At 41.0% G+C, this 57671-nt stretch carries 47 protein-coding genes and 1 tRNA gene (1 of these 48 running past the window's edge); 26 read left to right on the top strand and 22 right to left on the bottom strand.

The window, feature by feature from the left end:
- Positions 1-608: 608 nt before the first annotated feature.
- The 4 genes from V7K84_RS08860 to V7K84_RS08845 all read left to right on the top strand — a co-directional run bounded on the left by V7K84_RS08860 (position 609) and on the right by V7K84_RS08845 (position 6280).
- Positions 609-1616 carry a filamentous hemagglutinin N-terminal domain-containing protein gene (locus V7K84_RS08860; RefSeq protein ID WP_334837418.1) on the top strand — a complete coding sequence of 336 codons (1008 nt, stop codon included), beginning with the start codon at positions 609-611 and terminating at the stop codon, positions 1614-1616.
- A gap of 26 nt (positions 1617-1642) precedes the next feature.
- Entirely contained in the window at positions 1643-4219 is a 2577-nt protein-coding gene (locus V7K84_RS08855; protein ID WP_334837417.1) for a beta strand repeat-containing protein, read from the top strand.
- Positions 4220-4425: 206 nt separating this feature from the next.
- Complete coding sequence (locus V7K84_RS08850; protein ID WP_334837416.1) at positions 4426-5487, top strand: AAA family ATPase; 1062 nt, start codon at positions 4426-4428, stop codon at positions 5485-5487.
- A gap of 571 nt (positions 5488-6058) precedes the next feature.
- The gene (locus V7K84_RS08845; RefSeq protein WP_292778837.1) at positions 6059-6280 is read left to right on the top strand and encodes a ferredoxin-thioredoxin reductase variable chain; all 222 of its coding nucleotides are present in this window, start codon (positions 6059-6061) and stop codon (positions 6278-6280) included.
- A 5-nt stretch (positions 6281-6285) separates the two neighbouring features.
- Here the strand turns inward: V7K84_RS08845 and V7K84_RS08840 are convergent, their stop codons facing one another.
- The 8 genes from V7K84_RS08840 to V7K84_RS08805 all read right to left on the bottom strand — a co-directional run bounded on the left by V7K84_RS08840 (position 6286) and on the right by V7K84_RS08805 (position 13325).
- A complete protein-coding gene (locus V7K84_RS08840; protein WP_334837415.1) occupies positions 6286-6507 on the bottom strand; it encodes a hypothetical protein in 222 nt (73 codons plus the stop codon).
- An 8-nt stretch (positions 6508-6515) separates the two neighbouring features.
- Positions 6516-7307 carry a YdcF family protein gene (locus V7K84_RS08835; RefSeq protein WP_334837414.1) on the bottom strand — a complete coding sequence of 264 codons (792 nt, stop codon included), beginning with the start codon at positions 7305-7307 and terminating at the stop codon, positions 6516-6518.
- Between the two features lie 140 nt (positions 7308-7447).
- Positions 7448-7954, bottom strand: a complete 507-nt coding sequence (locus tag V7K84_RS08830) for a hypothetical protein (RefSeq protein ID WP_334837413.1) — start codon at positions 7952-7954, stop codon at positions 7448-7450.
- Between the two features lie 136 nt (positions 7955-8090).
- The gene (locus V7K84_RS08825) at positions 8091-9620 is read right to left on the bottom strand and encodes a bifunctional aminoglycoside phosphotransferase/ATP-binding protein (protein WP_334837412.1); all 1530 of its coding nucleotides are present in this window, start codon (positions 9618-9620) and stop codon (positions 8091-8093) included.
- A 100-nt stretch (positions 9621-9720) separates the two neighbouring features.
- Positions 9721-10326: a 50S ribosomal protein L25/general stress protein Ctc gene (locus V7K84_RS08820; protein WP_334837411.1), complete on the bottom strand. Its 606-nt coding sequence runs from the start codon at positions 10324-10326 to the stop codon at positions 9721-9723.
- A 91-nt stretch (positions 10327-10417) separates the two neighbouring features.
- Complete coding sequence (locus tag V7K84_RS08815; protein ID WP_334837410.1) at positions 10418-11761, bottom strand: adenylosuccinate synthase; 1344 nt, start codon at positions 11759-11761, stop codon at positions 10418-10420.
- A 317-nt stretch (positions 11762-12078) separates the two neighbouring features.
- Positions 12079-12150 (bottom strand) — tRNA-Lys (locus V7K84_RS08810).
- A 5-nt stretch (positions 12151-12155) separates the two neighbouring features.
- The gene (locus tag V7K84_RS08805; protein ID WP_334837409.1) at positions 12156-13325 is read right to left on the bottom strand and encodes an SDR family NAD(P)-dependent oxidoreductase; all 1170 of its coding nucleotides are present in this window, start codon (positions 13323-13325) and stop codon (positions 12156-12158) included.
- Between the two features lie 263 nt (positions 13326-13588).
- On the opposite strand from V7K84_RS08805, the gene V7K84_RS08800 reads away from it, so the two are divergent.
- Together V7K84_RS08800 and V7K84_RS08795 are read left to right on the top strand one after the other, a co-directional pair.
- Positions 13589-15790, top strand: coding sequence for a PAS domain S-box protein (locus tag V7K84_RS08800; protein ID WP_334837408.1), 2202 nt, complete (start codon positions 13589-13591; stop codon positions 15788-15790).
- Positions 15791-15850: 60 nt separating this feature from the next.
- Positions 15851-16690, top strand: coding sequence for a DUF928 domain-containing protein (locus tag V7K84_RS08795; RefSeq protein ID WP_334837407.1), 840 nt, complete (start codon positions 15851-15853; stop codon positions 16688-16690).
- A 39-nt stretch (positions 16691-16729) separates the two neighbouring features.
- Here V7K84_RS08795 and V7K84_RS08790 read toward each other — a convergent pair whose 3' ends face one another.
- Both V7K84_RS08790 and V7K84_RS08785 read right to left on the bottom strand, forming a co-directional pair.
- Complete coding sequence (locus V7K84_RS08790; protein WP_334837406.1) at positions 16730-19354, bottom strand: CHAT domain-containing protein; 2625 nt, start codon at positions 19352-19354, stop codon at positions 16730-16732.
- Positions 19320-22142, bottom strand: coding sequence for an S-layer family protein (locus V7K84_RS08785; protein WP_334837405.1), 2823 nt, complete (start codon positions 22140-22142; stop codon positions 19320-19322). Before V7K84_RS08785 ends, V7K84_RS08790 begins: the two co-directional genes overlap by 35 nt.
- Positions 22143-22869: 727 nt before the next feature.
- On the opposite strand from V7K84_RS08785, the gene V7K84_RS08780 reads away from it, so the two are divergent.
- The 7 genes from V7K84_RS08780 to V7K84_RS08750 all read left to right on the top strand — a co-directional run bounded on the left by V7K84_RS08780 (position 22870) and on the right by V7K84_RS08750 (position 31206).
- Positions 22870-23229 (top strand): hypothetical protein, encoded by a 360-nt coding sequence (locus tag V7K84_RS08780; protein ID WP_334837404.1) that lies wholly within the window; start codon positions 22870-22872, stop codon positions 23227-23229.
- 340 nt (positions 23230-23569) lie between these two features.
- Entirely contained in the window at positions 23570-23941 is a 372-nt protein-coding gene (locus tag V7K84_RS08775) for a hypothetical protein (protein WP_334837403.1), read from the top strand.
- A 360-nt stretch (positions 23942-24301) separates the two neighbouring features.
- Positions 24302-24667 (top strand): hypothetical protein, encoded by a 366-nt coding sequence (locus V7K84_RS08770; RefSeq protein WP_334837402.1) that lies wholly within the window; start codon positions 24302-24304, stop codon positions 24665-24667.
- Between the two features lie 271 nt (positions 24668-24938).
- Complete coding sequence (locus V7K84_RS08765; RefSeq protein ID WP_334837401.1) at positions 24939-27137, top strand: peptidase domain-containing ABC transporter; 2199 nt, start codon at positions 24939-24941, stop codon at positions 27135-27137.
- A gap of 38 nt (positions 27138-27175) precedes the next feature.
- Entirely contained in the window at positions 27176-28678 is a 1503-nt protein-coding gene (locus V7K84_RS08760) for an HlyD family efflux transporter periplasmic adaptor subunit (RefSeq protein WP_334837400.1), read from the top strand.
- Positions 28679-28751: 73 nt separating this feature from the next.
- The gene (locus tag V7K84_RS08755; protein WP_334837399.1) at positions 28752-30380 is read left to right on the top strand and encodes a sulfatase family protein; all 1629 of its coding nucleotides are present in this window, start codon (positions 28752-28754) and stop codon (positions 30378-30380) included.
- A 274-nt stretch (positions 30381-30654) separates the two neighbouring features.
- A complete protein-coding gene (locus V7K84_RS08750; protein ID WP_334837398.1) occupies positions 30655-31206 on the top strand; it encodes a mannan-binding lectin in 552 nt (183 codons plus the stop codon).
- A 369-nt stretch (positions 31207-31575) separates the two neighbouring features.
- Here V7K84_RS08750 and V7K84_RS08745 read toward each other — a convergent pair whose 3' ends face one another.
- From V7K84_RS08745 to V7K84_RS08730, 4 genes are all read right to left on the bottom strand, one after another.
- Complete coding sequence (locus V7K84_RS08745; protein ID WP_334837397.1) at positions 31576-33963, bottom strand: CHASE2 domain-containing protein; 2388 nt, start codon at positions 33961-33963, stop codon at positions 31576-31578.
- Positions 33964-34119: 156 nt separating this feature from the next.
- The gene (locus V7K84_RS08740) at positions 34120-35391 is read right to left on the bottom strand and encodes a DUF1822 family protein (protein ID WP_334837396.1); all 1272 of its coding nucleotides are present in this window, start codon (positions 35389-35391) and stop codon (positions 34120-34122) included.
- Positions 35375-36565, bottom strand: a complete 1191-nt coding sequence (locus tag V7K84_RS08735; protein WP_334837395.1) for a sigma-70 family RNA polymerase sigma factor — start codon at positions 36563-36565, stop codon at positions 35375-35377. Before V7K84_RS08735 ends, V7K84_RS08740 begins: the two co-directional genes overlap by 17 nt.
- A 205-nt stretch (positions 36566-36770) precedes the next feature.
- A complete protein-coding gene (locus tag V7K84_RS08730) occupies positions 36771-36998 on the bottom strand; it encodes a hypothetical protein (protein ID WP_334837394.1) in 228 nt (75 codons plus the stop codon).
- A gap of 186 nt (positions 36999-37184) precedes the next feature.
- On the opposite strand from V7K84_RS08730, the gene V7K84_RS08725 reads away from it, so the two are divergent.
- Both V7K84_RS08725 and V7K84_RS08720 read left to right on the top strand, forming a co-directional pair.
- Positions 37185-38063, top strand: coding sequence for a phosphodiester glycosidase family protein (locus V7K84_RS08725; RefSeq protein WP_334837393.1), 879 nt, complete (start codon positions 37185-37187; stop codon positions 38061-38063).
- A gap of 106 nt (positions 38064-38169) precedes the next feature.
- A complete protein-coding gene (locus tag V7K84_RS08720) occupies positions 38170-38481 on the top strand; it encodes a threonine dehydratase (protein WP_334837392.1) in 312 nt (103 codons plus the stop codon).
- 364 nt (positions 38482-38845) lie between these two features.
- On the opposite strand, the gene V7K84_RS08715 is transcribed toward V7K84_RS08720, so the two are convergent.
- On the bottom strand, positions 38846-39055 hold the full coding sequence (locus V7K84_RS08715) for a hypothetical protein (RefSeq protein WP_094352741.1): 210 nt from the start codon (positions 39053-39055) through the stop codon (positions 38846-38848).
- A 515-nt stretch (positions 39056-39570) separates the two neighbouring features.
- On the opposite strand from V7K84_RS08715, the gene V7K84_RS08710 reads away from it, so the two are divergent.
- From V7K84_RS08710 to V7K84_RS08695, 4 genes are all read left to right on the top strand, one after another.
- Complete coding sequence (locus tag V7K84_RS08710) at positions 39571-40620, top strand: adenosine deaminase (protein WP_334837391.1); 1050 nt, start codon at positions 39571-39573, stop codon at positions 40618-40620.
- A 252-nt stretch (positions 40621-40872) separates the two neighbouring features.
- Positions 40873-42621: a DNA mismatch repair endonuclease MutL gene (mutL, locus tag V7K84_RS08705; protein WP_334837390.1), complete on the top strand. Its 1749-nt coding sequence runs from the start codon at positions 40873-40875 to the stop codon at positions 42619-42621.
- 222 nt (positions 42622-42843) lie between these two features.
- Positions 42844-43251 (top strand): hypothetical protein, encoded by a 408-nt coding sequence (locus tag V7K84_RS08700; RefSeq protein WP_334837389.1) that lies wholly within the window; start codon positions 42844-42846, stop codon positions 43249-43251.
- Positions 43252-43405: 154 nt separating this feature from the next.
- Positions 43406-43840: a DUF2262 domain-containing protein gene (locus tag V7K84_RS08695; RefSeq protein WP_334837388.1), complete on the top strand. Its 435-nt coding sequence runs from the start codon at positions 43406-43408 to the stop codon at positions 43838-43840.
- Between the two features lie 145 nt (positions 43841-43985).
- Here the strand turns inward: V7K84_RS08695 and V7K84_RS08690 are convergent, their stop codons facing one another.
- Positions 43986-44168: a CsbD family protein gene (locus V7K84_RS08690; protein WP_099102882.1), complete on the bottom strand. Its 183-nt coding sequence runs from the start codon at positions 44166-44168 to the stop codon at positions 43986-43988.
- 386 nt (positions 44169-44554) lie between these two features.
- Here V7K84_RS08690 and V7K84_RS08685 point away from each other — a divergent pair, with 386 nt between their 5' ends.
- From V7K84_RS08685 to V7K84_RS08660, 6 genes are all read left to right on the top strand, one after another.
- Complete coding sequence (locus tag V7K84_RS08685) at positions 44555-45442, top strand: TIGR02587 family membrane protein (protein WP_334837387.1); 888 nt, start codon at positions 44555-44557, stop codon at positions 45440-45442.
- Positions 45439-45837, top strand: a complete 399-nt coding sequence (locus V7K84_RS08680) for a TIGR02588 family protein (RefSeq protein ID WP_334837386.1) — start codon at positions 45439-45441, stop codon at positions 45835-45837. Before V7K84_RS08685 ends, V7K84_RS08680 begins: the two co-directional genes overlap by 4 nt.
- A 763-nt stretch (positions 45838-46600) precedes the next feature.
- Positions 46601-47395: a hypothetical protein gene (locus tag V7K84_RS08675; RefSeq protein ID WP_334837385.1), complete on the top strand. Its 795-nt coding sequence runs from the start codon at positions 46601-46603 to the stop codon at positions 47393-47395.
- Between the two features lie 497 nt (positions 47396-47892).
- Positions 47893-49113: an MFS transporter gene (locus V7K84_RS08670; RefSeq protein WP_334837384.1), complete on the top strand. Its 1221-nt coding sequence runs from the start codon at positions 47893-47895 to the stop codon at positions 49111-49113.
- A 62-nt stretch (positions 49114-49175) separates the two neighbouring features.
- The gene (locus V7K84_RS08665) at positions 49176-50153 is read left to right on the top strand and encodes a hypothetical protein (RefSeq protein ID WP_334837383.1); all 978 of its coding nucleotides are present in this window, start codon (positions 49176-49178) and stop codon (positions 50151-50153) included.
- A 50-nt stretch (positions 50154-50203) separates the two neighbouring features.
- Positions 50204-50332: a hypothetical protein gene (locus tag V7K84_RS08660; protein WP_334837382.1), complete on the top strand. Its 129-nt coding sequence runs from the start codon at positions 50204-50206 to the stop codon at positions 50330-50332.
- 159 nt (positions 50333-50491) lie between these two features.
- Here V7K84_RS08660 and V7K84_RS08655 read toward each other — a convergent pair whose 3' ends face one another.
- Together V7K84_RS08655 and V7K84_RS08650 are read right to left on the bottom strand one after the other, a co-directional pair.
- Positions 50492-51316: an alpha/beta fold hydrolase gene (locus tag V7K84_RS08655; protein ID WP_334837381.1), complete on the bottom strand. Its 825-nt coding sequence runs from the start codon at positions 51314-51316 to the stop codon at positions 50492-50494.
- 56 nt (positions 51317-51372) lie between these two features.
- The gene (locus tag V7K84_RS08650) at positions 51373-52818 is read right to left on the bottom strand and encodes a deoxyribodipyrimidine photo-lyase, 8-HDF type (protein WP_334837380.1); all 1446 of its coding nucleotides are present in this window, start codon (positions 52816-52818) and stop codon (positions 51373-51375) included.
- A gap of 288 nt (positions 52819-53106) precedes the next feature.
- Between V7K84_RS08650 and V7K84_RS08645 the strand changes: the two genes are divergently transcribed.
- Positions 53107-53661 carry an acireductone dioxygenase gene (locus V7K84_RS08645; RefSeq protein WP_334837379.1) on the top strand — a complete coding sequence of 185 codons (555 nt, stop codon included), beginning with the start codon at positions 53107-53109 and terminating at the stop codon, positions 53659-53661.
- 30 nt (positions 53662-53691) lie between these two features.
- On the opposite strand, the gene V7K84_RS08640 is transcribed toward V7K84_RS08645, so the two are convergent.
- The 4 genes from V7K84_RS08640 to V7K84_RS08625 all read right to left on the bottom strand — a co-directional run.
- Positions 53692-54741, bottom strand: a complete 1050-nt coding sequence (locus V7K84_RS08640) for a glycosyltransferase family 2 protein (protein WP_334837378.1) — start codon at positions 54739-54741, stop codon at positions 53692-53694.
- A 108-nt stretch (positions 54742-54849) separates the two neighbouring features.
- Positions 54850-55872 carry a glycosyltransferase family 2 protein gene (locus V7K84_RS08635; RefSeq protein WP_334837377.1) on the bottom strand — a complete coding sequence of 341 codons (1023 nt, stop codon included), beginning with the start codon at positions 55870-55872 and terminating at the stop codon, positions 54850-54852.
- Between the two features lie 381 nt (positions 55873-56253).
- Complete coding sequence (locus V7K84_RS08630; RefSeq protein ID WP_334837376.1) at positions 56254-57243, bottom strand: glycosyltransferase family 2 protein; 990 nt, start codon at positions 57241-57243, stop codon at positions 56254-56256.
- Between the two features lie 69 nt (positions 57244-57312).
- On the bottom strand, positions 57313-57671 hold the 3' end of the coding sequence (locus tag V7K84_RS08625; protein WP_334837375.1) for a glycosyltransferase family 2 protein. It continues 610 nt past the right edge of the window; the window shows 359 of its 969 coding nt (coding positions 611-969); its start codon lies beyond the right edge, outside the window; the stop codon is at positions 57313-57315.

The following is a 57671-nucleotide window of genomic DNA, read 5'->3' as shown; positions in this document are numbered from 1 at the left end:
TCCTTTTGTTGTTGATGTTGGTTAAGTTAAACTCAGCAGATGTAATTTTTTGTCTGGATTCCAGCAGCAAATTACCTGCAATTCAATTCCAGGATTTGAGAACATGACAACCTAAAGTGAAGACTTTATTACATGAGTCTTTTGGGAATTCATGTTATCTTCAGCAACTAGTACCGCAAAGCGGAAGTCACGCATAATTGCATTCCGCATTCCGAGCTTCTTGCGCCATTTGAAATGGTGAAGCAGCGCTGCGGGAGGGTTTCCCTCCGCAGGCGACTGGTGAACCCGAAGGGTATGTTTATTGCCGCCGTGCTTTACTAAGTGTTACACCTATCCATTTAAGGCAAAGGTATTCGGATAAATTTTCCATCGCCTCATTGGTACGCGGTCAATAATATTACTGTTGCCGATGAGTTACACAATATCTGACATACTCATACTACACATCCACCTTTTCTGCTTGTTTACGTGCAGTTTTCATACCTGGAGAATGCAGGAAGAGGATCGCACCATTGCAGAAAACTGCATAATTAACGAATATTCGCTTGTCTATCATCCAAAGGTGCTGTTTTATTAGATACTCAAATAATCTATATGAATAGCACCCAATGACGATCAAATACGGATTAAACAGGTGTTTGCAGTTCGGATTGGCAGGTTTGCTGGGCTGCTTAAGTTTCAGTATTTTCACTAGCGAAACCCAGGCACAGCAAAGTAATATTGTACCTGATAACACGCTTGGGGCTGAGTCCTCTCAAGTTATTGGCAACTATCAAGGACAACGGATTGAAGCAATTACAGGTGGTGCAATTCGTCAAATCAATCTTTTTCACAGCTTTGGAGAATTTAATATCAGTGAGGGACGTGGGGCTTATTTTGTCACTCCTAGCGCAGATATTCAAAATATTCTGGCACGAGTGACAGGTAAGAACCCTTCAGAAATTTTGGGAAAACTGGCAACATCCGGTAATTCTAGTCCAAATTTATTTTTGATAAATCCTAATGGGATTGTGTTTGGGAAAAATGCCAGTTTAGATGTGCAGGGTTCATTTGTGGGGACAACTGCAAACGGTGTGCAGTTTAGTAATCAAGGGGTTTTTAGTGCGACAAATCCCCAAGCAGCGCCATTGTTGACTATTAACCCTTCGATATTGCTGTTTAATCAAATTCAAGCTTATGGGGGAATTATCAATCAATCCCAAGCACCCGCAGGTACTAATCTCATTGGTGAAGATGTTACGGGTTTGCGAGTTGCTGATGGTAAAAGTTTGCTGCTTGCTGGTGGAAATATCAATTTTGATGGTGGGAATATTCGCGCTTATGGAGGGAATATTGAGTTAGCAGGTTTGGCTGCACCAGGAAATGTGGGATTGAATATTGCAGGTGATAATCTGGGTTTAGTTATCCCTGAAAATGTAGAACGTGCTGATGTTTCGCTGAGTAATGGCGCAGAAGTTAATGTTCGCGGTGACAATGGCGGGAATATCAAAATTCAAGCTCGAAATGTAAATTTAGCTGGGAAAAGTAAATTAAGAGCGGGAATAGATACAGGTTTAGGTACTCTAAATAGTAAAGTGGAGATATTACTATTAATGCCACCGCAGAGACAACGTTAACAGATAAAAGTTTCATTGGTAATCTAGTGCAAGAAAGAGCATTTGGTAATGCTGGCGATATCAATATTGCGACTGGAATATTGACGTTAAATAGTGGACTGCTCGATGCTGGCATTTTGGGACAAGGCAATGCTGGTAATATAAATATCAATGCTCAAGGTGCTGTTACTGTTACAAGTCAAAAAGATAATTTAAATAGTGGAATTGTTAGCACTGTATCTACAGAAGCAATAGGTAATGCTGGTAATATCAACATCAAATCTAGCTCTTTAACACTAAGTAATGAAGCTTCCCTTAGTACTTTTATTTTAGGACAGGGTAATGCTGGTAATATATCGATTCAAACATCAGATGCGGTTGAACTTACGAGGGGCTTTATAGCTAGCAGCATTGGAACTGGGGGTGTGGGTAATGGTGGTGAAATTAACATTACTGCGGGTTCGCTTTCTTTGACAGATAGCTCGGAGATTCAATCGAGGGTTGAAGGTAATGATGATCGGCAACCAGGAGGACGAGGAAATGCAGGTAATGTAAATATTAACGTCCAAGGTAATATTAGTTTTCGTAACTCAAGACCAGGGGAAAGCAATGGAATTTATTCCGACGTAGATAAGGGTGCAATTGGTAATGGCGGGAACGTTACTATTAATACTAATTCCTTGGAAATAAATGATGGTTCGGAAATTCAAGGTAGCACTAGAGGAAAAGGTAATTCTGGTAATATTATCATTAATGCTCGTAATAATATTTCGTTAGATGGTAGAAACCGTGATTTTTTTAGCCGGATTATTAATAATGTGCAACAGACTGCTGAAGGTAACGCAGGCAATATTCAAATCACAACAGGTACACTAAAAGCTATCAATGGAGCATTTATTAGTAGCAGTACCAATGGAAAAGGAAACGCTGGGAATATCAGCATTAATGCTTTTGATAATATAACCTTTGATACTAATAGTTTTAGTATCAGTGGTGTCGGGAATCAGGGGGTAGGTGACGGAGGAAACATTCAAATTACAACTGGATCGCTTTTGGTTACTAATGGTGGCACTATATCTAGCTTTACTGCTGGAGTCGGAAATGCCGGAAATATCACTATTAATACCCGTGATAATGTGACTTTTTCAGGTTTTGCAGACATACTAAAATCGAGTGGAGGCATAGTACAATCGAACAGTGAAGTATCAACTTATGGTGTTACTAACGCGATAGGTAAAGCTGGTGATATTCGCATCACTGCAAGTAATTTACTACTAAAAGATGGTGGGCAACTAAATGCTGACAACGCCGGAGAAGGAAGTGGAGGTAATATCTTTCTTAATGTTGGCAATACTATTAATTTTGATGGAATTGGCGGTAAAGGTTTACCTAGTGGTCTTTATACAACAGCATACAATGGTAATGCCGGAAATATTCAAATTGAAACAGGATCATTGTCTTTAACAAATGGTGGAAGTGTATTTTCTCCCTTTCTCGAAGGAAAAGGTAATGGTGGAAATATCATCATTAATGCTCGTGATACTGTCATAATTGATGGTGTCTCAAAGGGTGTAACTTTGAGTGGTGGCGAAATTGTTGATTTCAATAGCGGTTTATTTAGTTCTTTGCTGAGTGGTAAAGGTAAAGCAGGTGACATCAAAATTACAACAGGGTCACTTTTCCTTACCAACGGTGCAATGATTTCTGGAGAAACAGGTGGACAAGGAAATGGAGGGAATATCACCATTGATGCACGCGATCGCATTTTAATTGACGGTGTTAACGCCAGAGGTTCTTTTAGCAATATTTCTAGTACAGCCACTTCAACAGCTGTGGGCAATGGAGGTAACATTAACCTGACAACAGATTCTTTGTATTTGAGCAATGGTGGGAGACTAAGTACCAGCAGCTTCGGGCAAGGGAAAGCCGGAGATATTAATATTAATTCTGGTTCTACAACACTTGATAACCCAGGATTTATTGCAGCAATAACCTACTCTGGTGATGGTGGAAATATCAATTTAAATGTCGATAAGCTTTTACTATTGCGTCGCGGTAGCGGAATTTCGACCAGCGCAGGTACAGCGCAATCCGGTGGCGATAGTGGTAACATCAATATCAATTCAAGATTTATTGTCGCTATCCCTAAAGAAGGCAGCGACATCATAGCCAATGCTTTCACAGGAACTGGTGGAAACGTCGAAATTAAATCGCAAGGTGTCTTCGGTATCGAAGCACGTCCAAAGCCAACCGAGAAAAGTGATATTACTGCAAGTTCTGAACAAGGCATTGCAGGTACGATTAGCATTAACGCACCCGATACCAGTTCCATCCAAAACAGCTTCACCGAATTATTCCCAGTTATTGACACTAACGCACTCATCGCCAATAGTTGCATTTCACGCGGCACCAAGCGACAAGAAAACTCTTTTACTATTACAGGGTCTGGTGCTTTGAGTCCTAATCGTCCTGGTGTTTCGGTTTCTACCTACACAACTGGAGAGGTTAGAGGTGTCGAAACTACATCCCGTCCTTGGAAGAAAGGCGATCCGATTATCGAACCGACTGGTCTATATCGGCTGAATAATGGGCAATTACTATTGAGTCGAGAATGTTCTAATTAATGTTAATAGATTTAGATGCCAGTTAACAATTCAAAATTCAAAATTAAAGACTTTAAGGTACAAAAAAGTTAACTGTTTGCTTCATTTATTGATTTTTATTAAAAAAACTAAAATTTAATTCAGAAGGCAAAAAAATTCATGTTGAAAAATTGGGATAGGTGGGGTTTTACCGTGTATTTTTTGCGGTTGGAGAATGTTTAAAAAGTATGAACACTTCACCTCGACCCCCAACGCCAATCAATTCCCCCTCCTACCCAACAGAATTTCAACAAGTCATTCTCGAAAAAAGTCAAAACTTTGTTGGTCGCGCCTTCGTCTTCACCGCAATATCCAACTTTCTCCAGCGTTGCGATCGCGGTTACTTTACCATAATTGGCGCACCCGGTAGCGGCAAAAGTGCCATCCTCGCCAAATACGTCACAGAAAATCCCCAAGTTCTCTATTACAACGCCCAACTCCCAGACAAAAATCGCGCTGAGGATTTTATTGCTACTATCTCCACACAAATTGAGACAGAAAATTTTACGTCTCTACATTCCCTGCTTCAGCAAGTCAGCGATAAACTAGAACCCCAGCAAAAGTTTATTATTGCTATCGATGCCTTAGATGCTGTTAACCACACCGACCAAACAAAAGGCTCAAATCTCTTTTATCTTCCCAGATATCTGCCGCGTGGCGTTTATTTCCTTCTTACCCGCCGCCCATACCTGCGAAAACAATCCGGTTTGTTGATAGAAACACCTTTTCAAATTCTTGACTTAGCAGCATATCCACAACAAAACCACGAAGATATCCAATCATACATTCGACAATATGTCAACAATGACGAAGAACTCACAGCAGAGCTAACCGCCAAAAGCGAAAACAATTTCATGTACACTTCGGCATACTTCGACTGCGCTCAGTACAAGAAGCTCAGTGACCATCTCAGTCAGATATTACCTGCTACCTCTGAGAAGTTTGATGGACTTCCCCCTGGATTAGAGGCGTATTATCAACAGCATAAGCACAAGATGATTCCCCCTAATTCCTCAAGCCAAGAGAAGGAATTTAAATCATCTGTACTGAGTGTGTTAGTGCAAGTTTCATCAGTCGTATCAGCAGAAAGCATTGCTAGTACAATTGATGCTGATGAATACGATGTTGAAGAAGTTCTGGAAAATTGGCGTGAGTTTTTAACACTCCAGGAAATTGATGGAGAAATCCGCTACAGTCTTTATCATTCCAGCTTTCGAGATTTTTTAAGCAAGCAAGTAAATTTTGGTTAGACTCTATAGCGCTTCGGTATTGAGTCGAATAAAGACCTAACCCCCAACCCCTTCCCTACCTCTCCCTAACCCTCTCCTACGAGGAGAGGGAAGCGGAAAAACTTTTGTTGCTGGAAGGGGAGTAAGATTCAAAGCCTCTCTCCTAAGAGGAGAGAGGTTTGGAGAGAGGTCAAATTCTATTGCATACAAAACAAACAAGCGATCGCAATAACCAAGCATCTGCCATAGACGAAACATTCGTGAGAGAGTTGACCTGGGGAACATCCTAGAGTCAAGATAAAAGGGTTGGATATCTTGTCAAAGTACTAAGCACATCCGATATCGCCTAATTTTCTTTCATTTCCCTGCTTTTGGGTTAAAGAGAAAGGCTATGGGCGATACTTATTAACGTGGCAAAAAACTGAAAAAAGTACGCGCGGATTGCTAAGACGTGCCTGGACGCAGAGGGTTAAGCCGTTGCACCCCGATGAAGCGTCAAGAAATAGCTGATTAAATCAAATTCTAAGCGATTTAATCATATATTTTGTAGCAGATACTTGTGGAAAAGAAAATGCTAGGTGTAAATGTTGTTATGAAAGTTGGCGATCGCATCCGCGTTAAAGATTCGGTAGTGGTGTATCATCATCCTGAACATCGGAATCAGCCTTTTGACATCAAAGGTACAGAAGGCGATGTAGTAGCCATTGCCACCCAATGGCGAGACAGACCAGTAAGCGCTAATCTGCCGATTGTAGTCCAGTTTAGTAAAAAGTTTAAAGCCCACTTACGTGAAAATGAGTTAGAAGTCATCTAAAGGACTTATCTGCGGCGAAACCACTGAAAAATATTCAGTTCGCCGCGCATTCTTTTAAGGTCTTGGCGGTTTTGTTCTGCTGTTGTATAATACCAATCACAATAACGCTGAAACTCTGACCGTGACCGAACTTCGTGGTAAAACTGATGAGTTGTTTGGTAAGAGGCAAAAGCTTCCTCAACTTGGGGTTGAGCAACTGGAATAATATAAGGTAAATTTTTTGACATAAAGTTAATTAAAGCCAACCGCGTAAGCGATAAACGAAAGAACCAATATATTCTTTTAAAGCGGTGGTAAATTGGTGTAAGTTATCAGGATCGGGTAATAAATTCAGTATAGCGGCTTTGGGAGTACTACCGAGTTCTTGCAATTCACCCTCACTAACTAGAAAGTCAGTGGGTGCAGGAATAGCATTGATTCCTTGACGCTGGAAAATCTGAAGCGATCGCGGCATGTGCATTGCCGAAGTTACTAATAATACTTGATTTATCCCACGAGATAACAAGATTTTGCGGATATTTACAGCATTTTGATAAGTATTGAGTGAGTCAGGTTCTTGGACAATCGCCTCAGATGGAATACCAATAGATGTAAGTATTGTGGCCATATCTGCTGATTCTGGCGAACCACTTCCACGCCAATCAATGCGTCCGCCGCTCAGAATGATTATAGGCGCTTTTTTCTGGCGATAGAGTTGAGCGGCGTAGATGACGCGATCGCCTGCTTCACTTAAATCGACGGTAGGTCTGGGAGGAAAAGCTGATTTTGTTGCGCCACCCAAAACCACAATCGCTTCTGCATTAGATATTTGGGCGGGTGGAATATTTTGCCATTCTAGCGATTGCACTAATGATTTAGCGATCCAAGCATTGCTACAAAATAGCAATAAAGTTAGGGAAAAAGCAATTGCGATCGCAGCAGTCCGCGGTCGTCTCCACAAAGTCACTAATGCTACTACCAAGCTTACACAGGCTAATCCTAGTGGATAAAAAAATAATGGCAGTAATTTGGATAAATATAAAAACATATTATTAGGGCATGGGGCAGGGAAGCAAGGAGCAGGGGAGCAAGGGGAGCAGGGGAGCAGAGGAGAAGTAGCAGTAAGTCTTTCCCCTCTGCCCCTCTGCCCCTCCGCACCTCTGCTTCTTGTGCGCTATTCCCAAATTACTACCTTTCCCAAAACTTGAAATTGAAACTACTTCCAGGAGCGCGACGGTAACGGCGACCGGCTTTTCTGATTTGCCGTTTGTTGATCCTTTCATTCGTTGGTTCAACTTCAGTCTCTTCTGATTCTTCAACTTGCAACTGAGTTCTAGTTTCTTCCTTACTTCCCCACCAAGCAGTAATCCAGCCTCCAGCTAAAGCACCTAATCCACCTAGCAAGATACTCATGGGTGCTGGATAGCCTAAATATACAAAACCCAGCATGAAAAATAACCAGTATTTCAATCCTGTATCGACACCATCAGATGAGGCGACAGATGGAGCTTGGGGGCTATTATCGGTTAAATTTGTGATCCAGCTTAAGATGAAACCGCCCATGATTCCTAAAAAGATGCTTAGGGCCGGTGCGGAGCCGGTCATTATTAATATAAATGTTAAAAATGCCCCAAATAATAGTTGAGAAAAGAAGCTGGGAGAAATACTGAAAAAGTCGTTCTTTTTGTCTGCCATAAAATAAAAAACTTATTTCACTAATGACTAATTCGTAATTCGTAATTCGTAATTTTCAACTCAATTACGAATTACGACTTAAGAATTAGGTTGCCGAGCGTTCGCGTAGCGTCTCGTAGAGAAGCCGAGGTACGAATTATTTTAATTGTGCCTGTTGTGGTTGAGTTGTATCCCAAATCTTTACATAAGGTTGTTCCTCTTCAGTGAAAGGTTCAGCTTGTTTGATTTGTGAGGCTAATAAATCGGCGGTGGCATCAGCAATATCACCAGTGCGATTGTTCAAACGCTCCTTTAGAACTTCCAGGGGTGCTGTGCATTGGATAATCTGAAGAGGAAGTTGATGTTTTGTAGCTTGTGCGATCGCTTCTTGCCGCAATTGTTGTTTATCATACTTGGCATCCAAAATCACCGAAAAACCTTGTTTAGCCAGGATAATTCCCAATTCCAACAGCCGTGTGTAAGTTTTTTCGGTCATCTCCGGTGTATACAAATCATCGCCACCCCGTTCCCACAACGGAATTCCCCCTAAATGCTTCCGCACTGCATCAGAACGCAGGTGAATCGCTCCCTGTTTGCGGGCTAAAGACCTTGCTGTGGTACTTTTACCAGAACCCGACAACCCCGACATCAAAATTAGTTGTCCCAGCTTTGGTTTAGTATATTCCCAAGCCTGTTTGTAATAGTCAGTGGCGGTTTTTCTCGCTTCTTCCTTCACCGTCGCGGGTACACTCGAATCATCGAGCAAAAATGATGTCACCTTCGCCCGGACATAAGCCTGACGACTTAAATACAAAGGCAGAACCTGTAAACCTTCCCAGTCTCCAGTTTGCTCTATATAGGCATTCAAAAACGCATTACTCAAGTCTTTACGCTGCCGCGCTTCCAAATCCATCACCGTAAACGCCACATCGTACATCACATCGACAAAGCGAAACGACTCATTAAATTCAATGCAATCGAACAACAAGATTTTATCGTGCCACAGGGCAATATTTCTCAGGTGTAAGTCTCCGTGACATTCACGAATATAATCGTTGTGAATTCTGCTAGCAAATAATTCTGGACGTTTGGCAAAAAAGTTATCTGTATATTGCTTTGTTTCTGTAAATTGCTCTTGAGTCTGGGGGCCACCAATATACTTCTGAGTTTGCTGATAATTCTCATCAAATGCAGCCCGAACGTTTGGCATTTCACCAAAAGTGCGAATGTAATCATTCGTCTGTGCTTCGGCATGGTATTGAGCCACCACCCGTCCCAACTCATCTAGGCGTGTCTCATTTAACTTATCTTCTTCAAAAAGTCTACTTAATAGCGACTCTTGAGGAAACTGGCGCATTTTCAGCACATATTCTACAGCCTCGGTTGTTCCCGCTAACTGGTATTGTTCCCCTACCAAAGTTATGGGCAAAACTTCTAAATACAGTTCACCAGCACCGCGCTGATTTAGGCGTAACTCTTCCTGACAAAAATGCTGCCGCTTATCTAAGGTAGAAAAGTCCAAAAAGCCAAAATTCACAGGTTTTTTCAGCTTATAAGCGTAATCCCCAGTTAACAGCAGATAAGAAGCGTGGGTTTGAATTAGTTGAATAGGTTCTGTTACCGTATGGGGATAAAATCCAGGCTGCAACATTTGCTGAATTAAAGCTGGAAGAGTCGCTTCTGTCATCTCTGTCCTTTGCGCTCTCTGCGTCTTTGCGGTTTAAATACAAAAAAACCAGGAGTTACCCCCTGGATATCATCAAAAATTATTACACAGTTTACCTAGCTTAAGAAGCCGCTTCAGTTTCAGTTTCAGTCCCAGCATCTTCAGCGCTAATTTGTGGTGGCAAAACGCTCACAACAAGTCGCTCTGATTCAGCTAGAGGTGTAACACCTTCAGGAAAGGGTATATCACTAATACTCAAGCTGTCTCCAATTTGCAGGTTAGAGACATCGATTTCGATGACATCTGGGATGTTTTCTGGCGCACAACTAACTTGCAATTCAGTAATTACGGTGTCTAACACGCCACCCTCTTGTTTAACACCAACAGCAGTTCCCACAAAACGCAGACGTACTTCTACAGTGGTGTCACCGTGGCCAGCAACCGCGAAAAAGCTGAGGTGGTAAGGCGTACCTTTGGCTGGATGGATCTGAAGTTCCCGCAGCAAGGTTTTGCCGCGCCAAGGTGCATCAGCAACATTCAACTCAATCAAGGTATTGTTGACAGAAGCTCTTTTGAGCAAACGCTCAACAGTTTTAGCCTCAATGGTCAAAGAAATGGATTCTGTACCCTTATGACCATACAAATTGGCAGGTATCAATCCAGCACGGCGCAAAGCTCTTGGCTTGCTGCCTTCTGGACGTTTTTGAGATTCGACTGTAATAGCCATAAAAGTTGTCCTTTGTCAGTTGTCAGTTGTCCTTTGTCAGTTGTCATTAGTCATTTGCTAATGACCAATGACAAATGACTAATGACTAAATTTACGCACTAAGTAGGGTAGCAGGTGTACCGTCAGGGTGCAATAAAGCGCGTTTGGGACCGTGGATGGGGTCTTCTACGATTATGGTTTGATCGCGGCTCGCTCCTAATGAGACGATCGCGATCGGAACTTCCATCAATTCGGCTAAGAATTTGAGATAATCCAATGCTGCTTGTGGCAAGTCTTCTAGGGTGCGGCAGTGAGTTGTTGACACTTTCCACCCTGGCAAGGTTTTGTAGATGGGGCGACATCTAGCAAATTGACGAGAACTTGTGGGGAAGTGTTCGCTGCGTTGGCCATCTATGTCATAAGCGACACAAACTTGGATTGACTCTAATTCATCGAGAACATCCAGTTTGGTGAGCGCCATACAATCCATGCCGTTAATCCGCACGGCATAGCGACCGATGACAGCATCAAACCAGCCACAGCGCCGTTTGCGTCCGGTGGTTGTGCCAAATTCGGCTCCGCGATCGCACAGCAACTCTCCCAACTCTCCATCTAATTCCGTGGGAAATGGCCCCTCTCCGACACGGGTTGTATAGGCTTTTGACACCCCAATTACCCGGTCAATCATTGTCGGCCCTACCCCTGCACCAACGCAAGCCCCACCCGCCACCGGGTTAGAGGAAGTGACATAAGGATAAGTTCCATGATCTAAGTCTAGGAGCGTACCTTGTGCGCCTTCAAACAAAATATTGCGCCGTCGCTGAATTGCATCGTATATTTTTAACGATGTATCAATAACGTAAGGCCGCAAGCGTTCTGCATAACCCAAATACTGTTCAATCACCTCTTGTGGATCTAGAGGTGGCAAGTTGTAAAGCTTTTCTAAAATGACGTTTTTATAATTAATCGTCCACTCCAGCTGCTCGCGCAGCCCATCAGGGTTCATCAAGTCTAAAACCCGAATGCCTGTACGTTCAGATTTGTCAGCATAAGTCGGCCCAATGCCCCGACCTGTTGTGCCGATCTTATAGCTTCCCCGTCGTTCTTCAGATGCCTGATCGATCAATCGATGATAAGGCATCGTTACGTGGGCTGTCTCAGATATCAGCAGGTGGTCAGTGGAAATATTTAATTCTTTTAGTTGGTCGAGTTCTGCGATCAAAATCTGTGGATCGATCACTGTTCCACAGCCGATAATGCAATCGGTATTTGGATACAAAATCCCAGAGGGAATCAAGTGCAGTTTAAAGGTCTGACCTTTAACTACAATCGTGTGTCCAGCATTGACACCCCCTTGGTAACGCACCACAACATCTGCGGAACGGCTGAGTAAGTCAGTTATTTTACCTTTTCCTTCATCGCCCCATTGGGCACCTATGACAATGACGTTAGCCAAGAGCTTATATTAAGAAGTAAAGTTTCCACAAACTATAATTATTAACACATCGCGTGAATCATGTCAATAATCAAAATACCCCAATTTATCGGGGTACTTAGGGATATATATAACGTTTTGCTACCGATAAGAGGACTTTTCAAACATCCTTAAAGACATTCTCAAAAAACTTTGGTTGTCAATCGATCGGAATATCTTGAAGCGGATGGGTTTTGCGGGATCATACCAATTTTAAATTTTTGATTAGCAACGACGGGAATTGCACCCGTATCTCCTGGTGTGCTCCAAGGAATTCTAATGTTTGAACTACGTTGCTGGGGCAGCGAACCGAATCGAACGGCTGTCTTCCGCTTGAAGAGGCGGACGCTTTACCACTAAGCTACGCTGCCAGAAATTACCAATCTGTTTCTGTATAGTCTTTAAATAATTTAGCAAAAGGTGTTTTACCTTGGTTAATTCCTAGATAAATTGGGTCACAAATGCGTGCAGCCGCATCATTGATATCAAAGGGAGGATAAACGCCACGTTCTTGCATAGATTTTGCTTGATGATAGGGGTGTTGGAAGCTAATCCATCCAGGATCTACTGCATTCATAAAAATACGATGTTTGGCGTATTCTTTGGCACAGGTACGGGTCATTTGATTGAGAGCAGCCTTTGCCATATTGGTGTGGGGATGTCGCCAGGGTTTGTCAACATCGTTAAATCGCCCCTCCATTGAAGAAACATTAATAATGTATTTATTAGTTTCTTTGGAGTTGCTCATTAATTGCTTGAGTCTACTGTTAATGACAAATGGAGCGATCGCATTAATTATATGCACTTCCAATAATTCTAAAATACTGACTTCATCATCCTTCATCAGCCAGCTATTAAAGGGACGCAAGTCAAGTTGTTGTCCATCATCGCTATACCCTTCTAAAGGGAAAAAAGCTAAATTATCTACGCTGTCTTCGGGAATCAAAGGAATTTGCGAGAGGAAAGCAGAATTTTCGGTAAATGTGGCTTGTTCTTCTTCTGTACTACTTAATAGTGCCGGATTTTCAGCGTTCACCGCACGATCATGGCTTACTAACCCCTGTATTTCTGGCGGTAGTTCCCCGAAAGGTAGTGATTCAAACTCAATTAAATGACGATAAAACGCAGGCGGATGACGCACTGTTTGTGCTGCATTATTGATAATAATGTCGAGTCGCGGATAAAACTTGCAAACGTGTTGGGTAAATTGCTCAACACTGTGGAGATGGCGCAAATCGAGTCCGTAAATTTGCAAACGATGTTGCCATTCTAGAAAATCTGGCTCTGTTGCGTACCTTTTTGCCGCATCATGAGGAAAACGGCTTGTTGCTATCACAGTCGCACCATCTCGCAACAGTCTCAATGCTACCCCATGACCAATCTTTACCCTGGCTCCTGTGACAATGGCAGTTATACCCCGTAAATCAGCAGTTTGTTGACGCTTGCTGAAGTTAAGATTTCCACACTCAACACAGAGTACAGTGTAAAAACTATGACCCTGTAAAAAAGTTGTCTTGCAGACAATGCAACGTGGTGGTTTGGTCATTAGTTATTTTTGGTATTATTGCCTTGCATACCTGTAGCTCACCAGATTGGAAATGGCTATATTCTATCTAAACTGCATTGCCCACATTACTGTAAAAATGAATTTATATTAAAAACTAGCGGATTTATTTGTAACTATTATGTATAAATCATCAGCCCAAAAAATCCAGATATTTACAACTTTAAGAGATTGTATTTTGCTACCAGTGTTATCAAAATTCTTAAAAATTCTCAGTATTTGTTTTTAATAATTAATCTTAACTGATGAAAGGTATCTGCGGCATAAAGGGCGATCGCATGAGCAAAAAATGGTATCGAGTCCAAAAGCTGAAAGCAATATTCGTCCTAGCATTGACAGTTGTATTTACTAATGCTGTAGTTTCGTATAGCAACACTGTGAAGCTGATTCACAATCAGCAATGGCTAACATACTCCTATAAAGTTATTACCCAAATTGAAAGTATCCAATCTACACTCAAAGATACTGAAACTGCACAACGGAGTTATTTAATTACAGCAGATATGGCTGATTTACAAACTTATCTTGCAGCTGCTCAACAAACAAATAGCAATATTCAGACTCTCAAAAATTTAACAGCCAATAATCGGCAAAAGCAGCAGTGGATTGCTTTACTAGAGCCGAAAATTAACAACAGGCTCAACATTTTACAACAAGAAATTTACCTCAGAAAAAACCAGGGATTAGAAGCAGCTCGGCAGCAAATATTATCTAATAATGACAAACAAATTGGTAAAGAGATTCACCAACTGATTAACGACTCTTTGAAAGCCGAGAAAAATTTATTACAGCAGGAAATGCAGCAGTCACAAGCGAATTCCCAAAAGGCGATAGTGACATTTTTTATCGCTGCGATTGTGGATTTGGTGCTGGTGGCGTTGCTGTATGATTTGTTGTGGCGTTATATCAGGCAACTTCAGCAGACAGAACTGGCCCTACGCCAAAGCGAAAATCGTTTACGAGCCATGATAGATGCAGAACCAGAATGCATCCAGCTAATTGCCAGAGATGGCACCCTTTTAGAAATTAATGCAGAAGGGCTGGCAATGATGGAAGTGGAAAGTGCTGATATCTTGATTGGTAAACCAGTTGATGCTGTAGTTGCGCCAGAGTATAAAGCAGCCTTTGCCGACTTGCATGAAAGTGTCTGCCAAGGTAACAAGGGGACTTTGGAGTTTGAAATCGTGGGATTTAAAGGCACTCGCCGCTACATAGAAACTCATGCGGTACCACTACGTAACGAATCTGATGGCACGTTTATCCATTTGGCACTGACGCGAGATATAACCCAGCAAAAACAGGCAGAACAGAAAATTCGCGAACAAGGGTTGCTGTTGGATGTATCAACTGATGCAATTATGGTGCGAAATATCCACCATCAAATCTTATTTTGGAATAAAGGTGCTGAACGTCTGTATGGCTGGAAAGCTGAGGAAGTTGTGGGGAAGAATGTTTTACAACTTTTATATAAAGAGATTTCACCACAGCTAAAAGATGCTTACTTGAGGGTGATGAATACAGGTGAGTGGCGGGGTGAGTTGCATCAACTGACAAGGGAAGGCAAAGTAATTATCGTTGAAAGTCGGTGGACACTAATCCGAGATGATAATGAACAACCCAAATCTATTTTGAGTGTGAACACTGAGATTACGCAACAGAAACAACTAGAAGCTCAACTTCTGCGATCGCAACGTTTGGAGAGTATTGGCACTCTAGCTGGCGGTATCGCTCACGACCTCAACAACATACTATCGCCAATTTTAATGTCAGTTCAACTGTTGCAGAAGAAATTGCCCGATTCGCAGAGTCAGCAAATACTGCAAACTTTAGAAAATAATGTCAAACGCGGCGCTAATTTGCTTAAACAAGTGTTATCTTTTGCACGGGGTATTGAAAGCAAACGGACAATTGTAGAAATTCAGCCTTTGATGGCAGAGATTGAGCAAATTATCGCTCAAATATTCCCCAAATCCATTAGTTGCCAGATAGATATACCCAAAAATCTCTGGTACGTTCGTGGAGACATAACTCAACTACATCAGGTATTGATAAACTTGGTAATCAACGCCCGCGACGCTATGCCCAATGGCGGCATTTTAAGAATTGCGGCGGAAAATCTAGTGATTGGCGAACATTCTGCCCAGATAAATATAGATGCGAAAGTTGGTTCTTATATTGCGATCGTGGTGACGGATACTGGTATGGGGATGTCGTCAGAAGTCCAGCAACGGATTTTTGAACCATTTTTCACCACCAAAGAGGTAAGCAAAGGTACAGGTTTAGGACTTTCTACGGCGTTGGGTATTATTAAAAATCACGGTGGTTTTGTAAATGTTTATAGTCAAATAGGCAGAGGTACTCAATTTACAGTGTACTTGCCTACCTCAACATTTAGAGACACACATTCGCTGTCTCAACAATTGGAATCAGTTATAAAAGATAGCTAAATATACCTACAACCTTTATGATGACGATAGCAACAAGCAAAAATCGTATCTGTTAAGTCAATGAAATGGATCTTAACAACTGCTCTGATTTTGAGCAGCACTACCCAATATTCAGCACAAGTAATAGATCAAACTAAACAATCAGCTACTAATAAACAGCCTGCACAACCAGTTAAAACACCTGCTTCACCTCAACAACCTACTTCTCGACCAGTTTTTATTTTGCCAAAAGCACCTGCTCCATTAAGTCCTGTATCTGGGCGTAGAGCAGGAATGGGTAGTCGAGATAATTGCCCTGCGGTTTCAATCCCGCTCACTGCCTTAGTACCATTTCAAGAGGAACAAAAGGTTGGCAAACAGATAAACAAGTCAATTATTGGGACTGTAGAGGGACTAACCACTTTAGAACGGCCTACGTTTTGGTTTTACATCCCCTACACTCAAGATTTATCTAACTCAAGCGCTGAATTTAGTTTACAGGATAGTGCCGAAAATGATGTTTATAGAAATGCGATCGCCCTACCTTCAAAGCCAAGTATCATTGGTATTTCTCTCCCTAGTACTGCTTCATTAGAAGTAGATAAGACATATCGCTGGTATTTAAAAGTACGTTGTAACCAAGAGACAGCGAGCATTCCTGTATATGTAGAAGGCGACATTAAAAGAATTAATTTAGATTCTCGTGTTATCCAACAATTAGAAGCCGCAAATGAGCCTCGACAGAAGATTATAATCTATGCTGAAAAAGGGATTTGGTTTGACGCTTTAAATATGCTAGCCCAAATACGGATTTCTAATTCTAATGATGCATATATTGAAAAAGATTGGCAAAGTTTATTGCAATCCATAAATTTGGATAATATTGCTACGATGCCTCTAATGAAATTACCAAACCGCTAATAATTTCATATCCAGTAAAATATTTATAAGGCTAAATTTCTACAACCAATTACCAACTATAACGTATGGTGCCCAGTACATCGGACGGTTATATTCAGGAGCTTCAAGTAATTTTAATTGAGCAAAGCGTAAAGCTTCTGCTGTAGTTTTACCAGTCACTAACTGGTGGTAAAATTCCTCAATAAATAAAGCTGTTGAGTTATCGCCAATTTGCCATAGGGAGGCTAAAGTACTCCGCGCACCAGCACGCAAAGCAACTCCTGCTAATCCCAATGCAGCTCTGTTATCTCCTGCTGCTGTTTCGCAAGCACTCAAAACAAGTAATTCAACTGGTTCTGTTAGGTTTTGCTCTCTACTTTTCAGCAAACTATCTAATTCACTCACATTGATGCGTCCATCATTTGCTAAGATAAAAGTGTCTTTTGCTTTAGAGCTAAATTGCCCGTGAGTTGCCAAGTGAACAACTTTAAAAGGTTGAGCGTTGATAGTTTTTGCTAAAGTCGTACTGGTAAAATTTTTATCTAATAATGTAGTTGTCGATACGCCTGATTCCTGAATTAATTTCAGTTCAACCTTCACGTTAGGAAGTGGTGCAAACTTTTCATTTTTGGGTGGTTGCGATAGTCCTCCAGCAAGGGCATTTAATTTTTTCTGTCCTAGAGGTTTGGGAGTAAATAGTTGCAGTCCGGGGCTAATAACTACAGAGTATTTTTGGACTAAATACTCTCTGCCATCATATAATGCAGACATCGGTATATTTCGCAGCAACCCATCTGAAATAAAGACTAGAGTATTAACTTTACTATTTTTAAGGTCTGTTTCAACTGGTTTAATTAACCAGTTATAAAGTTGTTGAGAAACTGCTTTAAATTTCTGATTAGCATCGGGTTCGACTATTGTTTCTCGTATTTTTGTAATAACCTGCTCTACTTGCTGACGGTTGACTTTAGAAGTTTTATGCATCAATGTTTGATTGGGAAGCTTGATAATAATTTCTAAATAATTATCTAGAATAATCGGGTAGAAAATAGCAGTATTCGGGTTGTCGCGATCTACTACTTTGTCTAACACCACAAATTGGTTGCTCAAGCAAGCTTCTCGAAAAAAATTGTCGAGTTCTGCAAGTTGCAAGGCTTCCATTCGCTGTCGTGCCTTATCTAAATCTGGTTTTCCTTGTCCTTTCTCTTGTAAAATCAACTCTACAGACTGCCGATAAAGAGGTTCTATGCGATCGCGAAAATTGAACTGTACCTCTCGATTAATTCCAACTAAATCGCTGCGAAGAGACTGAAGAGTTGTTACAGCAGTATCATAAGCAGATATGGCGGCTGGGATATTTCCCTGTGCTTTGAGTAAGCGTCCTAACTGCCACTCAAGGCGATAAGCTATGTCTGAGGCATCAATTCTTTGTGCTAGAAACAACGCTTGCTGCGTCAAATTCTGTGCTTCTTGCAATTGTTGGTTATGCTCGTAAAGTTCTCCCAAGCTGCCCAGTGCATAGGATTGGGCCCGTTCATCGCCGATGATTTTGGCTTGTTGAACGCTAGTTGCCAGAATCTCTGCAATATCTTTTTTATTACCAATTGTGGCCAAAGTCTGAGCAAAATTGATCCGTGCATAAATACTAGCTTGATTGGTAGGCAGATTGGGGATTTGAGCTTGGATTGTGGGTATTAATAACTTTGCTTCCGTGATGCGTTCGTTTTCGACCAGCAAACTCAGCTGATTAATCAGAGCTTGAACCTTGGCCAGAGGGTTTGGTGCAATTTTGGCAGCATTTTCATAATGAGCGATCGCACCTTTAATATTACTTAACGACCTAGCAGTATTACCAAGGCTAAATTCCGTCAAACTGATTTCTAGAGGCAGTTGCAGACGTTGAGCGATTTCTAAGCTTTGTTGTAAGTTTTTCTGGGATGACTCTAGTTCGCCTAATTGTTGTAAGACATTGCCAAGCGATCGCAAAGCTGTTACTTTTACAAGTGAGTCAGGTTGGGAAATTAATTGTTGGGATACTTCATTCAATATATCTAAGCTACGGCGGTAAAAACCAGCAACTCGTAGGGCTTGTGCTTGGTTAATCTGGCTGCGCGTTACTCCAGCATTGTCACCTAATTTCTTCCAAATTTGCTCTGCTTCTTGTGATGTTTTCACAGATGCATCAGTTTGTCCCTGTGATAGTTGCAACTCGCCCTGAATATTTAGAGTTTGTGCAAGAATTTCTAACAATTCAGATTTTGGATTGTTGACATTTAACTTTTGATTTATCTCATCCCAGCCAAGTAAATTTAAGCTACTGTCAATAGTTGCATAAGCTTCTTTCCATGAGCCGAGTTGCTGGTATACAAGAGAGAGGTTTGTTAGCGCTGCGGCTTGTGCGAGGTTATTGCTTTCTCGTTTAGAGCTACGGACAGCTTGTTGTAAAATAATTACGGCTTCTGTAAAGCGTCCAGTTTGATAAAGTGCTTCTCCTTGTTCAAGAAGTGGCTGTGGTGTTGTGGCTGGGGGCTTATTGGTTTGGATGTGAAACCCGTTTGGTGAATTTGTCTGGATTTGTTTAGCAAATGTACTAGGGATAATAGTCAAGAAAACAGCAAGGGTAAATAGGAGTATGGGAGTTACCGCAAATCTAATTACTCGCTTTGGCAGCTGAAATTTTGCCATGTTTCACACCTCCCTGAGATACAGGACAGGAAGCAGGTGTTTGCCAAGGGCTGTGGGGGTTGAGTTGAGGAACTTGTGCTACTAATTCTATGTTTCCCTTGCGATCGCTTACCCAGCCAGAAGCTTCCACAATTGGAATTGTAGCAGCAATGGGAGTAGTTGAAACTGCTGTTGATTTTGGCACAGGCGTTGTGTTCGCCAAGTTTTCTGATTTTGGTCTTAATCTCACCCACGCAGACACAGTACTTGAATCTTGTAATGGTTCAGTGGGACTCATGGGTAGTCCGCCACGTCCTGTTGCCACAAAAGTATTCTGGAATTGCCGAGTTCCAGGCGTGCAGGCATTAGAAATTTGCCTAGAAGCATCAACTAGATTAATTGGGAGTTCGCCTAAACCGCGAGTGGGGTCAATATCAGGTGTAGTGATTTGCACATTACCGCTCAACTGGCGAGTTGCTCCTTTGGCGGTGATATCATTTGTGTTTGGGGAAGCTATATCCCGAAATTGAATTCCAAAGATACCTTTAGTATTGATTCTGATATTACCGCCACGAAAGTCATCAGAGTTGGCAGTGATATTGCTGTTTTCAAAGGCAGCAATAATATTGGTCTTGATGTTAATATCGCCACCGATGACATTTTCTCCTGTAGCGTTAGTCGTGATATTGCTGCCACGACCTAGTAATAATAAGTCTTTCACTTCTAGGGTGATAGTAGCCTGTGGTTGATTGGGATCGGTGTTGATGCTGCGCGTGTTAGCGTTGATGATGCCATTGTTATCCAAACGGATAGAGCGAGCATTAACAAATAAGTTGCCTGCAATTCCTGTTCCTAGACTTTGCACAAATACTCCCGCTTTATCTGTAACCAACAACTGTTGAGCATTAATCTTCAAATCTCCCGCCGCTCCGGTTGAGTTTTGTAAAGTACTGCTAAACAAGCCACTGCGAAAACGTCTTGTAGAACCTTCGGCAGAAGTACCAATCACTTGCACAGTATCAGCATTTACCGTCAAATTTCCCCCCTTGCCTGCACCTGCTGTGCCAGTACTCACTTGTGCCCCATCCCGTGCTGTTAAAATTTTAGTGTTAATCGTCAAATTTCCTGCATCCCCTGTTGAATCTGTATCACTATAGATAGCAGCAGGAAAGCCATTTAGTTGTACTATGTCAGCTTTAACACTCACATTTCCTCCTCTACCAGCACCTCTAGTGGCAGCACCTACTCCACCCTTTTGAAGGAGCAATTTTTGGGTAGTAATTGTTATGTCTCCTCCATTACTTGGACTTTTTCTACCAGCCCTTGCACCAGTAAAGATTAATGCTCCATCTTGCACCAGCAACTCATTGGAGTTAATCGTTATGTTACCCCCGTTTCCAGTTGCACCTCTATCAGAATTAGTAAACAAGCCGCCGGGAGAACCATCAACAGCATTGATACCAATAAGTTCTACAGTCTCAGCATTTACCCTCAAATTCCCGGACTTACCTGCACCAAACGTGCTAGTGCCAACTTGCGCTCCATCTCGTACTAGCAAGGTTTTTGTAGTAATTGTCAAATCTCCTCCATTTCCTGTTGTGCTTGGATCAGTTCCAGTAGCCACCTGACTGGAAGAACCATCAACAGTATTGCTACCAATAACTTCTACAGTCTCAGCATTTACCTTTAAATTCCCGGACTTACCTGCACCGAATGTACCAGTGCTAACCTGTGCCCCATCTCGGATTAGCAATTCTGGGGTATTAACAGTTAAATTCCCGCCATTGCCCACTGCTTGCGGTCGCACCCTATTGAAGACATTGCTCCCTTCCCCTACAACTTTTATTTTCCCTGTGGCATCGAGCGTAATGTCTCCCGCAACAGAATTAACTGACCCCAAACCTTGCCCTATACCAGCATGTAGTACGCTTTTGCCCGAAATTTCTAAATTCCGGGCGTTAACTGCAATACTCCCACCACCAGCAGCTTCTACATGTACACTAGATTTATTAGCTAAAAAAACATCCGCTCGCGGACTTTCAGCAGGAAAGCCCAAGCGAAAGTTGTTACCATCTATCCCAAGCGCTACAGTTCCGCTTGATGCCAATCCTCCCAACTCGACTTGACCACCATAAGCATTTAATTGACCACCATCCATGTTGACATTGCCGCCTACTAGCAGCAAACTTTGCCCATCTGGAACTCGTAAACCAAAAGCGTCCAAATTCGCTGGGTCTTTTCCTGCTGGCACAGTTGAACTATTTTGAATCGGTGCTGCTGCAATTTGATTAAATAATAAGGTATTTGGATTTACTGTTAACAAGGGTGAGGGTGCTTCTGGATTTGAGGCGCTGAAAAATCCCAAATTACCAAACCCGATGGCATTGGCTGTTGTGGCGACAAAGGAACCACCGATATTCAAACTGGCATTTTTACCAAAAATAATCCCATTAGGATTGAGCAGGAATAAGTTTGCTTTACCGTTAGCACGAATTAAGCCATCTATATTAGAAATTGACTTACCTGTTACTCGTGTCAGGATGTTCTGAATATCCAGTGAATTATTGAACAAAGCAGTACTGCCATTAAGAACAGAGAACTCCCCAAAGCTGTGGAACAGATTACCCCCTCTTATGGTTCCACCCTCAATAATGCTGGTATTACCTTCTAATCTGACATTGGAATTATTTGGCAGAGTGCCGTCTGGGGTGATTTGGGCAACTGAGATATTTGCATATAAGGTAACTGCACTGACAATGGCAACTCCTAGTAGACCTTGTAACCAGTTTGGCGCAGTTTTAAAAGACATTGCACTCTCTTATAGAAAAGGAAATTTAGGTTTTCAGCCTCAATCTTGAGTAGAAAGTGTTAGGACTAGCTCTTTCAAGGTAGCTAAAAACTTTAGTCAAGAAATTACTTTTTAAGCTCTTTACTCGGTGTTTTCTATGTCTATATAGTGAAATAAAATACTTATAAACTACAGAAGCACAGAGAGCGCTAAAGGAAAACAAGATATTTAACGAGTCACCTTGAAAGGGCTAGTCCTGTAAGTGTCAGGATAATGAACTTATGCATAACAGAGGATATTAGCAAATTGACACTGCTGAATCAAGTGAATAAACCAGAGCAGGGGTTTGAGCATTTGATAATTGAAGCGATTTTTTCATCAATATCCTTATCCAACAAGGGTTTCACAAATTACGTGCGTTTGCCCTAGTGAATAAACTTATCTCACTGCTACCAATTAACAATCAGAAGGTAAAGCTAAAAAACTTCTGATTCCTAGCCGTGAATAAAATTCTGTCACTGCTACCAATTAAGAATCAGAAGGCAAAGCTAAAAAACTTCTGATTCCCAACAGTGAATAAAATTCTGTCACTGCTACCAATTAAGAATCAGAAGGCAAAGCTAAAAAACTTCTGATTCCCAACAGTGAATAAAATCCTGTCACTGCTACCAATTAAGAATCAGAAGGTAAAGCCAAACTAGCGATTGCCTTCAGTTCAAGCTCAAATTTGAAATTTCGGAGAGAAACAATGTCTAACATCAACAACTACGGAGTAGATATGAATAACAAGCAAATCAAAAACCTCTACAGCATCGAAGCTGTACAAGACCTTTCCCATGAAGCCGCTGCCACTATTAGTGGTGGTGTCTTAGACCTTTCCGACAAGAGGGGTGGTGAAGGAAGGCGGGTAAATAATATCGCAAACACACAACGCAGTTTAGGCGGCTTTAACAATAAAGCATCTTGGTACGAGGTGACGGGTAATAAAGATTGGCTTGTCTACACTGGTGAGAATTTCACAGGTACTTTCAAACGTCTGAGAGCAGGTACAAAAGGTAACTTCACCGGTTCTTTTAACAACAACATCGCATCTGTCAAACCTGGATAATTAGCTCTGGTCTATTTCATACCGTGTACTCCAATCCTTCAAAACCTAAAAGAGAAAAAAATGCTCTCACATAGGCTTTTAGCTGAGTAACATTCTTCTCTTCCAGTTCGTAGGAGCGAGGTCGTTTTCGCTCCTACTTTTTCATTCATATCAAAATAGTATAAATAAACGTAAACGGTGTTAACAGTTATCAGTTATCAGTTATCAGAAGGCAAAGCTAAAAAACTTCTGATTCCCAACAGTGAATAAACTTATCTTACTGCTACCAATTAAGAATCAGAAGGAAGAAAACAAGCTTACCTTCAGTTCAAATCCCAGCCTAAAACTCAGGGGAAAAACAATGTCTAACATCAATAAGCACGGAGTAAATATGAACAACAAGCAAATCAAAGACCTCTACAGCATTGATGTGCAAGACCTTTCCCATGAAGCCGCTGCCACTATTAGTGGTGGTGCCTTAGACTTTTCCGACAAGAAGGATGGTAAAGGAGCGCGGCTAAATAATCTTAGAGGCAGTTTTAGGAGTTTAGGCAGCAGATTTAACAATAGAGCATCTTGGTACGAGGTGACGGGTAAAACAGATTGGATTGTCTACACTGGTGTGAATTTCACAGGTAGAATAAGGCGTCTGAAAGCAGGTACAAAAGGTAACTTAACTGATCCTTTTGACAACAACATCGCGTCTGCCATGCCCGTGCCTAGTCCTACTTAACAACGACATCGCGTCTGTCAAACCTGCATAATTAACTCTGGTCTATTTCATACCGTGTACTCGAATCCTTCAAAACCTCAAAGAGAAAAGAATGCTCTCACATAAGCTTTTAGCTGAGTAACATTCTTCTCTTCCAGTTTGTAGGGGTGAGGCCGTTTTTGCTCCTACTTTTTCATTCATATCAAGATAGCACAAATAAACGTAACCGGTGTTAACAGTTATCAGTTATCAGAAGAGCTAAAAAACCTCTGATTCCCAGCCGTGATTAAACTTATCTCACTGCTACCAATTAACAATCAGAAGGAAGAAAACAAGCTTACCTTCAGTTCAAACCCCAATCTAAAACTTAGGGGAAAAACAATGTCTAACATCAATAACCACAGAAACCACAGAGTAGATATGAACAACAAGCAAATCAAAGACCTCTACAGCATCGAAGCTGTGCAAGACCTTTCCCATAAAACCGCTGCCACTATTAGTGGTGGTAGTCAATTATTCTTAGGGGAGAGGGATGGGAGGGGGACGACGCTCAGAAATGCACAACGCAGCTTAGGCCCCTATAACAATAAATCATCTGTGTACAAGGTGGTTGGTAGTGGAGATTGGATTGTCTACAGTGGTAAGAATTTCAGAGGTCAATCAAGGCGTCTGGAATCAAATTCATCAGGTAGTTTAGGGGCTCGTTTGTCCTACGACATCGAGTCTGCCAGACCTGTGAGAAACTGAGTCTGTTAAACCTGGATAATCAGCTCTGGTCTATTTCATACCGTGTACTCGAATCCTTCAAAACCTCAAAGAGAAAAGAATGCTCTCACATAAGCTTTTAGCTGAGTAACATTCTTCTCTTGCAGTTCGTAGGGGCGAGGTCGTTTTCGCTCCTACTTTTTCATTCATATCAAAATAGCACAAATAAACGTAAACGGTGTTAACAGTTATTAGGTAGGAAACGGACTCGTCTACCCCTTGTTAACTGCGGCTGTTACTGATTTTTTAAACAATGAAATACTACAGTATATTGCAACACAGTGAAGAAGATTGTGGTGCAGCAAGCCTAGCCACGATCGCCAAATACTATGGACGCACCTTTGCCCTCAATCGCGTGCGAGAAGCAGTGGGCACGGGAACGCGAGGAACTACACTATTAGGTTTAAGGCGGGGAGCAGAAACTCTGGGATTCAATGCCCGTCAAGTTCAAGCTACCCCAGAACTGCTTGAGAAATTAAATGAAGTTCCTTTGCCTGCCATCATTCACTGGAAAGGCTACCACTGGGTAGTATTGTACGGGAAAAAGGGGAAAAAATATGTCGTCTCTGACCCTGCCTTCGGCATCTTGTACCTCACCTCCCAGGAGCTAATCGCGGGTTGGAGTGATGGTGTGATGCTGCTGCTGATGCCAGATGATAGCCGCTTCTATGAGCAAGGGGAAGATAAAATTGGCGGCTTTGGGCGCTTTATTGCCCGCGTCTTGCCATATCGCAATCTTTTGGTTCAGGCGATCGCCATCAACTTCGCGATCGGGCTGTTGTCCCTGGCTTCCCCTTTAATGATGCAACTCCTCACTGATGATGTGCTAGTGCGGGGAGACACCCAACTTCTCACAACGGTGGCAATTGGCGTCATTGCCATGAACCTAATTCAAAGTGCCATTGGTTTGGTACAATCTCACCTGATTGGTCATTTTGCTCAACGGTTGCAATACGGACTAATTCTAGAATACGGCCGAAAACTGTTGCGCTTACCCCTATCATATTTTGAAGCCCGTCGCAGTGGGGAAGTCGTTAGCCGGATTGCAGATGTTCATACCATCAATAATCTGGTTTCCGAAATTGTCCTTGGTTTACCCAGTCAATTTTTTGTGGCTCTGGTTTCCTTGGGTTTCATGCTCTTCTATAGTTGGCAACTGACTCTAGCTTCCCTCGCCGCCTTTGTTATTGTCACTCTTGTAAACCTGCTTTTTCTTCCCGCCTTGCGCCAAAAAACCCGCAGCCTGATCGTTAAAGGTACGGAAAATCAAGGCTTTTTAGTCGAAACCTTTCGCGGTGTTCAAGTCCTGAAAACCACCCAAGCTACAGAGCAAGCTTGGCAAGAATATCAGACAAATTTTGGTCGCCTTGCTAACTTAGACTGGACTACGATGAAGTTGGAGCTTTATAGCGGCACAGTCACTAGTATTCTTTCCAAATTGACGAGTATTAGCATACTCTGGTTAGGTTCTAGCTTGGTGATTAATCAGACATTATCCATCGGTCAACTGCTGGCGTACAGTGGTATGAGTGGCAGCTTTCTTGGCTTTTTAGAGTCAGCAGTCGGGCTAATTGATGAATTTATCACTGCTCAAATTGTCGTTCAACGCTTGACAGAAGTGATAGATTCTACCCCAGAAGATGAAAATGACTTTAAAAAACCTTGGGCAGAAATTCCTGGCAATGCAGATATTAGTTGTTCTCAAGTTAACTTTCACCATACTGGTAGAACTGACCTGTTAGAAAACTTTTCTTTAACTATTCCTGGTGGTAAAGTAATAGCCTTAATCGGTCAATCTGGCTGTGGTAAAAGCTCTCTTGGCAAATTAATTACTGGTTTATATCAAGTCAAATCTGGTAACATTCGTTATGGCATATACAACCAGCAAGATTTATCTTTAGAATGTTTGCGGCAGCAAGTCGTATTAGTTCCTCAAGAACCTCATTTTTGGAGTCGTTCGATTGTGGAAAATTTTCGCTTCAGTTATCCCAACATTAGTTTTGAAGAGATAGTCCTTGCTTGCCAAATTGCTGGTGCAGATGAATTTATTAGCAAATTACCCGATAAATATCAAACTGTTTTAGGCGAATTTGGTGCAAATATTTCTGGCGGGCAAAGGCAGAGATTAGCTATAGCTAGAGCAATTGTGATTGACCCACCTGTATTAATTCTAGATGAATCTACAGGCGCTCTTGACCCAGTAAGTGAAACCCAAGTTTTGGATAGATTACTTAATCAGCGTCAAGGTAAAACTACAATTATGATTAGCCATCGTCCTCAAGTTATCAAACGGGCTGATTGGATTGTATTGCTTGAAGATGGGCGCTTAAAAATTCAAGGGACTCCAGAAGAATTACGTCATATCCCTGGAGAACATTTAAGCTTTCTTGATGAAATTTATTCTTCTAATAATAGTAATGGGTTGAAATCTTCTTTGGTTCTTCGGAATTAGTTAATGGTTATTAGACATTTTAGAGATATTTATAAATTATGGTTAGTAAGTCTCAAACAAATTTTTTACCCTTAGTTCAAGACAATGAGTTTCTCCCACCAATTAGTCGTTGGACTACATTTGGCGGATTATTTATCGTGTTTGCCTTGTCGTTAGCTGTTCCTGTGGCTGCGGTTGCTAAATATAAAGTTACGGTGATTGGACAAGCGGTTGTGCGTCCTGCTGGTGAATTGCCAATTGTCCAGGCGGCGACAGAAGGACAGGTAATGCAGATTTACGTCAAAGAAAATCAAACACTGCAAAAAGGAGATAAAATTGCCACTATTGATGACTCTCGACTGCAAACCAAAAAAAACCAGCTGCAAACCAATATTCAACAAGCTAGGTTACAACTAATTCAAACTGTTCCGCAAATAAATGCAATAGATAGTCAAATTCGAGCTGAAAGCGATCGCACCAATCGGACTATCGCTTCTGCTAAAGCGGAATTGCAGGGACGCGATCGCGATCATCAAGATAAAAAAATTGCCAGTATCACTGAACTTCAAGAAGCATCAGCCAATATCAAAATGGCTCAAGAAGAATTATATGCAGGGCAAGCACAGTTACAATCAGCACTAGCTAATCTCCACGCAACTGAGGCGGCTTTAGGAGCAGCGACATCAAAGCAGAATCGATATGAAAGTGCCACTAAACAAGGGGCATTATCCCGCGATCAATTAGAAGAAGTACAGCTGGCTGTCAAACAGCAACAACAAGCTGTACAGGCGCAAAAAGCAACTTATAAAGCCCAAGAAAAAACAAATGAGCGGTTAAAACAAGCAGTTTTAGGGGCTATTGCTAAACGCGATCGCGCTCAAGCAGCTCTCAATCCCAGCAATGCAGAGGTAGCAATGGCGACTGAACGTATTGCTCAAGAAAAAGCTTCTGGGGAAGTGAATAAAGCCTCCTTAGAAAGAGAACTTCAAGTTCTTCTCAAACAGAAAATTGAAACGGAAAAACAATTAGAGCGCGATACTAGCGAACTCAAGCAAGCTGAAATTGACCTCAAGCAAACTACTATTACCGCTACAGCAGACGGGATTATTTCCAAGCTCAATTTGAGAAACCCCGGTCAAACTCTGCGGGCTGGGGAGGAAGTTGTCCAAATTGTTCCTAGTCATGCACCTTTAGTTATCAAAGCAGCTGTCGGTTCTGAGGAAAAAGGTAAGATAAAAGTCGGTCAAAAGGTGCAAATGCGAGTTAGTGCTTGTCCTTATCCTGATTATGGTACTCTCAATGGCGTTGTCAAAGCGATTTCCCCGGATGCTGTTAGGTCGCAAAAAAACGATGCTGATGCTGATACGAACTCTATCCCAAAAGCAACTGCTGTAGGTGCTTTTTACGAAGTCACAATTGAACCAGAGAAACTTGCTTTAGGTCGCAGTACAAAGAAATGTCAAATTCAATTGGGTATGGATGGCAGGGTTGATATTATTACCCGCGAAGAAACTGTACTGCAATTTGTGCTCCGCAAGGCAAGATTAATCACCGATTTGTGATCATGCCTCGAAGGGGAGAGATGCCCAAAGCCAAAAAATGAAACTATGACATTGTAAATCAAGAGGTCATTTGATGAAAATATTCAATTTGAGAACAAAGTTCTTTGCTTTAATAATGATCGGTGTTTTGGTAGTCAATGTGCTCTTATTAGCACCACAAAAAGCTTTCACCGAGACAAGTAAACCCAATATCCTTTTCGTCCTAGTGGATGACATGGACGCTGACACAATTAACAGAAATCCAAAGAAGTATGCACCAAATATTAAGTCGCTTTTGCTCGACCAGGGCATAACTTTTCCTAACTTTTTTGTCAACGTGTCTCTATGCTGCCCATCGCGCACGAATATTCTGCGCGGTCAATATGCACACAATACAGGGGTTTTGACCAATTCATCACCTGATGGAGGTTTCCAGAAAGCTTATAGCCAGGGCTTAGAAAAACAGACGATCGCCACCTCGTTACAGGCAAATGGTTATCAGACAGCGTTGATTGGCAAGTACCTTAACGGCTACCCCGACACAGCCCCTAATGATACCTACATCCCGCCTGGTTGGACAGAGTGGTATAGCCCGATGGAAAAAGGCAAGAACAGAAACGACCAAAAAAAATATGGCAATCCTTACAATCAGAAAAACTATACACTGAACAAGAATGGCAAGCTAGTCAAGTACGGAAACAAGCCCAAAGACTACGGTACAGATGTTTATAGGGACTTTGCCATTGATTTCATCCAACGTTCTGCCAAAGACGGCAAACCATTTTTCGTTTATCTAGCTCCTTTCAACATTCACGGACCATATACGCCAGCACCACGCCATGAGAAACTCTTCCCAGATGCTAAAGCGCCCCGCCCAGACAATTTTAACGAAGCTGATGTTAGTACTAAGCCTCAATTTATGAAAGAGTTGCATCAACTCAATCAAAAAGAAATTGACGATGTTGATGAAAATTATCGAAAGCGCTTGCGATCGCTACAGTCGGTTGACGAGGCAATTGACAAGTTGGTTGATACACTCAAGGCGAATGGGCAACTTGACAATACTTACATCATTTTCACCTCCGATAACGGTTACAAACAGGGTATTCACCGGGCAAGTACAGGCAAAGAAAGTGCCTACGAGGAAGATATTCGCTTGAATCTGGTAGTGCGTGGACCGGGAATTCCAGCTGGCAAGGAACTGCAAGAGCAAGTGGGTAATATCGACTTTTTCCCAACCTTTACTGATATGGCTGGAGTTAAACCACCCGCTTTTGTTGACGGACGCTCGTTCTTACCCTTGTTAAAGGGTACGACGCCAAATCTCCCTAAGTGGCGCTCTGCATTTTTGATAGAACACAAACAAAATCATAAGCGACGTGCTGCACTTGAGAATCAAACAAAGCTTCTTCAGGATCAGTCAGAGCTTGAGGATCAGTTAGAGCTTGAGGATCTGTCAGAGCTTCAATCGCTCAAAAAAGGAGGCCAGGTACCGAAAATCCCTACTTACCAAGCGATCCGGACACAAGATTATACCTATGTCGAGTATAAAACTGGAGCGAAGGAACTGTACAACATCAAAAAAGACCCATATCAGTTGAACAACCTGGCTTCTACAGCCGATCCAACTCTACTCAAACAGCTTGCTAACCGATTGAGTAAACTGCGTACTTGTCAAGCCGATTCCTGTCGGGCAATTGAGGAGGAGCCGTTCACTTCCTAAGAAGGTTCTACCAGAATACTATTGTCCAGATAAAGTTTTGCTTATAGGACTTACGCAACTGGCACATTTTTTCTCAACTGGCACATCAGCAGCTTTTTTGTTTGATGGTTATCTAATAAGCCATACAAGTTCAAATACATGTTTTTGCCTATGTGACACTTGCGTAAGTCTTGGCTTATTGAGATTCGTTTTGCAGTTTGCGTTGGTATGCGATCGCTAATTTAATTATGTCTCCAAATCTACTGTCAAATCAAGTTAAGGAAGGGAAACTTAGATGTTAAATTTTCTAAAAGTTCTAAAAGGGGTTGTAAGTTACTTTTCGTTAAAAGTCCAAACTTCTAAAAAATTTAGGAAGAGACTCCTACTGCCTTTTTGTTCACTTCTTGTTTGCTATTTTGTTCTTGTCGGGGTTTCTGGCAAAACCTTTGCGATCGATTTTCCGGCAGGCCGAATTTTAAGTAACAATGACGCAGGACACACATGTCCCGCAGTTTGTAGGAATCATAATTACCACTGGCATGGTCAGTGGAAGACAATACTCCATCGAGGGTCAGTTTGTGGATGTGGTTGGGATTTAGACAAGAAGGGGGCAATATTTAATGATCTTAACAAGGCAGAACAGGATAAATTTGACAGATTTCAGAATGCAATTAAGAACAGGGGGCTATCCGCGAGAGACGCAGCGCTTGAAATTGGGGATTCAAATTACAAGAAACTGCAAGGAAATCAATATCAAATTCGCTTAAGTCAAAGTAACCGGGTTACATTTTTGGTCGAAAACGATACGCATATAGTTAAAATCAAAATAGTCGGCGGTCATACATAGTTGTAGTGACCTGCAATAAGCTAAAAACATCTAACTTGCATAATCGAGTTAAGTATAACTCTTGTGGGGTGGGCATCCTGCCTGCCCAGTATATGCAATTTAAATGTGGAGCAGCTTATTAATCGCTCAAACCTGCAATCAAGATATTTTCAACGAAGAGGCAGGGGAAATGACTCCTGACTCCTGCTGTGAAGCCCCCGCGGAACAGGGGTCTGAGTCCCCCACTTCTATTAAACTTCTATTAAGTGGTTTTCGTTCAGGTGGGGTCGAATCCCCAAGCTTTGAGCACTTACCCCCTCATAATGATTATCATTTTTGGTTAAATATATGCTTTCAATTTTTTTGAGTAATTTATTCCTTGGAAGTCCCTTACTCAACTAATGATTGTAAAGTAGTGGAAAGTTGCCGACGACTTGGAATAAATATAATTACAACACCGCTTGCAACCACGGCAAAGGCAGAAGGAATAAATGGCAACCATAACCCTTGTTTTAAAAGAGCGATCGCACAAACTCCATATAATATAACAACTGTCACAAAGATGGCGCATCTCTGATGTGAGAGCGATCGCACCCGCCAAATAATCAGACTCCCAACTACAGACCAGCCACATATCCAAAGAATATCGCCCCAGTAAGGCAAAACCCAAAGAATTGGACGTTGGTCTAAAACTGCACTCAAAACTTGGCTAACCATTTGTGCTTGTATAAATATCCCTGGTATTTCTTGGTAATCTTGCTGTGCAGTACTGTAGAGAGTTGACCAAGTATCGCTGACTGTATTAGCTGTCACTCCAACGATCACTACCTTATCTTTCATTGATTTACGATCGAATTTATCACTCAATACCTCATCAAGAGAAACTCTCTGATAATCTGTATTACGGTAATTGACAAGTATTTGATTTCCGCCTAAATCAACTCCTTGTTGATAGGCACCACTGCGGCTAAATTTTAAGCGTTTAAATACTTTAGAGCCAAACTGTACATAATCTTCATTAAATTTAGGTTTAATATTTTCATAAGATAAGTAACGAGCAACTAATTGCAACGAGAGCGAATAAGGTGTTGTACAAGTTGAAGAAGGCTCTTGTGCCATCATCAAAATTTGGCGGCGGACAATACCATCTGGGTCTTGAATTGCATCAGTAAAACCCTGGCGTTCTACAGGTACATCTTTCGGAGGTTTAACACCTTGTGCGTCATATTTTCTATCGCGGCTTTTGCAGACAACAACAACATTATCTTTATTAAGTTCAGTCGGAAGTTGTATTGGATTTGATTTGTTTGGGGGGTCAGCCAAGTCTCTATAAATATCCAGTCCAATAACTCGCGGTTGAGACTTTTGTATTTTGTTAAGCAATTTAGCTAACGTACTATCCGAAATGGATTTCAGCCCTTTGGTCATCTCTTGTCGTGATTGAATATTTTTTTCAGTAATTTCTATAATTATTAACCTTGGATCTGGCTCTTCTTGAGGTCGCAACCGTAGCATTTGATCGAAACTTTGTAGTTCAATTTTCTCAAAGATTCCCAAGTATCTCAAACCTACTGTTGAAATAGCCACAATCAAAGTACTAAGTAGTACAGTCCAAAGTTTTAATTTTGGTGTCGCAATTTTACCTTTTGTCGAAACTTCACCTACAAATTTAGTATCAGCAAAATTACCGCACAGTTCTTGCCACGTAGTAGGAACAGTTGTAGGGTTTTGGCAGATGACTGGCAACCAACTGGCACAAGGAAATTCATTTTCTAGTCCTTGAAGTCTTTCTCGTGCTTCTCGCACAGCCAAGTAAAATGGTTTGTTATCTGCAAAGGCGGTAAGAAAGTTTTTTAAAAATTCCTGTGCGATTAAATCTGGCACTCCTTCCCGCATTACAATCATTTGGGGAATGTTTAAATCCGCTAAATTTCGTCCTAAACCAATTCCGTCACAAGAATTAAAAATTGCCAGTTTTAAACCGCGTCTAATTGCTGCCTTAAGTCCATTTTTCAACTGCGAAATTGTTAAACTTTCGGTTTGATTGATGCAAATCTCCCCAATTTCTCCGTCAGTAAGACTAGTGCTATGTCCGGCAAAAAATAGAATATCCCAATCATGATTCCATAGATGCTCGTCAAGTGTTTGCCGTGTTGGTTCTATAAGAAAAGTGGTTTTTCCATCTGTTAAACTTTGTAAAGCAGAGGCATCTTTATCAATATCAATACCAACTCTATTACCTAGAATTGCCAAAATTTTGACTTTACCTGTAGGAGATTTTTGTAATAGCTGAGGAGATTCATACTCATGATTGCTTAAAGCTAATTCCGCTTTCGGATAATCTTCAAAAAAATGCCATAGATGCCAAGGCAGGCGATGCAGTAGAACTATATTTGTTTCAATAATGACTCTAATTTCATCATCACGACTAAGTAGAGTTCGCAACTGCCGCTCAATATTCTGAAATGATTCAAATTTTAACCAAGCATTGATATTTGCTTGTAGCTGTTGACACACTTCATCGAAGTCATTAACAGAAATATTGGTTATGTCTTGCGAATGTACTTTTATCCGGTGATTCCTACCCAGGCGTTGATGAATTGCTGCGTAGAGTAGCTGCCATCTGCGGTAGAGTTCGCTTAGTTCTGGTGCTGGCGGTAGACTCCCTGTTAATTTCACGGGTACAAATTCGTCATGACACCAAAGTTGAGCCGTGACAACAGGAAATCCTTGATTTAAATCTCCTCCCAAGAAGCTGAAGACAACTAGCTTACTCATAAGTAAAATGAACTTTGCCATTCGCGATTAACTAATGACTAATCAACAGGGAGCATTCTACTTATGCAAAAACACCAAAAATAAGTGTATTATAAGGAATACATAAGACAAATTTGACCCAATCAACACCGATTTGACACTGCTGGCTCCTAATAACTAAATTATGAAATTCTCTGTTATTTGATAATTATTCAGATCGATCTGAATGCTGAAACATTCTCCCACTTCCCCATCAAAGAGTTTCAACTGCACATAAATATCTTGAACTCTTGCTTGTACTTGTTGAAGTATTTCCCCTCGATCTGAAAGTAAAACTAGCTTGATATTAGCAGGTAGGTAAGGTTGATTAGAGGCTGGATGTAGTTGCACGCGAATACTAACTTGTTGGTTAGTTTCTGGTATTAAGGCAATTAATAAAATAACTTTTTGAGTTTCTATTTCTATTCCCAAGTCAATCAGCTTGGCGCGTTTGATAGCGGTAGCATTTAACCCGGAAGAAGTGCGAAAATTAAAAGCTAGGCTAGTGGAGTTTGGCTCAAAAAAAGTCTCTATAGCTTGCCAAGAAGCATCGTAAATCTGCTCCAGCCAACGACTGAGACTCACTTGTACTTGTGAAAATTGCGTAGGTGCAGCCTGTTGTAGATATCGCAGCCTTTCTTGGTACAAACGCTGCCGCCACTGCTCATTTTCTAGTAGCACTCCCCAGGTTGTAAATGGCACTGCAAGCCTCGGAAATGTTACAGATAAATTACCTAACCGTTGCACCAGATTTTCTGCTTCAACACTCGATAATTCTGGTAGTGGAGCGATCGCACCTTTCATCTCCTCTGTTCCACAAAATTGGTAGGTGATCCAAAAAGCATTAAGGTCTTTAATTAAGTGCCGTGCATCTATACAATAAGTCCTATCTACTTGGTCATAGTCTGCCAGTGATTTAAGTTCTTGATGGGTTATGTAGCTCCAAATTCTTACCCACTGCCCATCTGCTGCAACTTGCACTGCTAAATAATAATCTGCTGCCCAACTAGGAATGTCTACCCATTCTTGAGGAACTTCTAACTCACTATCATCAATTGCCTCGCTGGGAATTAAAACGACTCGCTTTTGGTTTAACAAAATTGCTGTGCCATTGACAAATTCCCAAAAAGCAGGAATACCAGGGGAACTATTCCAGATACTTGCTTCTGGAACATATTCAGCTTTTACCCAATTCAAAAACCCATGAAGGCAAATTTGATTTATGTAAGCACGCCAGCGACTGCTAGGTGTGGCGTACAAGCGACTGCTAGGTGTGGCGTACATTTGGCTTTCTTGCCAAGAACTTGTCTGTAATGATGGTGATATTTCTAACAGTAGTTCTTGCGGTTCAGTAAAAGCCGAAGTCATTCTTACTACCTCATCATTCATAATTTCAGCGATATTCCCCATACTTAACTTTCAACCATTCTTCCAAAGCACTGCTCATATCATTAACTAGGTTGGAAGTCACAGAAATATTAAGCGTGTCTTGACTCCATTGAATCAATGCTTTCAGCATTGATTCTCTACATTTGATCAGCCGACGAGAAACGGTAGGCTGACTCATTTGTAGGCGTTCTACAATCTGTGGCTGAGTTAACCCCTGTTGGTAGTAAAGTTGAAGTATTTCCTGGGTTTTTACCTCAAAAGTTTGTAAAGTTTTTAACAAAACAGCTTCAATTTGAGATTGTTGATTTTGTTGGTTTTGGGCATCCTCTTGGGCTATCATCTCCGTGATTAATGATTCAGAGGATGGATCTGGTAAATCAAAAGTTGTTGTGGAGTCATCTTTTGGTATCACTACATTTAGAGAACTAACAGGTGGATACAGATAACCACGCACGTAGATAGCTGCCTGGGTTAGCCACTGTTCAATTTTCTCTCTCGTGGATTCTGGAGTAGGTTGATTTAAGTGATTGTGGCGATCGCGGTTGTAGAGGTTGACAATAGCTTCCCAAAGTTGGGGTTCTGGTTCTGGTAGTGACTTTGTGCCACCTGGTTGGTTTTGAACATACAGTTCTTTGAAACAAGTCCAGGCGAGTCGATATTGGGCAATTAGAATCGGTGATAATCCAGCTTGAGCAAGAGCTTCTAAGAATTGCTTTTTGCTTACTTTGCGTAACAATGCCCAATTTGTGCAAATATCAGCTTCTTTGCGTTGGCGTAAAATATCTTTTAGCCGACTGGGAACTGCCATAGTAGCATAGGCTTTTAAGCTAGAGCATTTTTCTTGATTAAAGTTTTTGAGAATTGTTTCAATTTCAGCATTCGCCATCTGAAAATAATCTGCTAGGCTATGTTGACTATTTGTAAATTTGGCAATAGTTTTTTTAGCAGCCCAATAATTTGGTTCCTGTAAATAAGCAGATAAATGCATTCTAGCAAGGCTATTAGATTCTTCTCGCCAGCACTTGTGCCAATGTAATGCCCAAAAATTTTCTGAGTTAGGAACGAATGGTGAAGACTCCAAGCAATTTTGAATATTTCGATGTAGTTTGATATCAATCAACCATTTGCTGAATCTGTCTCCTTCCAACTCAACGAAGGTTGAGAACATCTCGATAATTTTTTGACGAGGACGCATAAGCAGTTAACAATTTCAATTGAGCCGAGAAGCAACTATCAAGCAGATATCTCTGTGGACAATTGCAAGATACTGGTTTGCTAATGTGCAATTCAATAGCACACATATTTTATTTTTTGATGTTTTTTGAAAATAACTCTATTCATATTCTGTTGAATCTAGATAATTTAGTTATTTTAAAGTTAAATTGGCGTAAAAAGCGATTTTAAGCGTTGCATAAATGCGGCATAGTTCGAGTAAACACTGGTTGAGAAGGTCTAGCAAGATATTGTCTCTTAACTTTTTGAAAATTCTTTTGCCAATTTCTGTGTGTCGCAAAGAGTTGATCGATTAGCGATTGTATGCCCATACGCTCTATTTGAGTTAGAAGTATAGGTATATCATCGGCTTCTTCGTTTGTAATTATCGGTTCAGTAGCCATAATTGCGAACATATATCTAATTGAGTCCTTTTGGAAATATGCCCTTCGGTATACTTTTGACTATCTATTTGTCCTAAATCCCTAAAAAATGGGCAAACTGGGAATAATTAAAATTAATTGCTTATTTTTCAGCTTAAAGTATTTTAATTAAATCAACTAAATTCAACTTTTTTGAGCTAACTGCAAGTGAGTTTAAAAGTGAGAAAAATCAAACTACTGGCTTTGATATTAATTAGTTTGACAATGGTGTTGTGGTTTAATTTGCGTTTTTCAACACCTTCAATACCCACTATTGCGGCTTCACCACCAAAAACTATCCGCTACTTCGATCGCACTTTGCCCCAAAGCATCGCTCACATCGTGTTGATTCCAGTTAATAGCAAATTTTTGGTGACTCCTGCACTATCACAGAAGGTAGCCACCGTAGAGGAATTTGCCCAAAAGCATCAAGCCGTGGCTATTTTGAATGCAGGCTTTTTTGACCCAGCCAACCAAAAAACGACATCTTATGTTGTCCGACAAGGAAAGTTAATAGCCGATCCCAAGGAAAACGAGCGGCTGGTGAACAATCCCAACTTAAAGTCTTATTTGGGTCAAATATTCAATCGCACAGAATTCCGTCGCTACTTATGCGGGCAAACTAGCCGCTATTCCATTGCCCTACACAGTCAGTCACCACCAGCAGGTTGTCAGTTAGTTGATGCTATAGGTGCTGGCCCGCGCCTATTACCAGAACTCACCTTAGAAAAAGAGGGCTTTGTAGATAATGGTAATAAACGAGATGCCCTTGGCAGCAATCAACCCAATGCCAGAACTGCTGTAGGTATTTCCCGTGATGGCAGCGTTATTTTAGTTATGGTGGCTCAAAAACCCTCGGCTTCGGCGAACTCTGGTATATCTTTGCCAGCATTAGCTGACTTGATGAAAACTCTTGGAGCCGAGCAAGCGATGAATCTGGATGGGGGAAGTTCGTCTTCGCTTTATTACAATGGGAAAACCTTTTACGGAAAGGTTGATTTGGAGGGAAATTCTATCAAGCGTCCTGTGAAGTCGGTTTTACTGGTTCAAGAAAAATAGGGATTGTGGGAGTTATACCTACCTACTGGTAGATTTTTGCCATATCAGCAATTCCCGAATCCGAATTGCGTCACAATGGTAATAGGCAATCATTGAAGGTGCTATTATGCTTCGTCTAACTCAAATTATTCGGAACTTGTTCCTTCGTATTGAAGGCTTGTTTGGTGTTTTATTCCAAAGTATTTCTAATTTTTTCGGAAATTTATTTGGGTTTTTTGGTAAGCTTTTCGGATTTTCGGAGTCTGGTTATTTCTTGGAATCCGATCGGGTGCAAGACGTAAAACAAACTTCAGCTAAACAGCCAATTGAAACGAATCGGGATAACATTGCTAAAATTCCTACCACTAACCGCCGTCGTTCTAATGCCAAACTTGACGACTACTACCTCAACATGGCTCGTGATGTGAAAAAGAAATGAAAAAAGCCATTAAGTGAAGGGTTAAGTTTAGTAATCAGCTGTTCCACCTTTAACTTGCGTAATTAGGGTGGGCAACACTTTAGCATCAGCGCTACTTTAATAACACTCAGTAGAGGTCAGCCGAACGCTGTCCACCCCACAATGTTTTAATTAAATTTAGATGTGCAAATGATATCTGGAACAGTTTACCAATCACTAAATAGCGCTTTGCATTTTCAGAAAAATCATCTAGCCACAATTAACGAATTTGTATGTGCGTAGGCTATCAAAAACCGCAAGCATCGCACCTTTGACAAAAATTTTGTCCAGTTTGAGGCTGGACAATAGCTAGAAATATTTTTGAGTTTGAATATTTACTTGGTTTTTAACTTACCAAATCAACTAAGGCGTTGCTTTGAAAGCGGACTATAGATGAAACTGAGCAACCGCGATAATTCTCAGAAGTGAATACTGATAGTGTGATATTAGCTTGACCTGGATCTAAAATGCGTTTTACCTTGCAGGTTTGCATTTTATTGTTGCAGTAAGCAATAATCCGATCGCCAGCCTTGACTTCCAACGCTTGAATTTTCAATTAATACCAACCTTGCCAGGAATTTGCTTTGTTAAAGGAAAAATATATTGCTATATCTCAGTCGCTTAACAATAGCAATGTTCTTTTAGTATAGCACAAAAAATTAAGGATATCAATGCTATCAATTTAATCTTGGTAATGTCAAGTTTATTCATGCTGCAAATACTAGGGTAGAAGGCAATACTTGTCGGGTTTTGGGGAAAAAGGGAAGGGGGAAGGGCAAAGAAAAAACCTTTAACCTTTACCCTTTAACCTTTTCCCCAAACCCAATTCCGAGTTAAAAATGCTTAACCGAGTAGTATTGGGGCAGAAGGTAGGAGGCAGAAATTGATCTGTTGCTCTCAACCCTATCTAATTCCAAGCCACCAAATCGTTCGCGCAGCAGAGTATTTGTTGAAATTCAAATGTCGGGAAACCTCTCCTTTAAAGAAGTTGGAGCTAAATTTTTTTGATGGAAGATTTTTATCTCAATGTTTTTGTTACAATCATTGAAATTTTTATCTAAAAATACCACTATGGCTTTATACGCTGAATTACATAGACATCTAGGCGGCTCGGTCGTACCACGAGTTTTATGGCGATATTTCGAGCGACATTCTTCGGAGTTAATTTCCCGCTTTGCTGACTATTCAGATTTTGAAGATTTTTATACCCGCCCGCGTAATACTCTAGATGAGTATCTAGAATTACACACCTTGGTAGAAAGCGTGCAAACTGTGGAGACTTTGCCTTACTTTATCTATCGCTTGGTGCGGGGTGCTTACATATTTGAAAATTTGGCTTATCTGGAACTGCGTTACACTCCTTATTTGCGGACACCTGAACATTTGAGTCAATCGGAAAGAATTGACAAGATGGCAGAAATTGTGCGAGTCGTAGGACTTGCCAGCCATCAGCCAGAATATCCGATTGTTACTAGCCAAATTCTCTGTATGCACACACGCCTACCTTATGAGGTGAACAAAGCGATTGTAGATTTGGCGGCGCAAAATAAACAGTATGTCTGTGCAGTGGATGTAGCAGGAGGTGATAGTTATTACGCCGATCGCTTAGAAGAATGGATTAGCTTATATGATTATGCGCGATCGCTGGGCGTTAACACCACGGGACATCTATATGAAACCACCGCTGGTTGTTACCCAGAATTGTTACCATATCTGATGCGGATTGGTCACGGCATTCAAATTCCCCTACTATATCCAGAGCTACTTAATGATGTGGCTAGACGCGGACAATGTTTGGAGGTTTGTCCGACAACTTACTTAAAAACTGGAACTTTGCAGGATATACGTCAACTCAAATTAGTTTTTGACCGTTGTCTTGATGCTGGGGTTGATATCGCTATCTGTACTGATAATGCTGGATTGCACAATGTGCGTCTACCATTTGAGTATGAGAATCTCTTGACTTACAACATTATTAGTTTTGCACAACTACAAGCTTGTCAGGATGCGGCTTTCCGTCATGCTTTTGCTTGGCCTTACAGTCAACCTCCGGCATCACTGTTGAACGGTTTGCTCAAACCTGAACCAGCGAAAATTTTGTCCATGAGAGATACTAATTAACGATCGCCTAAAAATATTCATAAAGTTAGGTGATTTAATGTTAATTAATGTTGCAATTACTAATTTTTTCCGATGCGATAGAGAAAGTTGTAATGCACAATAGATATCTTGCAAAATTAATGTTTTATAAATTAAACCACAGATGCACACAGATAATTTATCAGTGTTTATTTGTGGTTCTTTTTTTGCTGAGAAAGGATTCTTGCTAAAAGTCGTATATAGCGTGCCCCCAGAAGCTATAAACTATAATTTATGGCATCTACTATTCAAGCTCTACCAACAGAAGTTGTATATCTCATTACAGCTGGAGAGGTAATCGACTCTTTAGCTTCTGTGGTGCGGGAATTGGTAGAAAATTCCCTAGACGCAGGTGCAACGCGAATTGTGGTTTCTCTGTGGCCGCAGCAATGGCGAATTCGGGTGGCAGATAATGGCTGTGGAATGAACCTAGATGATTTGCAACAAGCAGCCACAGCCCACAGCACTAGTAAAATTCGCTCTAGTGCCGATTTGTGGAAAATTAACAGTTTGGGGTTTCGTGGTGAGGCGTTGCACAGTTTAACGACTCTGGCAGAGTTGGAAATTTTGAGTCGTCCTCTGGGGGGAAATTTAGGATGGCGGATAATTTATGGCGATGGCGGGAAAGTTGTACAAGTTGAAGCAACTGCGATCGCACCAGGTACAGTAGTTACAGTTTCTCATCTTTTTGGTAATTGCTCATCTCGCCGTCAAGGATTACCCACAACAGCACAGCAAATGAAAGCCGTGCAAGCTACAATTCACCAAATCGCCCTCTGTCATCCCCGCGTTACCTGGCAAATTTGGCAAAATGACCGTCAATGGTTCACCATCTCTCCGGCAAGAACAACCGGGCAACTTCTACCGCAGATTTTACCCCAAGTGCGACAAGGTGACTTGCAAGAAGTCAAACTCGAAATACCCAACCCTCCCAACTCTTGTACAGACGCAATTAATCGCGTTTCTACGGACACTTGTACAGACGCGATGAATCGCGTCTCTCCCCACTCAGCACTCATTTTAGTGGTAGGATTACCCGATCGCTGTCATCGTCATCGTCCAGATTGGGTACGTGTAGCCATTAATGGACGGATGGTTAAAACACCGGAACTAGAGCAAACAATATTATCAGCATTTCATAGAACATTACCACGCGATCGCTATCCAATTTGTTTCTTACATCTTGCCATTTCCCCCGATCAAATTAACTGGAATCGCAATCCAGCAAAAACAGAAATTTACCTCAACGAAATCATTTATTGGCAAGAGCAAATTACCCAAGCAATTAATAAAGCACTCAGCATCTCTTCTAATAATCTCAAAGAAGCTGTTCACACAACACGAGTTAGTAAATTACTCAAAGCCGCAGAAGCAAAAGGTGGTTACAATTTCAATCCTCAAAATCCCAAACCTTGTACAGACGCGATTAATCGCGTCTCTCCTAACTCCTTAAAAGCTGTCGCTCAAGTTAGCAACACTTATATTGTGGCGGAACATTCAGGTGGGATGTGGTTAGTAGAACAGCACATTGCTCATGAGCGAATTTTGTATGAGCAATTATGCGATGATTGGCAACTTTTACCCGTCGAACCGTCAATAATTCTTTATCAATTATCGCCAGCCCAAGTATTGCAACTGCAACGCATTGGTTTAGAAATAGAACCCTTTGGCGAACAACTTTGGGCAGTCCGTAATATCCCCGCACCTTTACAACAGCGAGACGATTGTGCAGAAGCAATTTTAGAACTTAGTTGGGGAGGCGATTTACAAACAGCCCAAGTAGCCGTTGCCTGTCGCAGTGCCATTCGTAACGGTACACCGATGAATCAACAAGAAATGCAGACACTTTTAGATAATTGGCAACGCACTCGCAGCCCCCGCACCTGTCCCCACGGACGCCCAATTTATTTATCTTTAGAAGAATCAGCTTTAGCTCGGTTTTTCCGGCGTAATTGGGTAATTGGAAAAAGTCATGGAATTTGATGTTTTCGGCAAGACATTACAATAGCTGTAAAAATGGAAACAACAACTTAAAAATAGAACTAAATACAACATTTTATTAGTTCGTAGTCAATTCTCTACGTACCTCTGTGCCCCTATTTTGTGGGAAAGTGAAGCGCCTATATTTTTAAATATAAACCCTCAATTCGCCATGATTTTACTCAAAGTTGTACTAGGAAAACAACCACCCAATTGGAGATATAAATGGAATACAACATGGAGCAGGTAGTAGATGCCGTAGCACATATTTATCGTCTTAGACAATGGTTAGGTGGAGGAAATGATTTAGTCAGATGGTGGAAAATGCCAACAGGTAAATGTTACTTCCTTCAGAGCATTACAGGTGAAACAATAGAGAAAAATGCAATCCCAAAAATTCTTACATATAGAGAAATTAACCCGAAGGATTTTGATATAATGCTTCAGAATTTAATTTCACTAAATATCATGGAGTTTAAAATGGATGCAGAACATGGAATCATGACTAACTATAATGATTTTTATTATGTAGCTCTAGAAAATGGTTCTTCTCATTCTTTTACTTTATTGTGTGGTTATCATCGCGCTCCTAAATTTAAGCAGATAATTGATATTATTCAAAATAATATGTGAAATAATCTTATTAAACCAAAAAAAATATAAATATTTTAGGAAGCAAATATAATTAATAAATAAATATCTAATTACTGTTAAAGAACTTTAATTTTATCAGCGATAGTGGACAAGTTGTCTCAGAAAATTATTATTTTGTAACGTTGAAAAATGCATGAATTACCCCGACATCAAACATGACTTTTTGGGATATCTACGGTATAATTCCGAATTAGATTGGTATGAAAGCCAAGTTGTATTCAATGAAACACAACTTACTATTAGTATTTCAACAGACGATAATAATAAGGTTGAACCAGCATTGAAAAGAGCTAATAGTGTTGTACGAGAGTTGAAACATCATGCTAAAAGTGCAAAAGAATATGCTGTTGAACAATTGCTAAAGCTTAAGAATGAGACATGGCTTGATGAAGGTGAGACATTATCATCTGAAGAGTTCAAAAACCGAATAACACTTGAAGGATTGCTCTTTTTTCCAGATGGTGAAGTGGAATTATACTATAACGATGGAAACCTATTTTTTGGACACTGTATCATTATTAAAATGGATAAACATGATTGCTTTATAGATGCTAGTATCCGTGGTTAATTGAATAGATAAGTTTTTAGTAACTAACACTTTCAAATTTTACGCAATAAAAAACCCCACTAACTTATAGAAAGTGGAGCAATTAATGTTACAAGTTTAGGAGTCAATCATCAGTAAAATCGCTATTTGCACTCGACAAGCGAAATTATTCTAAAGCTTTCTTCAGTTCGTCTTTAATATTTTCTACGGTGTGAGTAACTTGCGCTTCAGCTTGCTTCGTTTGTCCTTCAGCTTTATCTTGTGGATTACCTGTTATTTCACCCACAACCTCTTGAATTTTTCCTTCAATATTTTTTGCAGTTGCTTCTATTCTCTTTTCAGCGCTCATGGTTTTTATCTCCAGCTTGTAGTTGATTCAGGGAACTCCAAAAATAAATTACTACTACTTGCAAAATGGGCCGAAAAGCCCGCCCATTTCACAGAACGGGCAAGACGCTCACCCTACAAGTAATAAAATAATCAATATTTTATTACTTGGAAGTCCCTAAGCTATTACATAATCTAACACTTATGTATTCTTTTTTACTTCCATCAACCGAGAGAATATTTTGGTAAATTATATTATCTTAAGAGAGATGCCATTCGGTATTGTAGCAGATAATACAAAATATGAAAATCTGATAAATAAAATTTATATATATTAAAAAAATAACTTTTTCGCAGATAAATGAACTATAAGTTAAAGCAAAATTTAAATAAAAGGAAAATAAAGGAGTGCCAACGAAAAGTCAAAAAAATGTCTGGAAGAATGAGATTAATGACATCATTCGAGGTGCTTGTGGAGGTTTTTTGTTTGGCATACCTTTACTGTACACAATGGAGGTTTGGTGGATTGGATCGCTAGCAAAAGCACAACTGATAATGACGGCGATCGCATTAATGTTTATTGTGGTTTACTTGCTCAATCAGATAGAAGGTTTTCGGAAACGCAGATATCGCTGGCTTTCTCATCAAGCCGCAATGGATACCGTCGAAGCGATCGCGATCGGAATAGCTTGTTCTACTTTTGTGCTGTTACTATTGCGAGAATTGACACCAGAAACCTCCCTAAAGGAATCTTTAGGTAAAATCATCTTTGAAAGTGTGCCCTTCGCTCTTGGTGTAGCATTAGCGAATCAATTGTTGGGAGATACTGAAAATAGTAATGGAAAAGGACAAGGAAGCGATCGGGAAAATAGCACAACCAAGAACAAAGGGGATGAGTTACACGCCACCTTTACTGATGTGGGTGGAACCCTAATTGGTGCAACCATAATTGCATTTAACATTGCTCCCACAGATGAAATTCCTATGCTTGCAGCCGCAACCTCTCCACCTTGGGAGTTGGCAATGATCGCCGCATCTCTGCTGATTTCTTATGGCATTGTATTTCAGGCAGGTTTTTCTAACCAGCAAAAACGTAAAGAGCAAAAGGGAATTTTTCAACGACCATCAAGCGAAACCATTATGTCCTACTTAGTATCATTGCTAGCAGGCGCTTTTATGCTGTGGTTCTTTCAAAAATTAACTCTTAGCGACCCCTGGACAATGTGGTTAGATCATACATTGATACTGGGTTTACCTGCAACTATTGGTGGTGCAGCCGGAAGGTTAGCAATATGACTGAAACAGAACAACAACCAAAGCGCTCAATAGCTGAGTGGATAACATTCAGCATCGCCTCATTCATCCTAGCAATCATTGTGAGTCTAGTAGGCTACACTTGGCTGAACGAAAAAAATCAACCTCCCATCCTTTCTGTCACTAAAAAACAAACAATTCGAGAAATTAATGGTCAGTTTTATGTTCCTTTTGAAGTTGTGAATAGTGGAGGAGATACAGCTGAGTCAGTTCAGATTATGGCTGAGTTAATGATTGACGGCAAAGTTACAGAAACAGGAGAGCAACAGATTGACTTTTTATCTAGTGGGGAAAGCGAAGAAGGCGCATTTATATTCAGCGATAACCCGCGCCAAGGTCAGTTAAATCTACGTGTTGGTAGCTATAAATTGCCATAGGGGACTGACAAATAAAAAAAATACCCCACAATATTGCATAATCTATTTGTTGGAAGTATACCCGAACTCAACCCTTACGCCACTTGCTTTCATTGCGGGAACGCTAAGAGCGAATAAGTCGGGCATTGCCTACCTAACGCAGTGCGGGAAGAGTTGAGTTCGGGGGTGGGGTATTTCTTTACCTTGACGTTGACGTAACCTCTGTCTCCGACACACTGTTCGCGTTCGTAGAGAAGTTGAAATCTGCTGTATGAGTCCTATATTTTGTTGCTTGCCCATATTTTCAACACGATAGCGCCCGCATTTTTGATAACCTTGAATAAATTAAATAATTTAAAAAAATAAATAATCGCATTTTTATTCCACCAGAGATATAAAATAGAATTAACTGTTTTGAGGTATATTTCATCAGAAATTTATAATTTTGATATTTGTCTTATGTCACTATTACAAATGTTAACTACATTTGACATATAAAACTATCAAAAAATATTTTATATCTATTATTGTTGGTACTCCTAACAATAATTTATTGCTGGGTACTAGTAATAACGACCGGATTTGTGCTTGTGGAGGCAATAACAATATCTCCGCCAGTCTTGAATAACCTAATTGATGGTGGAGAAGACAGGCTGATAATGGCCGTAATGAAAAATCTCAGGTGAGTTGGCGCGATCGCAGCAGTTGCTTCAACTCTCTCGATCTAAACAAGGCATTGTTGCATTTTGATGATATTATCTTAAAAAATTAAGGAGAAAAGCTTGTGGAAGTTACGATCAATCAATTATTTAAGTTATCTGTAAAATATTTTTCAGCGATCGCAGCCATAATAACGGTTCTCCCATTACCAGTTAAAGCCGCTACATTTTTAGTAACTGAGCGCGCTGGTTTAGGAGGCAACGATCAAGTTAATTGGGAAAGTTTAGGTAAAGTCTTTAATCCCTCTGCCCCTGATTTTTCTGCTTTTTTACCTAACTCTTTTTCAGCAACATCAGAACGTGGTTTAGGCTTGGATATAAATATAACTCCAACTAATAAGCCTCAAATTACTCCACCATTTGTTTTTCAAACTTTACCTTCACCTGGCATTCGGAGTAACTTCGGTCTAGGCGATTTTATTCTCTTCGGAGGTATAGATCCAACAGGTTTTATCCCTCTTCCTCCCGGTACTCCAGATCCTGGAACTAAGGGGAACGGCGGGCCTTTTTCGATTAGTTTTGCCCAGCCGGTTTTTGGCGCTGGAACTCAGATAGCTGTAGACACTAGTAAATTGAAAATTGAAAATTCGATCGCCGCTTTTGATAACGCCAATAACCTATTGGGTACTTTCTCAGTTCCAAATCTTTCGTCCTTAGCATTAGATAATTCGGCAGTATTCTTGGGGATTCGTAGTGACACTCCAAACATCTCACGACTTGTTTTTAGCAGTTCTGCTCCACAATACGGCTTGGCTATTAATCAGGTAAGTATTCTTGCAACTCCCGAACCAACTTATACCTTGGCAATATTAGCTTTTGGTATTTCAGGTGGTGTTTTCAAACGACGTAAAAGTTCTTGACATTTACACTGCATTGAAATATATTAATCCGAATTCAAACGTGAAAAAATAGGGAGATTAAAAGTACTTATTTATATGCTTTACAACGATTTTCTCCCTTACAAATGATTTAGGATTGCTATAGGTTTCATTTTATAAGTTAGAGATTTCGGACATACTCCAACTTATGTAAGTACATAACGTAAGTTCCAGATAATTCTTGTCTTTAACCAAATTCAACTCAATGTTATACAAAGAATTAGAAAATATCATAGACGCTAAGATACAAAAAGCCATACGGAAGCATGAAATTATAGTTGCTTTAATTAGTAGCATTATTGGCTTGATTTTTATCATGGGTTTGTTCCATGCTATTTTGCTCAACCACACTGAAATTCAAACATTTTGTTTGTACTGATTACTGTTTGTAATCAATATCTCTTTACAATCAAGCGTTCTCTGATGTCTTTAAAACTAATCCAAGTTAGACATCTTTTTTATAAAATGGAATTGTACAGATGGAGAGTAAAAATAATCGCAGGGCTATATTCGTCTTATTTTTGACTGTATTTATAGACTTGCTCGGCTTCGGAATTATTCTACCGATACTACCTTTGTATGCCGAACAATTTGGTGCAAAACCTAATGAAGCGACTTTACTTGTAGCTATTTATTCTTTAATGCAGTTCTTATTTGCACCATTATGGGGCAGATTTAGCGATCGCTACGGTCGCCGTCCGATTTTATTACTGACTTTATTCGGCTCGGTAATTGCATACGCAGGCTTAAGTTTTGCCAACTCCTTATGGGTTTTGTTTATTGCTCGTAGTCTTGCCGGGATTATGTCAGGGAATATTGCCACTGCTCAGGCGTACATAGCAGATATTACCACGCCAAGTAATCGAGCTCGTGGCATGGGTGTAATCGGGGCAGCTTTTGGTCTTGGCTTCATTCTCGGCCCAGCGATTGGAGGTCTTCTAATCGGATCGGATCCGAACAATGCTAACTTTCATCTACCGTCGTTGTTTGCAGCCGGATTATCTTTATTGGCATTTCTTTGTGGTTTGATATTACTTCCAGAATCTCTAAATTCTGAGACTAAAGCCAAAATCCAACTTCATCGCCACCATCAGCAATCGCTAAACTTGCTACAGTTGTCACAGCGATCGCAGTTTTGTCTACTTGTTGGCATCTACTTTTTAGTCACCTTTGCTGTTGCAGCTATGGACTCTACATTGGCTTTATGGTCTAAGCAGCAATTAAATTGGGGCCCTCAACAAGCTAGTTATCTTTTTGCTTTCATGGGGGTTGTCAGCACAATCATTCAAGGAGGACTAATCGGATTTCTCAAGAAAAAATTGGGTGAAATCAAGTTACTTATCTTGGGAATATTAGGATTAGGTTTAGGATTACTATTAATTGGATTTTCGCAAAGCTTAATTTTATTATTAGCCGCCGCCACACTTATGGCATGGGGAATTAGTGTCAGCCAACCAATATTGAACAGCTTAATTTCCCAGATGACAGCCCCAGAAGAACAAGGACAAATATTAGGAATTGCCAGTTCTTGCTCTGCATTGGCACGCATCGCTGGGCCAACATGGGCAGGGGTAAGTTTTATGAAATTTGGAAGTTATGCTCCTTTTTTGAGTGGAACTTTAGTAATGGTAGTAGCTTTGACTCTTAGTTTTCGAGTAACTAAAAGTGCATCTGAATCAAAAACAGAACGTGTCGCCTAAAATCTAGGTCTTAATTTAAAAATTACGAATTACGAATTACGAATTACGAATTACGAATTATTATGACAGGTCGCCGAGTATTATTTTTAGGCATCTTTGTAAGTATCCTCCTCACCTACGGAATTTGGATCGGTGGGAGCATTCCTGCAAGCATCATCAAACTTCCAGACCAAGGATTAAACTGGTACTATTGGAAGCTTCCCCAACCAACCTTTTGGAGTCGAGCAACGGCTTGGGGTATGTACCTTGGGCATCAGTTTAGCATCTGGGCGTGTATCTTGTGGGCGCAGCGATCGCAGTTGAAATACAAATCAGCGTTGCATCCGATAAATTACCTCATGCTTGCCATTAATGGTGTATTCATCGCTTTACACTTTCTCCAAACATATATTTGGTACGATGCTCTAGCTCAAGATACTTCAATTTGGGCTTCTCAAGGTGCGGTTGTCCTCTTACTAGTCTTCGTACTGATTTTAGAAACACCTCGACGCGGTTTATTTTTTGGCAATTCTGTTCCCTTCCATCAACAGTTTTTGCAAATTATCAAACTGTACCACGGCTATTTTTTCTCCTTCGCCGCTATCTATACCTTCTGGTATCATCCAATGGAAGCGACTTTGGGGCACTTGATTGGTTTTCTCTATATGTTCTTGCTTCTGCTCCAATCTTCCTTGATTTTTAACCGCACCCATGTAAACCGTTGGTGGACATTTACTTTGGAGGCTTCAGTGCTTTTACATAGTGTAGTCGTGTCATTAATACTAGGACAAAGCAAGTGGCCCACATTTCTCTTTGGTTTTTTTGGCATTCTGGTACTTACTCAGCTTCACGGACTACCTGTGGGTATCTCGACGAAACGTACTATTTACGGAGCCTTTTTAGTAAGTGTCCTGGCCGTTTATGGACTGACTGAACGCGGCTTGGGCAGAATTTACGAAGTAACCTATATTCCTCTGATTGAGTTTGGATTAGTTGGTGCAATTTACTTAATCTTCCTACTCATCTTATGGACAATTTCTCATTTACCCGTCAATACATAATGTGGTGTTAGCGTTCTAACTCGTTGAACTCCAACAGGCTGACACGCTTGATGCTTGAAGTGCTGGGTTCGTTCCTTAGCCCAGACTACCGGGAATCTGCGATCGCATTGCCGCTCACCCGGATATCACAACCCAAAGATGACCTCTCGCTACGCCCCTATCAACAGATTGAGGGCTAACGATACACAAGATCGGCGACCGTACCAAGAGCGCGCATGGCTGCAAGGTGGACGAACACACTATACCAAAGCCACGCATCCCAGCAGGGTGCGGTTCGCTACATCGTCTGGTTAGACGTTTTAAGGCGGCAGTATGGAGACTAACCGAGTGGTTTGGGTTTACGACTGAATGAATTCGAGGAGATCGGCATTGATCTGGTCTGCATTTGTCGTGGGCATACCGTGCGGGAAACCCTTGTAGGTTTTCAATACCGCGCCCTTGACCAACTTAGCGCTCAGTGGGGCGGAGTCGGCATAGGGAACTATCTGGTCATCATCGCCGTGCATTACCAAAGTCGGCACCGAGAACTTCTTAAGATCCTCGGTAAAGTCGGTCTGGGAGAAAGCCACGATGCCATCATAATGCGCCTTGCTACCGCCCATCATGCCCTGACGCCACCAATTCTCAATCACGCCTTGCGACGCTTTCGCGCCCGGCCGGTTGTAACCGTAAAAGGGCCCGCTTGGCACATCCCAATAAAATTGCGCCCGATTGGTGGCAACCTGCGCCTGAAAGTCGTCAAATACCTCTTTAGGTAGACCGCCGGGATTATCTGGGGTCTTCACCATCAGTGGTGGCACGGCACTAATGAGAACGGCCTTCGCGACGCGACTTTCGCCGTGGCGCGCAATGTAGCGTGTCACCTCACCGCCGCCAGTCGAGTGTCCAACATGGATGGCGTTCTTTAAGTCGAGATGCGCGGTAAGCGCAGCGAGGTCATCGGCGTAATGATCCATATCGTGTCCCTCGCTGCCTTGGGTCGAGCGTCCATGCCCTCGTCGGTCATGGGCGATGACGCGATAGCCGTGATTTAAGAAGAACATCATTTGGTTGTCCCAGTCGTCGGCCGATAGAGGCCAACCATGCGAGAAAACGATGGGCTGACCGCTGCCCCAATCCTTGTAGTAAATCTCTATGCCGTCTTTCACTGCGATCGCGTTCATGTGTTTTTCTCCAGTAGGCTGAATTTTTGGAAATGTCTATTAAAAAACTAACAATTTTACTCACCACTACTAAGAATTTTTTGCTGTTGATAACGCAGTTTAAACTGCTGTTGCTGTATTTTATGATCCACAATTGGGTCAGGATAGCCAACAGCATGACGTTCTAAAGGTGGAATTTTCCCAGTAACTAAATATTCTGTATCTACAGAGCGCAATTCTGACACCCATTGCCGAATATATTCTCCCTCTGGATCGAATTTCTGTGTTTGACTGGCTGGGTTAAAAATCCGCACAGGTTTGGGGTCCATACCGCTAGAAGCACTCCATTGCCAACCGCCATTATTAGCAGACAAATCTCCATCAATCAACTTCTGCATAAAGTATTTTTCTCCCAATTGGGGATTAATTAGCAAGTCTTTAGTGAGGAAACTCGCAACAATCATTCGACAACGGTTGTGCATCCAGCCACTTTCATTCATCTGGCGCATTGCTGCATCCACAATGGGGTAGCCTGTTCTCCCCTCACACCAAGCTTGGAAATATTCTTCGTTTGTTTCCCAAGGAAAGTTCTTAAAGGTGTCGCGAAAAGCACCATCAGCTAATTCCGGGAAGTTATACATTGCGTGTTGATAAAACTCCCGCCAAGCTAATTCCTGTTGCCATGTGCGGATATTAACTGCTGTTTCTTCACTGCGGCTGTTTTCTAGGGCTTCTATTGTGGCTTGCCAAACGGTGCGAATGCCAATTACGCCAAATTTTAAAGCTGCACTCAGTTGTGATGTACCGTCCACTGCGGGGAAATTTCGCTGTTCTTGATATTCAGTAATCGCTTTATTAGTAAATTCTTCTAATCGTTCTTGTGCCGCCGCTTCTCCTGGTGAAATAATTAATTGTTCATCCCAGATGAATCCTAAATCTTTTGCTGAAGGTAGTGCGATCGCTCCTGCATGTTTGGCAATTTCCTGTTCGGCTTCCGTTAATCCCTCAACATTTTGCAGTGTTTCTGCTGGTTGAGCCTTCGGTTTAGCAATCCAATTTTTCCAGAAGGGGGTGTAAACCGTGTAAGGACTGTTACTACCCGTGCGTAACTCTTCTGGGGAGTTGAGGATTTGATCCCAGTTTTGGTTAAGAAACTCAATACCTTTTTCTTTGAGGGCATTTATAACGGTGCGATCGCGTTCTTGTGAATAAGGTTCTACATCCCAATTCCAAAAAACAGCTTTGGCATTTATTGCTTCGGCTAAGGCTGGTATCGCTTGTACAGGATCGGCGTGGAGTATTAACAACTGGCTACCAACTTTAGCATATCGCTCTTGGAGTTTCTGCAAACAGCCAATCATATAAGTTACTCTCACAGGAGCAACATCATCCCGTTCCAGAATATGCGGATCTAGGCAAAATACGCCCACCACCTTTGGACTTTGCCGTTTTGCCGCAGCCAGTCCCGTATTGTCAGAAATGCGTAAATCGCGCCGATGCCAAAACAGAATTAAGTCAGACATTCCATGCTGGATATAGTTCACCCGTACTAGCTTAGATGCTAGTGGTACCAATAAGCATCATTCTGGCGATAAATTTATTCTCTTAATGGGTATTGGCCATAGGAAAAGGCAGAGGGGCAGAGGGGAAAGACTTACTGCTACTTCTCCTCTGCTCCTCTGCTCCCCTGCTCCCCTGCTCCCCTGCCCCCCATTCCCCATTCCCCATTCCCCGGTTTCTCAATCGGGAATAGTGGCTTTTCATCTCAAAATTGAGTATACTCTTCTTAACAGTTAATTAGTCTTTTTGTCATGGCTAACCTACTACTTGACGACGGTACGATTGAGAGCGATTTAGACGAAATAGCTCGCGAACTTGCGCCTCTTGGCATTCAACTCAAGCACTACGACCCAGGAACATCGCTACTCTTCCCTAATCTGCAAGACCAGGACGTTTTAACTGAGACCGAGAAACGTTATTGCGTAGAACTCCATAACAGCGTTTTTGAATTTCTTCAGCAAGAAAATGGCGCTCTCTGGTGTGACTTACTAAATGTGCATCCAGGTTCGTTCAATCTTCACCACCTGATCGCCACCTACGGCCGTTACCATACTCATCCTGCACCTGAACCCGTCTATGTGTTGGCAGGAGAAATGATCTATGGCTTCGTGCGACCTGATGGCAGCCAGGTACAGCTTTTAGTTCAGGCACAAGACTATCTCCACATCCCTGCCGACGTTGAGCATTGGTGCAGCCCAACTGCATTGTTGAGTTTCAAAGGGATACGCTATTTTGCAATCGCAGAAGGCTGGGTTCCCAATTATACAGGGACTCAAGTGAGTGATTCAATCCAAAAGCCGCGTTAAAGCTTATTTATACACGTCCTTTGGGCGACCTCACAAAATCGCGTTGCTCTCCCCTAAGCCTTGTGAAATGCGCTGTCTTTGAGTATATCCTGTAGTCTTTAAAGCAACAGTCTCAATTCGACTGTAAAGGAACTGGGGCAAAAGCCGAAGGAAATAGGCAGCTCCCAGGGTCAAAAGTGTACGGCGTGGTTCTTTAGAGAGAATATGCCAGTTGGTTGCTAAGGCTCGATTCACCAACTTCACAGCCATTGCACCATCTTGCAAACTTACTGCTCTGCGGGCTAAGTAACGCAACATATAGGCTCTAGCTAGTGTTTCCCATTGATTAACTATTTCTGGAGCATATAAGCGTGCCCTACTAACCATTAATTCCCAAGCATCTAACTGCTTGAGAACGTTTGCTGATAGTCCCCCTGAATTTACTCGATATAAGGTCAAAGCTTCAGGAATACCCTCTATTTCCAGATCGCTCTTAACAGACATCCGAAACCAACATTCAACATCTGTTGTGTCACCATTAGGATGGCGCGATCGCTCATCGAAATAAAAATTTTCAACTGTACCGTAAAGATTGTCTTGGAATTCAATAGCTTCAAAAACTTCTCTTTTAATTACTGCTACCGAACCATTGCTAATTGGATTGCGGCAAAAGACAATTGCTGGAGTTATTCCTTCCATCTGAGGCATTTGATAAATACCTAAAGGGTTGCCATTATCATCAATAAAAGCAGAGCGGCTAAAGCTTACCCCGACATTAGGCGAATTATCTAAATGCTTAACGTGTTTTTCTAATTTTTCTGGCAACCATAAGTCATCAGCATCTAAAAGAGTTAAGTATTCTCCCTGTGCATGGCGAATACCAGTGTTTCTTGCCCCAGGTAGACCCCGATTCTTTTGACGAATAATTTTAATTCTAGGGTCTGTAAATTGCTGACAAATTTCTATACTTTTATCAGGAGTACCATCATCAATAATTAAAATCTCGAAGTTTTCGTAAGTTTGTTCAAGAGCCGATTGCAGTGTAGCAGCTATATATTTTTCTGCTTTGTAAACCGGAATAATGATAGAAACTTTCTTCATTGTTGACTATTCCTATTGATTTAATTTAATTAATATCTAATTAAAATTTACTATGCATTATGCAAAAAATCTAATTATGCTTTAGGCATAGAAAGTTCTTAATTATTTCTAGATATCTTCTTGAAGAATACGACGTTTTTGGTTAGCCCCTACTATATTATTTGAAACCAGAGCTTCAAATTTATTGTAAACATTTTGAGGTAAGAGTAAAAGTAAATAGGCTGCTACCAGTGTCAAAAGTGTACTTCTGGGATTTTCAAAAAGAATATGCCAGTCAGTTATTAAGGCTCGATTAATTAATTTTACAGCCATTGAACCTTCTCGTAGTCTTACGGCATTACGAGCTAAATACTGCAACTGGTAAGCTCTAGCTAGTGTTTCCGCTTGAGTAAATATTTCTGGAGCGTAGGAGCGTGTCTTTTCAATTAGCTTTTCCCAAAAATCTAACTGCTTGAGCATATTTGCTGAAAGCCCTTTTGAATTAACCCGATACAAGGTCAAGGGTTCTGGAATGCCCTCTATTTGCCAATTGCTTTTAATGGAAATACGAATCCAAAATTCGTTATCTTCTGATTGGAGTAAGCGTTCATCAAAATAACAATCTTCATTAGTTCCATAAAGATTATCTTGGAATTTAATCGCTTCCAGAACTTCTCTGCGCATTACCGCAGCCGAGCCATTACCAACCGGATTGCAACTGAGTAAATAGGATGGCGTGATTTCTTTAAGCTTGGGCATCTGATACGTACCTAAAGCTTGTCCAGCTTCATCAATAAAAGCAGAACGACTGAAGCTAACACCGACTGCTGGTGAATTTTCTAAGTGAGCAATCTGTTTTTCTAACTTTTCTGGCAACCAAAGATCATCTCCATCTAAAAAAGCTAAATATTCTCCTTGAGCATGACGAATACCAGTATTCCTAGCTCCAGATACTCCTCGATTTGCCTGACGAATAATTTTAATTCTGGGGTCAGTAAATTGCTGACAGATATTTATACTTCTGTCCAAAGAAGCATCATCGATAATTAGAAGCTCGAAATTTGTATAGGTTTGCTCAAGAACGGATTGTACAGTAGCAGCTATATATTTCTCAACTCCATAAACCGGAATAATTACAGAAACTTTTTTCATTTTCCAGACCGATTTCAGTTTCAGTTTGCTCTCAGGTTTTACTGGTAGTACAGTAATCTTTGATATGGCAATGAGAATACTATCTGATGGATACGATCGCACCTTCTAGTGATAGCATCTAAAAAAGTGAGATATTTATCCACCTGGCTATCCATCTAGTTAGAGGACGAATCCCACCTCCTAACTTTTCACCGGATAATGTAAAATATTTCCGTCTGGTATTCGTTACTTAATGCTATTTACTGTATTTCACAATACATTATATCCTGCGTGTAGATAGTCTGATTGAAGTTCTTAGCAAGCGATCGCTCCACCATTATCCAGAATAAGACTGAGTAACTATCCCATTGAGTTACCAAGTGGCAAGTACTACAACTTACCTCAACCGATTCTTTTTTCATGAATATTTAATTTTTGAACATGAGTAACGCGAAGTTTACTAATAATCTGAAGCAAGTATGCAGAAATATTTTCTACAAGTATTTTTTTCAACAACAATTTAATAATTAGCTTTTGAGTTTCCTTTTGCAGGAGAATTTTTGGATATAGCTGAATTGCCTGCCCCAATTTTTTACTTGCTTTTTCAACTCCTTCATCACCTGTAATTCTTGTTAAGCAGAGTCTACAAGAATATCGGTAAACATAAGCTAAACTATGATTTTTTAAAATTTGAATTTCTGGCGATCCTGATTTAAAAACTCGCTCCAATACTTTGAACTGACAGTCTTCCATAAATTCAATTTTAGATGACATTGAATTTGAAGATTGACGATAAAAAATCTGCGGTTTAGTAACTACAACAAACGACCATTTTGCAGCTAAACGTAGCCAATAATCCCAATCTGCTGCTCCTGATACTGAAGGTTCAAACTCTCCGACAGATTCAATCGCTTGCTTACGGATTAATGGATTTGAACCACTAGCAATAAAGTTCCAGGTTAATAAATTCGCCAAAACCTGACCTTGGAAAAAGATCGGCCGACCCATGTGGCAATTTCCAGTTTGTTCATCCATAAAATAAGTCCAGCTATAAGCAAGACCTGCCTCTGGATTTTTCTGCAAAGCTTCTAACTGAAGTTCTAGCTTATCGGCTGTCCATAAATCGTCAGCATCAAGAAAGGCTATAAAATCTCCCTTGGCATGAGAGATACCACGGTTACGAGCTACTGATAAACCCCCATTCTCATAGGAAAAGACTTTTATACGACTATCTTTTAGTTCATCCAGTAGCTTAACAGTTCCGTCTGTTGAACCATCATTGATAACAATTATCTCAAAATCAGAAAAAGTTTGTTGTTGTACTGAGACAATTGTATCGACAATTGTGCGCTCAGAATTATAGGCGGGAATAATGACAGATATAGTTGGCATATGATTTCAATAAGTTGCTAAATTCTACTAGTTAATTAGTATCAAAAGGTTGCTTTCTAATAACAGTCTCTATTGCAGCTTTGGAACCGCAACAGACCTAGCCAAAGAAAAAGGTCGAGTCAAGTACTTAGCAATTCGAGGAGAAAGGACTTGCATTACCAACCATTTCATTAAATAACGCTGAGTTACTCTTTCTCGCAAAATCTGAGGATATAAAGAAACCGTCTTCCACAATTTACGACCAGCTTGCTTGACCTGTTCTCTATTAGTCACATGAGCCAGTTCCATGCCCGTTAAATATTGATAAATATTTGCTAGGCTTTGATTTTTAAGATTTTGTAACTCTGGCGGTGCTGCTTGAAAGCCTCTCTCCAAGACAATAAGCAAATATTTCTCCATCTTCTCAACTTTAGTTGACATAGATTTTG

Origin of the sequence: Nostoc sp. (assembly GCF_036917315.1) — a bacterium.
Taxonomy (GTDB): domain Bacteria; phylum Cyanobacteriota; class Cyanobacteriia; order Cyanobacteriales; family Nostocaceae; genus Nostoc.
This window is presented reverse-complemented; position numbering and strand designations above follow the sequence as displayed.

Coding starts and splice junctions, on each gene's coding strand:
- V7K84_RS08630 (WP_334837376.1), bottom strand. CDS start 57,243: ATGCCAACTATATCTGTCATTATTCCCGCCTATAATTCTGAGCGCACA.
- V7K84_RS08770 (WP_334837402.1), top strand. CDS start 24,302: ATGTCTAACATCAATAACCACAGAAACCACAGAGTAGATATGAACAAC.
- V7K84_RS08765 (WP_334837401.1), top strand. CDS start 24,939: ATGAAATACTACAGTATATTGCAACACAGTGAAGAAGATTGTGGTGCA.
- V7K84_RS08700 (WP_334837389.1), top strand. CDS start 42,844: ATGGAATACAACATGGAGCAGGTAGTAGATGCCGTAGCACATATTTAT.
- V7K84_RS08710 (WP_334837391.1), top strand. CDS start 39,571: ATGGCTTTATACGCTGAATTACATAGACATCTAGGCGGCTCGGTCGTA.
- V7K84_RS08760 (WP_334837400.1), top strand. CDS start 27,176: ATGGTTAGTAAGTCTCAAACAAATTTTTTACCCTTAGTTCAAGACAAT.
- V7K84_RS08805 (WP_334837409.1), bottom strand. CDS start 13,325: ATGACCAAACCACCACGTTGCATTGTCTGCAAGACAACTTTTTTACAG.
- V7K84_RS08690 (WP_099102882.1), bottom strand. CDS start 44,168: ATGAGCGCTGAAAAGAGAATAGAAGCAACTGCAAAAAATATTGAAGGA.
- V7K84_RS08840 (WP_334837415.1), bottom strand. CDS start 6,507: ATGTCAAAAAATTTACCTTATATTATTCCAGTTGCTCAACCCCAAGTT.
- V7K84_RS08640 (WP_334837378.1), bottom strand. CDS start 54,741: ATGAAGAAAGTTTCTATCATTATTCCGGTTTACAAAGCAGAAAAATAT.
- V7K84_RS08730 (WP_334837394.1), bottom strand. CDS start 36,998: ATGTTCGCAATTATGGCTACTGAACCGATAATTACAAACGAAGAAGCC.
- V7K84_RS08845 (WP_292778837.1), top strand. CDS start 6,059: ATGAAAGTTGGCGATCGCATCCGCGTTAAAGATTCGGTAGTGGTGTAT.
- V7K84_RS08745 (WP_334837397.1), bottom strand. CDS start 33,963: ATGAGTAAGCTAGTTGTCTTCAGCTTCTTGGGAGGAGATTTAAATCAA.
- V7K84_RS08790 (WP_334837406.1), bottom strand. CDS start 19,354: ATGGCAAAATTTCAGCTGCCAAAGCGAGTAATTAGATTTGCGGTAACT.
- V7K84_RS08860 (WP_334837418.1), top strand. CDS start 609: ATGACGATCAAATACGGATTAAACAGGTGTTTGCAGTTCGGATTGGCA.
- V7K84_RS08635 (WP_334837377.1), bottom strand. CDS start 55,872: ATGAAAAAAGTTTCTGTAATTATTCCGGTTTATGGAGTTGAGAAATAT.
- V7K84_RS08755 (WP_334837399.1), top strand. CDS start 28,752: ATGAAAATATTCAATTTGAGAACAAAGTTCTTTGCTTTAATAATGATC.
- V7K84_RS08750 (WP_334837398.1), top strand. CDS start 30,655: ATGTTAAATTTTCTAAAAGTTCTAAAAGGGGTTGTAAGTTACTTTTCG.
- V7K84_RS08735 (WP_334837395.1), bottom strand. CDS start 36,565: ATGCGTCCTCGTCAAAAAATTATCGAGATGTTCTCAACCTTCGTTGAG.
- V7K84_RS08660 (WP_334837382.1), top strand. CDS start 50,204: ATGCTTGAAGTGCTGGGTTCGTTCCTTAGCCCAGACTACCGGGAATCT.
- V7K84_RS08800 (WP_334837408.1), top strand. CDS start 13,589: ATGAAAGGTATCTGCGGCATAAAGGGCGATCGCATGAGCAAAAAATGG.
- V7K84_RS08835 (WP_334837414.1), bottom strand. CDS start 7,307: ATGTTTTTATATTTATCCAAATTACTGCCATTATTTTTTTATCCACTA.
- V7K84_RS08680 (WP_334837386.1), top strand. CDS start 45,439: ATGACTGAAACAGAACAACAACCAAAGCGCTCAATAGCTGAGTGGATA.
- mutL (WP_334837390.1), top strand. CDS start 40,873: ATGGCATCTACTATTCAAGCTCTACCAACAGAAGTTGTATATCTCATT.
- V7K84_RS08665 (WP_334837383.1), top strand. CDS start 49,176: ATGACAGGTCGCCGAGTATTATTTTTAGGCATCTTTGTAAGTATCCTC.
- V7K84_RS08825 (WP_334837412.1), bottom strand. CDS start 9,620: ATGACAGAAGCGACTCTTCCAGCTTTAATTCAGCAAATGTTGCAGCCT.
- V7K84_RS08850 (WP_334837416.1), top strand. CDS start 4,426: ATGAACACTTCACCTCGACCCCCAACGCCAATCAATTCCCCCTCCTAC.
- V7K84_RS08740 (WP_334837396.1), bottom strand. CDS start 35,391: ATGGGGAATATCGCTGAAATTATGAATGATGAGGTAGTAAGAATGACT.
- V7K84_RS08830 (WP_334837413.1), bottom strand. CDS start 7,954: ATGGCAGACAAAAAGAACGACTTTTTCAGTATTTCTCCCAGCTTCTTT.
- V7K84_RS08820 (WP_334837411.1), bottom strand. CDS start 10,326: ATGGCTATTACAGTCGAATCTCAAAAACGTCCAGAAGGCAGCAAGCCA.
- V7K84_RS08780 (WP_334837404.1), top strand. CDS start 22,870: ATGTCTAACATCAACAACTACGGAGTAGATATGAATAACAAGCAAATC.
- V7K84_RS08645 (WP_334837379.1), top strand. CDS start 53,107: ATGGCTAACCTACTACTTGACGACGGTACGATTGAGAGCGATTTAGAC.
- V7K84_RS08795 (WP_334837407.1), top strand. CDS start 15,851: ATGAAATGGATCTTAACAACTGCTCTGATTTTGAGCAGCACTACCCAA.
- V7K84_RS08775 (WP_334837403.1), top strand. CDS start 23,570: ATGTCTAACATCAATAAGCACGGAGTAAATATGAACAACAAGCAAATC.
- V7K84_RS08720 (WP_334837392.1), top strand. CDS start 38,170: ATGCTTCGTCTAACTCAAATTATTCGGAACTTGTTCCTTCGTATTGAA.
- V7K84_RS08785 (WP_334837405.1), bottom strand. CDS start 22,142: ATGTCTTTTAAAACTGCGCCAAACTGGTTACAAGGTCTACTAGGAGTT.
- V7K84_RS08695 (WP_334837388.1), top strand. CDS start 43,406: ATGAATTACCCCGACATCAAACATGACTTTTTGGGATATCTACGGTAT.
- V7K84_RS08670 (WP_334837384.1), top strand. CDS start 47,893: ATGGAGAGTAAAAATAATCGCAGGGCTATATTCGTCTTATTTTTGACT.
- V7K84_RS08650 (WP_334837380.1), bottom strand. CDS start 52,818: ATGTCTGACTTAATTCTGTTTTGGCATCGGCGCGATTTACGCATTTCT.
- V7K84_RS08655 (WP_334837381.1), bottom strand. CDS start 51,316: ATGAACGCGATCGCAGTGAAAGACGGCATAGAGATTTACTACAAGGAT.